This is a genomic window from Duganella sp., from assembly GCF_039595735.1.
GTDB lineage: Bacteria > Pseudomonadota > Gammaproteobacteria > Burkholderiales > Burkholderiaceae_D > Rugamonas.
On record NZ_JBCNLB010000004.1, the window covers coordinates 342,504 to 399,148 of the forward strand.

General features: G+C 62.2%; 38 protein-coding genes and 1 tRNA gene. 26 read left to right on the forward strand and 13 right to left on the reverse strand.

Annotation, left to right across the window (positions count from 1 at the left end; all coding sequences use genetic code 11):
* Positions 1-60 precede the first annotated feature (60 nt).
* The 3 genes from ABDW57_RS11285 to glnE all read right to left on the reverse strand — a co-directional run bounded on the left by ABDW57_RS11285 (position 61) and on the right by glnE (position 6,789).
* Complete coding sequence (locus ABDW57_RS11285) at positions 61-2,883, reverse strand: TonB-dependent receptor (RefSeq protein ID WP_343730293.1); 2,823 nt, start codon at positions 2,881-2,883, stop codon at positions 61-63.
* Between the two features lie 639 nt (positions 2,884-3,522).
* Positions 3,523-3,984, reverse strand: a complete 462-nt coding sequence (locus ABDW57_RS11290; RefSeq protein ID WP_343730294.1) for a cache domain-containing protein — start codon at positions 3,982-3,984, stop codon at positions 3,523-3,525.
* A 75-nt stretch (positions 3,985-4,059) separates the two neighbouring features.
* Entirely contained in the window at positions 4,060-6,789 is a 2,730-nt protein-coding gene (gene glnE, locus ABDW57_RS11295) for a bifunctional [glutamate--ammonia ligase]-adenylyl-L-tyrosine phosphorylase/[glutamate--ammonia-ligase] adenylyltransferase (RefSeq protein WP_343730295.1), read from the reverse strand.
* Positions 6,790-6,878: 89 nt separating this feature from the next.
* On the opposite strand from glnE, the gene ABDW57_RS11300 reads away from it, so the two are divergent.
* Genes ABDW57_RS11300 through tldD form a run of 3 tightly spaced genes read left to right on the forward strand, consistent with a single transcriptional unit; the run spans position 6,879 to position 13,351 of the window.
* The gene (locus ABDW57_RS11300; RefSeq protein ID WP_343730296.1) at positions 6,879-11,051 is read left to right on the forward strand and encodes a YhdP family protein; all 4,173 of its coding nucleotides are present in this window, start codon (positions 6,879-6,881) and stop codon (positions 11,049-11,051) included.
* The gene (locus ABDW57_RS11305; protein ID WP_343730297.1) at positions 11,048-11,848 is read left to right on the forward strand and encodes a carbon-nitrogen hydrolase family protein; all 801 of its coding nucleotides are present in this window, start codon (positions 11,048-11,050) and stop codon (positions 11,846-11,848) included. The genes ABDW57_RS11300 and ABDW57_RS11305 overlap by 4 nt, the downstream gene beginning before the upstream one ends.
* A 42-nt stretch (positions 11,849-11,890) precedes the next feature.
* Positions 11,891-13,351: a metalloprotease TldD gene (tldD, locus tag ABDW57_RS11310; RefSeq protein WP_343730298.1), complete on the forward strand. Its 1,461-nt coding sequence runs from the start codon at positions 11,891-11,893 to the stop codon at positions 13,349-13,351.
* Here the strand turns inward: tldD and ABDW57_RS11315 are convergent.
* Complete coding sequence (locus ABDW57_RS11315) at positions 13,348-15,987, reverse strand: TonB-dependent receptor (protein ID WP_343730299.1); 2,640 nt, start codon at positions 15,985-15,987, stop codon at positions 13,348-13,350. The genes tldD and ABDW57_RS11315 overlap by 4 nt on opposite strands.
* Before the next feature lie 485 nt (positions 15,988-16,472).
* Here ABDW57_RS11315 and aroG point away from each other — a divergent pair, with 485 nt between their 5' ends.
* Both aroG and ABDW57_RS11325 read left to right on the forward strand, forming a co-directional pair.
* Positions 16,473-17,552: a 3-deoxy-7-phosphoheptulonate synthase AroG gene (aroG, locus tag ABDW57_RS11320; protein ID WP_343730300.1), complete on the forward strand. Its 1,080-nt coding sequence runs from the start codon at positions 16,473-16,475 to the stop codon at positions 17,550-17,552.
* 256 nt (positions 17,553-17,808) lie between these two features.
* Entirely contained in the window at positions 17,809-20,697 is a 2,889-nt protein-coding gene (locus tag ABDW57_RS11325) for a TonB-dependent receptor (protein WP_343730301.1), read from the forward strand.
* 40 nt (positions 20,698-20,737) lie between these two features.
* On the opposite strand, the gene ABDW57_RS11330 is transcribed toward ABDW57_RS11325, so the two are convergent.
* From ABDW57_RS11330 to ABDW57_RS11340, 3 genes are all read right to left on the reverse strand, one after another.
* Positions 20,738-22,948, reverse strand: a complete 2,211-nt coding sequence (locus ABDW57_RS11330) for a TonB-dependent receptor (RefSeq protein WP_343730302.1) — start codon at positions 22,946-22,948, stop codon at positions 20,738-20,740.
* Positions 22,949-23,401 carry a TonB-dependent receptor plug domain-containing protein gene (locus tag ABDW57_RS11335; protein WP_343730303.1) on the reverse strand — a complete coding sequence of 151 codons (453 nt, stop codon included), beginning with the start codon at positions 23,399-23,401 and terminating at the stop codon, positions 22,949-22,951. It abuts the gene before it with no gap.
* A gap of 214 nt (positions 23,402-23,615) precedes the next feature.
* Positions 23,616-26,441, reverse strand: coding sequence for a TonB-dependent receptor (locus ABDW57_RS11340; protein ID WP_343730304.1), 2,826 nt, complete (start codon positions 26,439-26,441; stop codon positions 23,616-23,618).
* A gap of 505 nt (positions 26,442-26,946) precedes the next feature.
* Between ABDW57_RS11340 and ABDW57_RS11345 the strand changes: the two genes are divergently transcribed.
* From ABDW57_RS11345 to ABDW57_RS11410, 14 genes are all read left to right on the forward strand, one after another.
* Positions 26,947-27,867 carry an ABC transporter permease gene (locus ABDW57_RS11345; RefSeq protein ID WP_343730305.1) on the forward strand — a complete coding sequence of 307 codons (921 nt, stop codon included), beginning with the start codon at positions 26,947-26,949 and terminating at the stop codon, positions 27,865-27,867.
* Positions 27,864-28,865: an ABC transporter permease gene (locus ABDW57_RS11350; RefSeq protein WP_343730306.1), complete on the forward strand. Its 1,002-nt coding sequence runs from the start codon at positions 27,864-27,866 to the stop codon at positions 28,863-28,865. The genes ABDW57_RS11345 and ABDW57_RS11350 overlap by 4 nt, the downstream gene beginning before the upstream one ends.
* Entirely contained in the window at positions 28,862-30,475 is a 1,614-nt protein-coding gene (locus ABDW57_RS11355) for an ABC transporter ATP-binding protein (RefSeq protein WP_343730307.1), read from the forward strand. Before ABDW57_RS11350 ends, ABDW57_RS11355 begins: the two co-directional genes overlap by 4 nt.
* Before the next feature lie 25 nt (positions 30,476-30,500).
* Entirely contained in the window at positions 30,501-31,460 is a 960-nt protein-coding gene (locus tag ABDW57_RS11360) for a VTT domain-containing protein (RefSeq protein ID WP_343730308.1), read from the forward strand.
* Between the two features lie 255 nt (positions 31,461-31,715).
* A complete protein-coding gene (locus ABDW57_RS11365; RefSeq protein WP_343730309.1) occupies positions 31,716-32,741 on the forward strand; it encodes a glucokinase in 1,026 nt (341 codons plus the stop codon).
* Positions 32,742-32,986: 245 nt separating this feature from the next.
* Positions 32,987-33,700 carry an SMC-Scp complex subunit ScpB gene (scpB, locus tag ABDW57_RS11370; RefSeq protein ID WP_343730310.1) on the forward strand — a complete coding sequence of 238 codons (714 nt, stop codon included), beginning with the start codon at positions 32,987-32,989 and terminating at the stop codon, positions 33,698-33,700.
* Positions 33,687-35,810 carry a 23S rRNA pseudouridine(2605) synthase RluB gene (rluB, locus tag ABDW57_RS11375; RefSeq protein WP_343730311.1) on the forward strand — a complete coding sequence of 708 codons (2,124 nt, stop codon included), beginning with the start codon at positions 33,687-33,689 and terminating at the stop codon, positions 35,808-35,810. The genes scpB and rluB overlap by 14 nt, the downstream gene beginning before the upstream one ends.
* A 239-nt stretch (positions 35,811-36,049) precedes the next feature.
* Entirely contained in the window at positions 36,050-36,538 is a 489-nt protein-coding gene (gene rimP, locus ABDW57_RS11380) for a ribosome maturation factor RimP (RefSeq protein WP_343730312.1), read from the forward strand.
* Entirely contained in the window at positions 36,535-38,100 is a 1,566-nt protein-coding gene (gene nusA, locus ABDW57_RS11385; protein ID WP_179674602.1) for a transcription termination factor NusA, read from the forward strand. The genes rimP and nusA overlap by 4 nt, the downstream gene beginning before the upstream one ends.
* Before the next feature lie 46 nt (positions 38,101-38,146).
* The gene (gene infB, locus ABDW57_RS11390; protein ID WP_343730313.1) at positions 38,147-41,014 is read left to right on the forward strand and encodes a translation initiation factor IF-2; all 2,868 of its coding nucleotides are present in this window, start codon (positions 38,147-38,149) and stop codon (positions 41,012-41,014) included.
* Between the two features lie 71 nt (positions 41,015-41,085).
* Positions 41,086-41,475, forward strand: a complete 390-nt coding sequence (gene rbfA, locus ABDW57_RS11395; RefSeq protein WP_155463506.1) for a 30S ribosome-binding factor RbfA — start codon at positions 41,086-41,088, stop codon at positions 41,473-41,475.
* A 77-nt stretch (positions 41,476-41,552) separates the two neighbouring features.
* Positions 41,553-42,479, forward strand: a complete 927-nt coding sequence (gene truB / locus ABDW57_RS11400; RefSeq protein ID WP_343730314.1) for a tRNA pseudouridine(55) synthase TruB — start codon at positions 41,553-41,555, stop codon at positions 42,477-42,479.
* 90 nt (positions 42,480-42,569) lie between these two features.
* Positions 42,570-44,405 (forward strand): translational GTPase TypA, encoded by a 1,836-nt coding sequence (gene typA, locus ABDW57_RS11405; protein ID WP_343730315.1) that lies wholly within the window; start codon positions 42,570-42,572, stop codon positions 44,403-44,405.
* Between the two features lie 111 nt (positions 44,406-44,516).
* Positions 44,517-46,742, forward strand: a complete 2,226-nt coding sequence (locus ABDW57_RS11410; protein WP_343730316.1) for a DUF3141 domain-containing protein — start codon at positions 44,517-44,519, stop codon at positions 46,740-46,742.
* Here ABDW57_RS11410 and ABDW57_RS11415 read toward each other — a convergent pair.
* Positions 46,739-47,188, reverse strand: coding sequence for a GNAT family N-acetyltransferase (locus ABDW57_RS11415; protein WP_343730317.1), 450 nt, complete (start codon positions 47,186-47,188; stop codon positions 46,739-46,741). The genes ABDW57_RS11410 and ABDW57_RS11415 overlap by 4 nt on opposite strands.
* A 44-nt stretch (positions 47,189-47,232) precedes the next feature.
* Here ABDW57_RS11415 and ABDW57_RS11420 point away from each other — a divergent pair, with 44 nt between their 5' ends.
* The 7 genes from ABDW57_RS11420 (at position 47,233) to ABDW57_RS11450 (ending at position 53,935) form a co-directional block, all read left to right on the forward strand.
* Positions 47,233-47,808, forward strand: coding sequence for an XRE family transcriptional regulator (locus ABDW57_RS11420; RefSeq protein ID WP_343730318.1), 576 nt, complete (start codon positions 47,233-47,235; stop codon positions 47,806-47,808).
* Between the two features lie 419 nt (positions 47,809-48,227).
* Positions 48,228-49,301, forward strand: a complete 1,074-nt coding sequence (locus tag ABDW57_RS11425) for a GGDEF domain-containing protein (RefSeq protein WP_343730319.1) — start codon at positions 48,228-48,230, stop codon at positions 49,299-49,301.
* Between the two features lie 142 nt (positions 49,302-49,443).
* Positions 49,444-50,469, forward strand: coding sequence for a tRNA dihydrouridine(20/20a) synthase DusA (dusA, locus tag ABDW57_RS11430; protein ID WP_343730320.1), 1,026 nt, complete (start codon positions 49,444-49,446; stop codon positions 50,467-50,469).
* A gap of 336 nt (positions 50,470-50,805) precedes the next feature.
* On the forward strand, positions 50,806-52,554 hold the full coding sequence (locus ABDW57_RS11435) for a methyl-accepting chemotaxis protein (RefSeq protein ID WP_343730321.1): 1,749 nt from the start codon (positions 50,806-50,808) through the stop codon (positions 52,552-52,554).
* Positions 52,555-52,662: 108 nt separating this feature from the next.
* Positions 52,663-52,992: an energy transducer TonB gene (locus ABDW57_RS11440; RefSeq protein WP_161012221.1), complete on the forward strand. Its 330-nt coding sequence runs from the start codon at positions 52,663-52,665 to the stop codon at positions 52,990-52,992.
* A 70-nt stretch (positions 52,993-53,062) separates the two neighbouring features.
* Positions 53,063-53,410: an energy transducer TonB gene (locus tag ABDW57_RS11445; RefSeq protein ID WP_343730322.1), complete on the forward strand. Its 348-nt coding sequence runs from the start codon at positions 53,063-53,065 to the stop codon at positions 53,408-53,410.
* Between the two features lie 141 nt (positions 53,411-53,551).
* On the forward strand, positions 53,552-53,935 hold the full coding sequence (locus tag ABDW57_RS11450) for a hypothetical protein (protein WP_343730323.1): 384 nt from the start codon (positions 53,552-53,554) through the stop codon (positions 53,933-53,935).
* 310 nt (positions 53,936-54,245) lie between these two features.
* On the opposite strand, the gene ABDW57_RS11455 is transcribed toward ABDW57_RS11450, so the two are convergent.
* The 5 genes from ABDW57_RS11455 to ABDW57_RS11475 form a co-directional block, all read right to left on the reverse strand.
* Positions 54,246-54,692, reverse strand: coding sequence for a hypothetical protein (locus ABDW57_RS11455; RefSeq protein ID WP_343730324.1), 447 nt, complete (start codon positions 54,690-54,692; stop codon positions 54,246-54,248).
* A 132-nt stretch (positions 54,693-54,824) separates the two neighbouring features.
* The gene (locus ABDW57_RS11460; protein ID WP_343730325.1) at positions 54,825-55,166 is read right to left on the reverse strand and encodes a hypothetical protein; all 342 of its coding nucleotides are present in this window, start codon (positions 55,164-55,166) and stop codon (positions 54,825-54,827) included.
* Between the two features lie 127 nt (positions 55,167-55,293).
* Positions 55,294-55,369 (reverse strand) — tRNA-His (locus ABDW57_RS11465).
* A 108-nt stretch (positions 55,370-55,477) separates the two neighbouring features.
* Positions 55,478-56,308, reverse strand: coding sequence for a glutamate racemase (gene murI, locus ABDW57_RS11470; protein WP_343730326.1), 831 nt, complete (start codon positions 56,306-56,308; stop codon positions 55,478-55,480).
* Positions 56,308-56,645, reverse strand: a 338-nt coding sequence (locus ABDW57_RS11475; RefSeq protein ID WP_343730327.1) for a fumarate hydratase C-terminal domain-containing protein, incomplete at its 5' end; no start/stop codon positions are given. The genes ABDW57_RS11475 and murI, both read right to left, overlap by 1 nt.

The window sequence follows — 56,645 nt, forward strand, 5'->3', positions numbered from 1 at the left end:
CTCCCGGCACGCACCGGGAGGGCTTTTTGAGGGCAGGGCGGCAATGCCACCCGTTCCGGATTACAGCGACACGCGCAGACCCAGGTAGTAGCGGCGGCCGATCGGATCGTAAGCCGATGCGTCGGTCTCGGTACCGGTGGTGTTGCCTGGCAGACCGCTGATGATCGGTGGCGCTTTCTTGTCGAAGGCGTTATCCATACCGAAGTACAGCTGGTAGTTCTTCTTCACATCGTAGGTCAGCTGGAAGTCGGTCGTGGTGTACGAACCGATCTTCGGCGCTTCACTCGCGTTGTCGAAGTTAGCCAGATACTGATCATCCAGACCCACGCGACCGGTGTAGGTCGTGGTGGTGTTGATGCCGAAGTTGCCCCACTTGTAGGCCAGGTTCAGCACGGCCTTGCTGCGTGGCGACTCCACTTCGCCCACCGACTCATCCTTTGGTTCGCCTGGCAGCGGCACATCCCACAGGGTCTTCAGGTAGGTGTACGACAGTTTGGTGCTCAGGCGGCCCGGACCAACTTTGTCTGCCCACGATGCCGTCAGGTCGATACCTTCCGTGCCTTTGCCGCCGCTGTTCGATACACCGGTGTCGGAGTACTTGATCGAACCCGCGCTATTCGAACCTTCCGCCGTCGGGCGACGGGTGATGAACGAGCAGTAGGTCGGATTGCCACCGCCGTAGCACTGGGTCAGGGTGAACTGACGTGGGGTGCTCACGATTGCATCCGAGATCTTGATGTTGAAGTAGTCCGCCGTGAAGGTGAACTTGCTCAGCATCGGGATCGAGGTCGGGGTGATCACCACGCCCACGGTGCTCGAACGGCCTTTCTCTGCCTTCAACAGCGGGTTGCCGCGGTTATAGCCCGAGATGCCTTGCTTGTCCGCCTGGTTCAGGGTGAACACACCGCCGTTGGCGGCGATATTGGCGGCCACGCCCGGCGCTGCACGGCAGGCGACCGATTTGGCGTCGGAAGCGGTGGCGGTCACACCTTCGCATGGGTCAACCAGACCGGTCGGGAAGTCCTGGCTTGGAGGCGAGTACAGTTCGTTGATGTTCGGCGCACGGGTCGACACGGCGCGGGTGCCGCGGAACTTGATGTCCGATACTGGTGCCCACTCCAGGCCGGCGTTCCAGCTGTTGGTGCTGCCAACGGTGCTGTAGTCGCCGTGACGGAACGAACCGCGGAAGTCCAGGTTCTTGGCGAATGCCTTGTCTTTCAGCAGTGGCACGCGGGTTTCCACGAATTCTTCACGGACGATGAAGCTGCCGTAGGTAGGTGGAATGGCGTTACCGGCGTTCAGGCCAGCCTGGGTCAGCGGATCAGGCACGGCTTGCGAATCTTCGCTGCGCCACTCGTAACCGGCCGCGACGCCGATGTTACCCGCTGGCAGGCCCCATGGCAGTTCGCCGGTGATGGTGCCGCCGGCGATCTTCTGGGTGATCGCGGTCTCCAGCGAGCCAGGTGCGGTCACGTATTTCAGCGCTTCCGGGGTGATGGTGTTGAAGCCAAACACGTTGATTGGCACGCAACCCTCGGCGCGGGCTTGCGCGTCGGCGCACATCACGCCGCCGGCGCCATCCGGGATGGCTTGCAGCGCATTACGCATGCTCATCACGTTGACCTGACCGGTCGAGCTTTGCGACTCGGTGGTGCGGCCGTAGCTGACGAAGGCTTCATAGTTCCAGTCGGTGGTGAACGGCAGCGTGCCTTTCAGACCAGTGGCCAGACGCAGGGTGCCGCGGTTGACGGAGGAGTGGCGCGGGCCAAACTCCGACAGGCGGCGGGTGAAGCGGTAATCTTTCAGGCCGTCTTCGTCCGCATCGCCGATGCGGTCCCACAGGTATTGCGGCACCAGCGGGTTGCGGATCTTGACGCCGCCAACCAGGGTCTCAGCCGGCACGACGCCGCCGTTGGCCTGGTAGACATTGGCCGAATCCAGCGGGAATGGCTCGATGTTGGTGTCCACTTTGGTGGAGGCATACGTGCCTTCGAAGAACGCGCTGTGGTTGTCGTTCAGTTTCAGGTTGCCGTTGGTGGCGAACAAGTAGCGCTCGGTCGGCACGGCGATGGTGCGGTATTCCGAACGATTGAAGCCGGTCGCGCCGACGCCATTGACGCCGTTGGTGCTGAACGGGATTTCCTTGCCATTCTTGTCGTAAGTGTAGCTGCCGGTCGAGGTGAAGAAACGGCCTTGCGGCGCGAAGCTCGAATAGAACGGCACCATGGGCTGGAACAGCGTGCTGGCATCGCCATCGAAGTCGCCCTTCGAGTATTGGTCAACTGCGGCGCCCAGGCCTGGACGGTCTTTCGACATCACGGCGCCCTGCTTCGAGTAGCCGAAGTGACCCATGATGTTGCTGCCACCGTCGGCCGAGGTAGTGCCGAAGGTGATCGCCAGTTTTTTCTTGAAGTCGTCGTTCTTGTCGCTCTTGCCGGTCGAGGCGTCAATGGTCACGCCTTCAAAGTTGCGCTTCAGAATGATGTTGACCACACCGGCCACGGCGTCCGAACCGTAGGTTGCCGATGCGCCACCAGTCAGCAGTTCGACGCGCTCGATGAAGTCGGTCGGGATGGTGTTCAGGTCGACCGCGGTGTCGCCCGGCACGCCGGACACGAAGCGGCGGCCGTTGACCAGCACCAGGGTACGCGAGTCGCCCAGGTTACGCAGGTTGACGGTCGATACGCCGCCGCCCGAGGTCAGGAAGTTGGAGTTGTTACGGCTCAGCGTAGGCGTACCGAGGGTCGGATTCTTCTGCAGCAAGTCCTGCAGGTTGACGGCGCCCGAGGCAGCAATGTCAGCCGAGGTCAGGATCTGCAGCGGGGTTGGCGATTCGGCGCTAGGCGAGAGCAGGCGCGAACCGGTAATTTGAACTTTCTGCACGGTATCTGCTGGCGCAGCATCCTGTGCGAATGCTACTTGGGCGCTCATCGCCATGCCGGCTACGCAGATCATGCGCACGGAACGGGATAAAACTGTTTCCTTCATCATTGCGGAACTCCTTAGGGTGTATTTAAACAACTCTACGTTTATTTTTTGTTAAATTTCTTGGTTTAACTGACCAACTTTAACGACTTCGTAGTCATGTTGTAAACGTAAAAGGCCGTAAAAAATCCAACATTCGCAAAAAAGCAACAGCACCACAAGTGTAACGAAATGTGTCGAGTTGATATTCAGAAATAAAACCAGTTTCATGTTTGCGCTATCGCCAAATTCTACTCGACAATAAAGCGGTTAATCAAAACAGCCTCGGCGGGAATTAATATCTTTTGCCAGTTTATTCAACTGCCGATGCTGCTCTAAATACCGATACCGGGAAAAGTGCTGGCTACGCGAATCACGTAGGGGTGGTGCGCAGAAAATGTCGGAGATAATCCTTGTGGAGCAGCGATTAAAGCTAATTTTTGGCGGGTATGTGCCAATAATTGGCATATTTTTGGCGTGCGTGCACCGGCTTGGGGCGTCCTGCTTCAGAGGGGAACGGCCCGGCCGGAGGGGCCGGGTGGAAGGTGGGATGAGCGTTTACTTATAAATGCCCGAGCCAACCAGTATATCGTCAACGCGCTCGACATAACCGGACTTGGATTCTACTGCTTTGGTTACCGGATTCGGCCATTTAAAATCAACCCAACCCTTGCCTTTATTCTTGGCGGTATCGACCATTTCTTTAATCATGGCCTTGCCTTCATTATCCTTTAAACCAATTAAAGGTTTCCCTACCATTTTAGGGTTATTGCCGTGCGCTAAAGCAACGCCATTCAAGTCATATACATAAATATACAAATCGCGATCATGAAACGCGGTGTTGGCCGGATCGGAGATGGCGGCGAACGCCTTCTCCTTGCCGTCCGACTTGATCAGGGCCACGGCGCGCTTGACCATGGCCACCGCCTCATCCGCGCTGCCCTTGTCGGCGGCCAGCGCGGCGCCGGACGTCGCGAGCAAGCTCAGGCTGAAGGCCGCAATGCCGAATAGTGCTCTCATATCGTTCTCCTTTATGTAATGGAAACTGCCTTCAAGAGTATTGCACCTTTCACACAACCAGAAACGGCGATGTTGTTACGAGGCAACATCTGCGCCAAAGATGGCCTGCCACAGCGCCCGCACGTGGGCGGCGTGGGCCTCCACCAGCGCCGGATCGATACGTGCCAGATCCTGCCCCTGCAGCCGCAGCTGGTGCTGCAGTTTGCGGTATTTGCGGTAGGCGTCGGCCACGCTGGCGGCCAGGCCGGTGTCGATCAGGCCCAGGTCGGCGCACATGTGGAGCAGGGCAATGTTGCCGAAATTGGCCGTCAATTGAGGATAGGCGGCAGCGTGCTGAAGAACAAGGAACTGGACGATGAACTCGATGTCGATCATGCCGCCGCGGTCTTGCTTGAGGTCGAACAGGGCGCTGGTGTTGGGCTTGGCGTCGATCATGCGCTTGCGCATGGCCAGCACTTCCTGCCGGAGCGGGCCGTCGGCCGGGCGTTCCTTGCGCAGCACCGCCTCGCGGATTTGCTCGAAGCGCTGGCCGATGGCCAGGTCGCCGGCGCAGTAGCGCGCCCGGGTCAGGGCCTGGTGTTCCCACACCCAGGCCGAGTTGCTCTGGTATTTCTCAAAGGAACTGACGCTGGACACCAGCATGCCGCTGGCGCCATCCGGGCGCAGGGCGGTGTCGATGTCGAACAGGATGCCGGCCGAGGTGTGCGAGGTCATCCAGGTAATGAAGCGCTGGGCCAGCTTGGCGTATTGTGCCGGCGCATCCTGGTCGGGATCGTCATACAGGAAGATCACGTCCAGATCGGACACATAGCCCAGCTCCTTGCCGCCCAGCTTGCCGTAGGCGATCACGGTGAACAGCGGCACCTCGCGGTGGCGCGTGGCCACCGTCTGCCATACCGCCTTGATGGTGGCGGCAACGATGGTGTCGGCCAGCGCGGACAGGTAATCGGCCAGCTTTTCCACCGTCAAATCGCCGGCCAGATCCTGCGCCAGCAGATGGAACAGTTGGGCGTGGTGGATTTCGCGCAGGATATCCATCTGGCGCTCGGTATCGCCGGGGCAGGCCGCCAGTTGCTTGTCGATATCGGCCGCCAGCGCCACCGGATCGAACACGGCGTTGCGCACCCGGTCGTCCAGCAGCTCATCCAGCAGGATCGGGTGCTGACTGAGGAACTGGGCGGCCCAGCCGCTGGCGTGCACCATGCGGATCACGCGCGCCAGGGTGTGGGGATACTCGGTCAGCAGCGACAGATAGGCCGAGCGGCGGGCGATGGCTTCCAGGAAATCGAGCAGCCGGCCCAGGGTGGCCAGCTGGTTGCCGCCGCTCGACTCCGCCGCCGCCTGGACGATCAGCGGCAGCGCCGTGTTGATCAGGCCCTGCAGGCGGTTGCGGCTGGCTTCGGGCAAGGATTGCAGGCGCGGCGCCTGCCAGGTGGCGATCAGGCGCTTGGTGCCGCCTTCCGGATCGTCAAAGCCCAGCGCGCTGAAGCGCGCGACCATGGCTTCGCGGTTGTCGGGATCGGCGCACTCGTTGCTGGATTGCAGTTCGATATCATTTTCACCGGTCTCGGTCTTGTCCGAGAACATTTCGTCAAACTGGCCGGCGACAAACTGCCGGTGCGCGTCCAGCTGGGCCAGCAGGGTGGCCACGTCCGGCAGGCCCATCATCTCGGCCACGGTCTGGCGGTCGGCGTCATTGGCGGGCAGGGTGTGGGTCTGGGCGTCGTCCAGGTATTGCAGGCGGTGCTCCAGGTTGCGCAGGAAGGTGTAGGAAGCCAGCAGTTGATAGACGATGGCGTGACTTAGCAGGCCTTTCTCGGCAATGATGCGTAGCGTGGTGCGGGTCGAGCGGTCGCGCAAGGCGGCATCGCGGCCGCCGCGGATCAGCTGGAACACCTGCGCCAGGAACTCGATTTCGCGGATGCCGCCGCGCCCCAGCTTGACGTTGTTGCTGCGGTCCGGGTGCAGCCGCTCCTGGCGGTTCACCTCGGCGCGGATTTGCGCATGCATATTGCGGATGGCGTCAATCACGCCAAAGTCCAGGTAGCGCCGGAAGCAGAACGGCCGGACAATCCCATCCAGCGCGGCGATATCCTCGGCGCGTCCGGTGACAGCGCGCGCCTTTACCCAGGCGTAGCGCTCCCACTCGCGGCCCTGCACGATCAGATAGTTTTCCACCATGCCCATGCTGGCCGCCAGCGGACCGGAGTTGCCGTTCGGACGCAGCGCCATGTCGACCCGGAAGGTGTAGCCATCCTCGGTGATCTCGGACAGCGCGGCGATCAGTTTCTTGCCGAGGCGCACAAAGAATTCGTGGTTGGACAGACTGCGCTGGCCGGGGCCGGCCGCCGTGTCGCCATCCTCGGGATAGACGAAGATCAGGTCGATGTCGGACGAGACATTCAGTTCGCCGCCGCCTTGCTTGCCCATGGCCAGCACGAGCATTTCCTGCGGCGTGCCGGAATCGCGGCCGATCGGCTGGCCGTGCGCGGCCACCATCTCGGCATGCAGCTCGGCCATGTGCTGCTGGATGGCAAAATCGGCAAAGCGGGTCATGGTTTCCACCACTTCCGCCAGGTTGGCCTTGCCTTCCAGATCGCGCCGGATCAGGGTGCACACCAGCAGGTTGCGCAGACGGCGCATGGAGCGCACCAGCGGCAAGCCATTTTCTGCTTCTTTTTGTAAATAATGCACCAGATCTATCTGGGCAAGCGATAATTGCGCTAGTTCATCAGCCTTGGCGGCACGGTCGGGCGCGGCCGATAGCCAGCGCTGGTAGAAACGGGAGACGGACGGTGAACTCATGAGGTGATAGGGTAGAATTGCTCCGGAGACCGAGTTTAGCGCGAGTTTGCGATTTATTTGACCGCATGGCCTGATTTATTAGCGTATTAATGCAAAAACCAGAGGAGGAGACCGTGACAGGCGAAGGCCCATTGGCCGCGCGCTGGCATCGGCTTCGTGCCGCCTACCGGATTTGCAACCTGGCCACCCATCACGTGCTGGGCTTCACCCTGAAGCTGGCGCTGCTGCTGTATTTCGCCTTCACCATCCTGTTCCTCATCCTGCGCTACGCGGTGCTGCCGAATATCGACCACTACAAGGACGACATTGAGCGCGCCGCCAGCAACGCGGTCGGCAACCCGGTCACGATTTCGCGCGTGTACGCCTCGTGGAACGGCTTCCGTCCCAACCTGTTCCTGGGCGAGGTGGTGCTGCACGACCGCCAGGGCAGGCCAGCGCTGACCCTGCCCAGCGTCTCGGCCACCTTGTCGTGGTGGACCGTGGTCAGCGCAAAGCTGCGCTTCCATGCGCTGGAACTGAACCGGCCCGACCTGGCCATCGTGCGCGAGGCCGACGGCCGCCTGTTCGTGGCCGGCATTTTTGTCGATCTCGACAAGCCCAGCGACGGCCAGGGACTGGACTGGCTGCTGACCCAGCGCGACATTGTCATCCGCGAAGGCCGCCTGCAGTGGACCGACCGCCAGCGTGCGGCGCCGCCGCTGGCGCTGGACAACGTGACGGTGGTGCTGCGCAACCAGTGGCTGCGCCACCAGTTGGCGCTGCGCGCCACGCCGCCGGCCGCGCTGGCCGCACCGGTGGATGTGCGCGCCGACTTCAGCCATCCCGCCTTTGGCGCCCGCATTTCCAACTTCTCCATGTGGAAAGGCGAGCTGTACGCCGATATCCGCAACACCGACCTGCTGGCCTGGAAAACCTGGATTCCGTACCCGATCGAGCTGAGCAGCGGCAACGGTTCGCTGCGCGCCTGGGTCGGCGTGGACCAGTCGCGCCTGACCGGCTTTACCGCCGATGTCGGCTTCACCAATCTCACTGCCGTGCTGGGCAAGGAATTGCCGCTGCTGGACTTGCAGCAGCTGAGCGGCCGCATTGCCGCCCATGAAGATATCCGTCCGCCGCTGGCGCGCAAGGGGGCGCTGACGCCCGGCTTTGGCGCCCTGGGCCACAGCGTGGAGTTGCAGAACCTGACCCTGACCACGCGCGACGGCCTGGTGATGGCGCCCACCTCGCTGTCGGAAACGTATGTGGCGGCGGCCGGCGCGCGGCCGGAAAAAGTCGAACTGCGCGCGCGCCAGCTGGACCTGCAAACCCTGGCCGGCCTGGCCGAGCGCATGCCGCTGAGCGCGCACCAGCACCAGATGGTGGCCAGCTTTGCCCCGCGCGGGCTGCTGCAAAACTTTTCCGCCGAATGGCAAGGCGCGTTCCCGGCCTTGCAGACTTACCGCGTCAAGGGCGATCTGGTGGGGCTGGGCCTGAAGCCGCAGCCGCCGCGTCTGGCGCAACCGAAGATGGGCAAGCAGCCGGCGATTGCCGGGTTGCCGGCCATCCCCGGTTTCGACAACCTGAGCGGTTCGATCGACGCCACTGAAAAGGGGGGCAGCTTCAACCTGAATTCCCAGCAGCTGGTGCTGCAGATGCCCGACTATTTTGCCGAAGCGTCGATGCCGTTCGATCACCTCAACCTGAAGGCGCGCTGGTCGTTCGAGGCCGACAACCAGTTGCTGTTCCAGATCGACAGCATGGACTTCGAGCAGGAAGGCATGAGCGGCACGCTGCAGGGCACGCACACCATTTCGCTGGCGGGCAAAGGGCCGGGCAAGGCTGACCTGAGCGGCACGCTGACCGGCTTCCAGCTCAACCGCATCGGCCGTTACCTGCCGATGCAAACCCCGGCCGACCTGACCCACTGGCTGACCGGTGCGCTGGAAGGCGGCGTGGCCAGCGACGTCAGCGTGCGCCTGCGCGGCGACCTGGCGCATTTCCCCTTCCACGGCGAAAGCAAGGCGCGCGGCGAATTTCGCGTGGCCGGCAAGCTGACTGAAGGCAAGCTCAACTACGAACCCGGCCACTATCTGCGCGACGGCAAGGAGTTGGGCAGGGATGGCAAGCCGCTGCCGCTGTGGCCGCAAGCCGAGCACATCAAGGGCAGCTTTGTCTTCGAAGGCGCGCGCATGGAAATCCGCGGCGATACCGCCACCACCGGCGGCGTCGCGCTCAGCAATGTGAAGGCGGTGATTCCGGACCTGGCGATTCACGACTCCATGCTGGAAATCGACGGCAGCGCGGCCGGGCCGATGCAGGAATTCCTCAAGTACGTGGGCAACAGCCCGGTGCTGGAATGGATCTCGCACTTTACTGATGAAACCCAGGCCACCGGCAACGCCCGCCTGGGCCTGAGCCTGCGCATTCCGCTGGCGCACGCCATCGACACCAAGGTCAACGGCACCTTGCAACTGCAGAATAACGACATCGTGCTGATGAGCGACTTGCCGGTGGTGCAGTCCTCGCAGGGCAAGATCGAATTCAATGAGCAGGGCGTGAATCTGAACCAGCTGTCCGGCTTGTTCCTGGGCGGCCCGGTGTCGATCACCGGCGGCAGCCAGAAAGACCATTCCATCGTCGTCAAGCTGGGCGGCCTGCTGACCGCCGACGGTTTCCGCCAGAACTACCAGGCGCCGGCCATGCAGCGCCTGGCCGATCATTTCTCGGGCGGGACCCGCTACAGCGGCACCGTGACCGTGCGCGACCATCAGGTGGTGGTGGCGGTCGATTCCAGCCTGACCGGGCTGGGGCTGGACTTGCCGGCGCCGGTGCAGAAGGCCGCGGCCGACGCCATGCCGCTGCGCTTCGTGCTGACCAGCGGCCTGACGCCGGACGCGGCCGGCCTGCTGCATGACGATATCCGTATCGCGCTGGGCAGCGGCGTTGCGGCGCGCTATCAGCGCCAGAAGCAGGGCAAGCAGCACTGGAAACTGGTGCGCGGCGGCATCGGCATCAACACGCCGGCGCCGGAGCCGGACAGTGGCCTGGCCTTTAACATCAACCTGCGCCAGCTCAACGTCGACAACTGGCTGGACTTTGGCGACACCGTGGCCGGCAAGGGCCAGGCCGCAGCCGCCTCGTCCGACGCCAGCGACTTCACCCAGTACGTGCTGCCGGATGCGATTGCCGCCCGCGCCAGCGAACTGGTGATCGGCGACCGCAAGCTGGAAAACATTGTGGTCGGCGTCACCCACCAGAAGGGCACGTGGCAGGCTAGCATCGATTCCACCCAGGCCAATGGCTACCTGACCTGGGCCGAGCCGTCCACCGGCGCCGGCCTGGGCAAGGTGACCGCGCGCCTGTCCTCGCTGGTGATTCCTGAATCGGCCTCCAGCGACGTGCAGGAACTGCTGGACGGCAAGAGCGCAGCCGCCACCATCCCGGCGCTGGACGTCGTGGTCGAGCGCTTTGAATTGTTCAACAAGCCGCTGGGCCAGCTGGAGCTGCAGGCCAACAATGTGCAATTGCCGAGCGCGCGCGAGTGGCGGGTCAGCAAGCTGGCGCTGAGCAACGCCGACGGCGTGCTGAACGGCACCGGCAAGTGGGTCAGCAAGGACGGCGTCCACAACACCAGCCTCAATTTCAATCTCGACATCATCGATGCCGGCAAGCTGCTGGACCGCTTCGGCTTTGCCGACACGCTCAAGGGCGGCAAGGGCACGCTGAAAGGCGACATCGCCTGGAAAGGCGTGCCGTACTCGCTGGACCTGCCCAGCTTGTCCGGCCAGCTCGGCATGAGCGTGGAGAAGGGCCAGTTCCTCAAGCAGGACCCGGGCGCCGCCAAGCTGCTGGGCGTGCTCAGCCTGCAAGCCCTGCCGCGCCTGCTCAAGCTGGATTTCCATGACGTATTCTCGGAAGGGCTGGCATTTGACGGCATCACCGCCAACGCCAGCATCAGCCGCGGCATCGCCAAGACCGACAACTTGAAAATGCACGGCGTTGCCGCCACTGTGTTGATGGATGGCAGTGCCGATATCGCCAACGAAACGGCCAATCTGCACGTGGTGGTGATTCCGGAGGTCAACCTCGGCACGGCGCCGCTGGTGTATGCACTGGCGGTCAACCCGGTGATCGGGCTGGGCAGTTTCCTGGCCCAATTGTTCCTCAGTGCGCCGGTGATGAAAGCCTTGACCTACCATATGCAGGTGACCGGCCCGTGGAAAGCGCCGGTGGTCACCAAGCTCGATGCCACCAAACCGGAACCAGCAAAAGGATCACCATGAACCATACCGTTGCCGCCGTACAAATGATTTCCTCGCCGTCGGTGCAGGAAAACATCGCCACCGCGCGCCGCCTCGTCACCCAGGCCGCGCAGGATGGCGCCCAGCTGGTGCTGCTGCCGGAATACTGGGCCATCATGGGTTTGAACGACAGCGACAAGGTGAAGGTGGCCGAGCCGCTGGGCAGCGGGCCGATCCAGGCATTCATGGCCGGGCTGGCGCGCGAACTGGGCATCTGGCTGATCGGCGGCACCTTGCCGCTGGCCTCGGATGATCCGGAGAAAGTCATCAACACCACCCTGGTGTACAACCCGCAGGGCGAGCACGTCAGCCGCTACGACAAGATCCACCTGTTCGGCTTTACCAAGGGCACCGAGTCGTACAACGAATCGAAGACCATTGTGCCGGGCCAGCACGTGGGCGTGTTTGAGGCGCCGTTCGGCAAGGTTGGCATGTCGGTGTGCTACGACTTGCGCTTCCCCGAACTGTTCCGCGCCATGGGACCGGTCTCGCTGATCGTGGTGCCGGCCGCTTTTACCTACACCACCGGCATGGCGCACTGGGAAATCCTGCTGCGCGCGCGGGCGATCGAAAACCAGTGCTATGTGCTGGCGGCCGCGCAGGGCGGCGCCCATCCGAACGGCCGCCGCACCTGGGGCCACAGCATGCTGATCGACCCGTGGGGCGCGGTCAAGTCGGTGCTGGCCGAGGGCGAGGGCGTGGTGGCCGGCGAAATCGACCTCGGCTATATGCAGGGCGTGCGCGAGAGCCTGCCTGCGCTGAAACACCGCACCATGTGATATCCACTACAATGCCGGTAACACCTAACAGAAAGCATCACCATGAAGCCATTTGAACCCAATCTGTCCACCCTGGCCGTAGCGCGCGATATCCTGCTGACGCCGTTCGGGCTGGACGAAGGCAAGCTGCTGAAGACCCTGGGCGCCATGTTCACCCACAAGGTTGACTACGCCGACCTGTATTTCCAGTTCACCAAGAACGAGGGCTGGAGCCTGGAAGAGGGCATCGTCAAGACCGGCAGTTTTTCAATTGACCAGGGTGTCGGCGTGCGCGCCGTGTCCGGCGACAAGACGGCGTTTTCGTATTCGGATGAAATCTCCGAAGCGGCGCTGCTGGATGCCGCCGCCGCCACCCGCACCATCGCGCGCGCTGGCGCCGGCAAGGTGAAAGTGGCGGGCGCCATGAACCACGTGGGCGGCCGTTCGCTGTACCTGCCGCATGATCCGCTGGTGTCGCTGGATGCCACCGCCAAAGTCAAGCTGCTGGAGCGCATCGAGAAGATGGCGCGCGCCAAGGACCCGCGCGTGGTACAAGTCATGGCCAGCCTGGCCGGCGAGTACGACGTGGTGCTGGTGGTGCGCAGCGATGGCGTGCTGGCGGCGGATATTCGTCCGCTGGTGCGGGTGTCGCTGACCGTGATCGTGGAACAGAATGGCCGCCGCGAGGTCGGTTCGTCCGGCGGCGGCGGCCGTTATGACTACGGCTATTTCAGCGACGCGCTGCTGGATCAGTACGCGACCGATGCGGTCAATTCGGCGGTGGTGAATCTGGATGCGCGTCCGGCACCGGCCGGTCCGATGACCGTGGTGCTCGGCCCCGGCTGGCCAGGCATCCTGCTGCACGAGGCGATTGGCCACGGTCTGGAGGGCGACTTCAACCGCAAGGGTTCCTCGACCTTCTCGGGCCGCATCGGCGAGCGCGTGGCGGCCAAGGGCGTGACGGTGGTCGACGATGGCACGCTGGCGGATCGCCGCGGTTCGCTGAATATCGATGACGAGGGTAATCCCACCCAGTGCACCACGCTGATCGAAGATGGCATCCTGAAAGGCTACATCCAGGACACCATGAACGCGCGCCTGATGAAGATGCCGGTGACCGGCAACGCGCGCCGCGAATCGTTCGCGCACCTGCCGATGCCGCGCATGACCAATACCTACATGCTGGGCGGCGACAAGGACCCGGGCGAGATTCTGGCGTCGGTGAAAAATGGCCTGTATGCGGTGAATTTCGGCGGCGGCCAGGTGGATATCACCAACGGCAAGTTCGTGTTCTCGGCCAGCGAGGCTTATATGATCGAGAACGGCAAGATCACCTATCCGGTGAAGGGCGCAACCCTGATCGGCAATGGTCCGGAAGTGCTGAACCGCGTGTCCATGATCGGCAACGACATGAAGCTTGATCCAGGCGTGGGCGTGTGCGGCAAGGAAGGCCAGAGCGTGCCGGTCGGCGTGGGCCAACCGACACTGCGTATCGACGGCGTCACCGTCGGCGGTACTGCTTAAAACTTGTAGGTCGCTTTCAGGTAGAAGGTACGGCCCAGCGGATCGGTGTAGCGTGGGTCGTAACCGCTCTGGAAGGTCGTGCCCTGGTTGGTGTACGGCGGCGCGCTGTCAAACAGGTTCTTGATGCCGACCGTGATGTCGGTATTCTTCAAGCCCGCGTAGCTGCCCGACAGCGAGTACGTCGAGTACGCGCGCACCTTGTGGTAGTAGGCATCCGCCACGTCGTTCTCGTCCACATAACCGCTCAGGTATTTGTTCGAGAACGCCGCGCTCCACACGCCTTGCTTCCAGCTGATGGTGGCGTTGTGCTTCCAGCGGAACACCGGCGCGTTGTCGCCGTACACGCCGACATTCTCCACAAACTCGCCGCCCGCTTCGTTCTGGTACTTGTAGCTGTGCACCCAGGTGCCGTCGAACTGGAAGCCGAAGTCGCCGGCCGCCGAGCGCGGCAGCTTCCAGCGCAGGCTGGCGTCGATGCCCGAAGTCTTCACCTCGCCCAGATTGTCCAGCACCGCGTTCACGTACTGCAGCGTCTTGCCGTCGGCCGAGTAGACGAAGTAGCTCTTGTACTTCTCGTAGTTGTCGAAGATGGTCGACTCCGCCACCGTGCCGATCGAATCGCGGATCTTGATGTTGAAGTAGTCCAGCGACACGCTCACCGCATTGGTCGGCTCGAACACCGCGCCCAGCGCGAAGGTCTTGGACTTCTCCGGCTTCAGGTTGGCGTTGCCGCCGCTGCGGATGTATTGCTGCTGGTTGCAGGCGATATTCGGATTGGCGCCGGCCGCTGCTGCGCCGCCCGGGCACAGCACCGGATCGTCATACGCATTGCTGGTGAAGGTCGAGGTGGCGGGGCCGTGCAGATCGTACAGCGTTGGCGCGCGGAAGCCGGTGTTGTACGAGGTGCGGAACATCAGCTGCTTGCTGGCTTCCCAGCGCAGGCCGATCTTGGGATTGAAGCTGCCGCCGACATCGTTGTAGTGGTCATAGCGCGCGGCGGCCGACAGTTCCAGATTCCTGGCCAGCGGCACGCTCAGCTCCGAGTACAAGGCGGCGATGTTGCGCTGGCCAGCCTGGTCCTGGGCATCGGCGTAACCGGAGCTCGACGCCTGCGAGGCGAGGGCGGTGTTCACATCGTAGGTGGCTTTGTCGTGACGGAACTCGGTGCCGATGGCGAAGCCGACGCCGCCTGCCGGCAACTGAGCAATCTCGCGGCTGATCTTGCCGTCCACGCCGATGCTGGTCATCCTGGCGGCCAGGTATTCGCCACGCAACTGGGCCGCGTCGATGTAAGCCAGGCCCGCGGCCGATTGCTCGCCGAATGGATTGAGGATGCCGCTCAGCACGCCCGCTTTCATCAGCGAGTCATTGGTGTAGCCGCCGATGAAGGCGCTGGCCGCCTTGCTGACGCCGTAGGTCAGACCGACGTTGTAGTCCCAGCCCGCCACCAGGCCTTCCGAGGCCAGCACCAGGCGGTCGGAGATCGAGGTGTCGTAGCCCATGCGCTTGCCGGCTGCGACGGTGCGCCAGTTGATGGTCAGGTCTTCGCCGGTGAGGCCGGCCACGGCAGGAACGCCGGCGCTGCCGCCCGGATAGTAAGGGCTGGCCGAGGTCATGGTGATGCCGGTCAGCGGCGACGGCGCGATGGCGCTCTGGTTGGTTGAGCGGCTGTGCAGGTATTCGACCGTGGCGATATTGTCGTCGCTGAGCTTGAAGGTGGCCTTGCCAAGGAAGGATTCCTGCTGCGTCTTCGGAATGTCCTGGATGTAGGCGATGGTGTCGGTGCGGCAGGTGCCGTTGCTGCTTTGCTGAATCAGGCCTTTGCCGACGCAGCCGCTGCTGTAGTACGGGTTGCCGGTGATGCCGTTGGCCGAGTAGAAGTTGCCCGGCTGCGAAGTGCCGCTGCTGTTGTTGATGCCCTTGTCCGGACGCACGCTGGTGCTGGAGAAGTCGCGGTCCACCGCGTCCAGCGCGGTCTGCTTGTGCAGGTCGATCACGCCGAACACATTCCAGCCATCCTTGTCGAGATCGCCGTAGCCGCCCGAGAGATTGAGGCGCGATTCGCCGCCGGCGCCGCTCGCTTGCGGCTGGTAGCGCTCGACGCTGACCGAAGCGCCTTGCACCGCGCGCTTGGTGATGAAGTTGATCACGCCGCCAATGGCGTCGGTGCCGTAAATGGCGGAGGCGCCGTCGCGCAGCACTTCCACCCGGTCCAGCGCCGACACCGGAATGATGTTCAGGTCGACCGAGGAACCGTTGAAGGGATGGCTGGCCAGGCGGCGGCCGTTCAGCAGGACCAGCGTCTTGTTGCTGCCCAGGCCGCGCAGGTCGGCAGTGGCGATGCCGCCGGTGCCGGAACCCACTGACTGGCTGCTGCCGGTCGAGCTCTGGTTCATCGACAAGGTGTTCATGACTTCGGCGGCGGTGGTCAGGCCTTGCTTTTCGAAGTCGGATGCCTTGATGCTGGTGATCGGCAGCGCCGTTTCAGTGGCCAGGCGCTTGATGCTGGAACCGGTCACTTCAACGCGCTGGATGGTGCTGTCGTCGGTTTGCGCAACAGCTGCGTGCATGCCGACAACAAGGCCGCCGGCAAACATCACGCGCAGAGATCGGGTAAGAGCTCTTTCTATCATCATGGGTGTGTCACTCCTGATTTTGTTTTGGGGTTGTGGAGGCCCATCAAAACATTCGGTAGTGGCTTCAACAATGATCGAAAGATAATTATGCGAATATCCAACAGTAGCAAATAAACGCACATGTTAAGGCGCTTTTTTGCATATACCGGCAGTCACCACGCCAGGCGGCATTTTGCCTACGCGCGGCCATTACATCTGGTCACAATGGATAAGATGTAAAGACGACTTTGAGGATGTAAAGTTTTGTAGGGAGGCGTTCTTGCCGAAAAAAAATCGCTTGCCAAGCCTGGAACTCTGGCGTTATAGTCAATCCATGACCAAATTCTTCTTTACCGGCTGGTTTTACTTTAGCTATCCAACCCAAGGCGGTGGAGTTAGCGGCCGGTTCACGTAGAAGCAAAACGCGTCCCAGCAGAATCCCAGAAAACCGCCTCACACGAGGCGGTTTTTTTTTACCCTTACTTTTTTGATCTTGGAGAACAGCAATGCCCCGTACCGATGATTTGCGCATCCGCGAGATGAAGGAACTGACGCCACCGTCCCACTTGATCCGCGAGTTTGCGTGCACGGATGCGGCGGAGCAGACTGCCGCCAACGCCCGCGTGGCGCTGCACCGTATCCTGCACGGCCAGGACGACCGCCTGATGGTGGTGATCGGCCCGTGCTCCATCCACGACCCGAAGGCGGCGATGGAGTACGCGCGCCGCCTGGTGGCACTGCGCAAGGAGCTGGCCGGCGATCTGGAAATCGTCATGCGCGTGTACTTCGAAAAGCCGCGCACCACGGTGGGCTGGAAGGGCCTGATCAACGATCCGTACATGGACAACAGCTTCCGCATCAATGACGGCCTGCGCATGGCGCGCGAGCTGCTGCGCGACATCAACGAGCTGGGCCTGCCGGCCGGCACCGAGTTCCTCGACGTGATCTCGCCGCAGTACATTGCCGACCTGATCTCGTGGGGCGCGATCGGCGCCCGCACCACCGAATCGCAGGTGCACCGCGAGCTGGCGTCCGGCCTGTCGTGCCCGGTGGGCTTCAAGAACGGCACCGACGGCAATGTGCGCATCGCGGTCGATGCCATCAAGGCCGCCTCGCAGCCGCACCACTTCCTGTCGGTGACCAAGGGCGGCCACTCGGCCATCGTCTCGACCAACGGCAACGAGGATTGCCACATCATTCTGCGCGGCGGCAAAACGCCTAACTACGACGCCGCCAGCGTGGAAGAAGCTTGCAAGGCTATTTCGGCGCAAGGCCTGGCGCCGCGGCTGATGATCGACGCCTCGCACGCCAACAGCTCGAAGAAGCCGGAAAACCAGGTGCCGGTGTGCGCCGACATCGCCGGCCAGGTGGCGGGCGGCGAGCAGCGCATCGTTGGCGTGATGGTGGAATCGCACCTGGTGGCCGGCCGCCAGGATCTGGTGCCAGGCAAGGAACTGACTTACGGTCAGTCGGTGACTGACGGTTGCATCGACTGGGACAGCAGCGTGCAGGTGCTGCAAGGCTTGGCCGCCGCCGTGCGCCAGCGCCGCCTGGCCACGCAAGCGCGCGAAGCCGCCGCCAAGTAAGCAAAAATGGCCCTACTGTCGAGTTAGGGCCATTTTTCTTGGATCTGACTATCAAGTGTGTGGTAAGAACGCAAAAACTGACCACTACACAATTGACACTGCATTCTTGACCATGTTGATATATAAAACATGGCTGGTGTCGATGATCACCCTCCTAGCGTAATTCCAACAAGTGACGTTCCTTGCGCCGCCTGCGGTCTTTCCGACCACAGGCGTTGGATTGTTGCATCCCAAAAAAGTTAATCGGAGGTTAGTCATGATTCAAGAAAAAGTGCTGTCTCGTTCGTTGCGCCTGATATTTTCAGGCAGTGTCTTGCTGGCGCTGCCAGCCTTTGCGCAAGACGTGCCGAGCGATCAGCCGATACAGCGCGTTGAGATCACCGGTTCGTCGATCAAGCGCATCCAGAAAGAGGGCTCGCTGCCGGTGCAGGTGCTGACCGCGGCGGAAATCAAGCAGACCGGGGCCACGTCCGCTACCGACCTAATCCAGATGCTGCCGTCGATGCAGGGCTTTGTGCCGTCGTCCAGTTCGGTCAACGGCGGCGGCGCCGGCGTCACCACGGCCTCGCTGCACTCGCTGCCGTCCAAGTACACGCTGGTGCTGCTGGATGGCCAGCGCGTGGCGCCCAGCGCCATCGGCTCCGGCCAGGGCGGCGGCTATGCGGTCAACCTGTCCAGCATTCCGCTGGAGGCGGTGGAGCGGGTCGAGATCCTGACCGACGGCGCTTCCGCCCTGTATGGTTCGGACGCGATTGCCGGCGTGGTCAACTTCATCACCAAGAAAAACCTGACCAAGGGCGAGGTGTACGCCACCTATGGCCAGCCGAAGAAGAACGGCGGCTCGTGGAGCAGCGCCGGCATCACCAAAGGCTGGGGCGACCTGGAAACCAACGGCTGGAACGTGCTGGCCTCGTACAGCCATGAGGAGCTGGAGCGCATCACCGCCTTGCAGCGCGACTTCTCGGCCAAGGGCGCGTTCTTCAAGTTCAACGCCAACGGCAAGCAGTACTACTTCGACCAGCGTACTGGCAACACCGAGCCGGCCAATATCACTTTCAACGCGCGGCCGAAGGGCAGCACGGCTGATCCGGTCGGCTACGCCATCAATCCTTACCTGGCCGCTAACGGCAATTGCGGCAGCGCGCTGGCCGGTCCGCTGGGCACGCAGTGCCGCTTCAACTATGCCTCGACGGTGGAAGACGTGCCGGGCAGCCGCCGCGACAGCGGCCTGTTGAAGGGCACCTTCAAGATCAATGAAGACACCACCGCGTGGGCCGAACTGGTGCTGTCGCAGTATGCGATGACCGCGCAGTATGCACCGTCGGCCCAGCCGATGGGCGTGAATGCCACCTCGCGCTTCCCGGCGCTGTATGCGAAATATGTGCAGAGCTATCTGGACGCCAACGGTCTGGAGAATCCGACCGGCAACGCTACGCTGGGCTATCGCTCGGTGCTGATCGGCGGCCGCGCCGACGAGTACCAGACCACCGCGCGCCACTTCGCCACCGGTATCGACGGCAGCGCTTTTGGCTGGACCTACAACGCTTCGCTGATCCTGTCGCAGACCAAGCTGAAGGACACGGCGGCCGGTGGCTACTCCGACTTCAACATGCTGGACTCGCTGGTGGCGGCCGGCAAATACGATCCGGTCACCGGCCAGGGCGCCGACCAGCTGAAAGGCGCGCTGCTGAACGGCACCGTTTTCTCGCGTACCAAGTCGACCCTGAACACGGTGCACGCGGGCGCCCAGCACGATCTGTTCTCGCTGCCCGGCGGCACCTCGATCATCTCGATTGGCGGTGATTACTCCAAGACCAAATACGAGATCGAATACAGTCCGCTGATCCTGTCCAACTCAGGCTTCTCGACCCAGCCGGTGTCGGCCAACTATCCGGTCGGCGGCAACTACGGCCAGGTGCCGTTTGGCGCGCGGCGCGACAACTGGGGCGTGTTCACCGAGGTGCTGCTGCCAGTCAGCAAAACCCTGGAAGCCACCGTGTCCGGCCGCTACGACAGCTACGACAAGGTGCATAGCGATTACATCTTCGCCAGCGTGCCGGATGCCAGCGGCCTGATTCCGCAACTGCCGAGCGGCGACATCGGCAACACTTCCAGTGCCGGCACCTACAAGGTCAGCCTGAAATGGACGCCGGTCGACAGCCTGCTGCTGCGCGCCGCCTACGGCACCGGCTTCAAGGCGCCTAACCTGAGCGATATCGCCGGCGCCAACACCTTCAACGGCAGCACGGCCGGCAGCTATGCCTGCCCGTTCCCGGGTTCGCCGGGTTGCCAGGTCGGCCAGGCGCAGTACGATTTGCTGACCGGTCCGAATGGCCAGAGCGGCGCCGCCGGCCTGCAGCCTGAAAAGTCCAAACAGTGGACCTTTGGCGGCCGCGTCGAACCGCTGACCGGCCTGTCGCTGGGCCTGGATCTGTGGAACGTGCAGATCCGTAATCAGGTGTTGTCGGCCGGTGTGCCGGAGCAGGTGGGCTTTGCCAATCCGCAGCAGTATAAAAACCTGTTCGTGAATCCGTATCCTGATCCGGCTGGCTACACCACGATTGCGTATCTGCTGGCGCCGATCAACGGCGGCGTGGCGAACTACCGCGGCATCGACTGGGACTTCAGCTACCGTCGCAAAACCGGCATCGGTGACGTGCGCGCGGCATGGAACGGCACTTACATGCTCAAGCAGAACTACACCACCACGGCGGGCGGCGAGGTGCAGTCCAACCTGGGCCGCTTCGGCCCGGACAATGGCGTGGTGTTCCGCGTGCAGAGCAATGTCAGCCTGAGCCTGACCAACGGCAAGCTGACCAATACGCTGACGGCGCACTACAAGTCGGGCTACCACGATCAGTCCTACCCGGCTGACACGGCGGTGTTTGCCGTGAACCCGGATGGCAGCGTGGGTGACTCGGTGGCGTTTGGCGGTCTGTGGACGCCGTCGTACACCACCTTCGACTGGCAGGGCAAGTATGACTTCGGCAAGTTCGCGCTGACGGCAGGCATCAAGAACCTGTTCGATCGCGATCCGCCATTCACCTTGCAGAACGCCGGCGGCGGTAATCAGATTGGTTACGATGGCCGTTACGCTGATCCGGCCGGACGTTCGTTCTACATCACAGGGAACTACAAGTTCTAAGCCTCAAGAAAAACGCCCGGCAGAGCCGGGCGTTTTTGCTTTAGAAGCTGTAGCTGCCGCGCAGGTACAGCGCGCGGCCGACCGGATCCGTGTAGCGTGGATCGTAGCCCTTCTGGAACAGCGTGCCCTGATTCGAGAACGGTGGTTCCTTGTCAAACAGGTTCTTCACGCCGGCGGTCAGGGTCACGCCCTTGAAGCCGGTGTAGCTGCCCGACAGATTCCACAGTGCATACGACGGCACCTTGTTCAGATACTGGGCCGGGATGTCCAGGTTCTGGTCGGTGTAACCCGATTTGTACGACTGCGCCAGGGTGGCGTTCCAGTCGCCCAGGCGCCAGTTGACGGCCAGGTTGTGCTTCCAGCGGAACACCGGATTGTTGGCGGCATAGCGGCCGACGTTCTGGATGAACGGACCATCGCGCTCGTCCTGGTACTCATACTTGTGCACGTAGGTGCCGTCCAGGGTCAGCGTGAAGTTGCCGGCCTGGGTGGCGCCCGAACGCAGGGTCAGGCTGACGTCCACGCCATCGGTGTTGACCTTGCCCAGGTTTTCCTTCAGGTCCAGGATGGCGTACGGCGAACCGTCAGGATTGCGCAGGAAGCGCGCCTTGTATTTCTCGTAGTCGCCGTAGATGGCTTCTTCCGGCAGCGCGTTGATCTTGTCCTTCAGCTTGATGTTCCAGTAGTCGACCGCCAGCGTGGCTTGCGGAATCGGCTCGATCACCACGCCAAACGCGAAGGTTTTCGATTTCTCCGGGCTCAGGTTGGCATTGCCGCCTTGCAGCTTGAACTGTTGCAGATCGCAGTCGCGCAGCGGGTTGGCGATCGGGTTCGACGACAGCACGCCGCCCGGGCACAGGATAGGATCGTTGTACGAGTTGTTGGTGTCGTTCTTCGACAGCGGCGCGTTTTTCTCGAACAGGGTCGGGGCGCGGAAGCCGGTCGAGGCCGAGCCGCGCAGCAGCACTTCCTTGGTCGGCTGGTAGCGCAGGCCCAGTTTCGGATTGGTGGTGTGGCCGACGTCGCTGTAGTCGTCGAAGCGGGCCGCCAGGTTGACTTCCAGATCCTTGATCAGCGGCAGGTTCACTTCGCCGAACACCGCCTTGATGGTGCGCGCGCCATCGGTCGATTGCGAACCCGACAGGCCGGACGAGGCGGCCTGGCCGGCGATGTCGCGGTTGACGAAGAAGTCGGCTTCCTCGCGGCGCAGCTCGCCGCCGATCGCCACTGCCAGCTTGCCGCCCGGCAGGTCCATCAGCTCGCGGCTGGCCTTGGCGTCGATACCGGTGTTGCGGGTCGTGCCTTTCTGTACCTGGCCGCGCAGGGCGGTGCTTTCCAGATACGCCTTGCCGGCCGCGTCCTGCTTGCCGAACGGATTCAGGATGCCGTTGGCCACGCCGGCAGCGAACTTGGCGTCGTTGACATAGCCGCCGGTGAAGTATTCGGCCGAACGGCTTTCCGAAATGGTGAAGCCGGTCTTGTAATCCCAGCCCTTGAACACGCCTTCCGCCGCGATCGACAGGCGGTCAGCCGCGCCCTTGGAGTTGATCTCGCGCTGACCGGCTTCGGTCGGACGCCAGTTGACCGACAGCGGATCGCCCGACAGGCCCGGCATGGCCGGCACACCGCCGGCATTGCCTGGATAGTATTTGCTGGTCTTCGGCAGCAGCAGGCCGGTCTGCGGCGGCGGCGCGGTGTGCGACACCACGTCGTTTTCCGAGTGCAGGTATTCGATCGAGGCCAGGTGGTCGCCGTTGATCTTGAAGGTGGCCTTGCCGAAGAACGAGGTTTGCTTCTGTTCCGGCAGATCGTCGATCTGGCGGGTGTAGTCCTGGCGGCAGGTGCCGTTGCTGGCGCGCGGCACCGACAGCGGCGCGTCGCAGCCGGTGGCAAAGCCCGGGTTGCCGGTGGCGCCCGAAGTCGGGTCGAAGTAGTTGCCAGGGAAGGTGGTGCCCGAGGTCAGGTTCAGACCTTTCTCGGGAATGATGCCGGTCTTGGAGAAGTCGCGCTGTTGCGAGGTCAGGATGTCCAGCTTGTGGTAGTCGACCACGCCGAACACATTGTAGCCGTCTTCATCCAGGTTGCCGAAACCGGTCGACAGGTTGACGCGTTTCTCATCGGCGCCGTCCTTGCGCGGCAGGATGGCTTCCGCGGTAATGGTGGTGGTTTGCACCGAGCGCTTGGTGATGAAGTTGATCACGCCGCCGATGGCGTCGGTGCCGTAGATGGCGGAGGCGCCGTCGCGCAGCACTTACACCCGTTCCAAGGCCGACACCGGAATGATGTTGAGGTCGACGCTGGCGCCATCGTAAGGATGGTTGGCGATGCGGCGGCCGTTCAGCAGCACCAGGGTCTTGTCGCCGCCCAGGCCGCGCAGGTCGGCGCTGGCCTGGCCGCCGGTCGGCAGGCCGGAGCTGTTACCGCCCACCACGTTGCCGGAGGTGAAGCTGGAGCTGTTGGAGGGAATGCGGTCCAGCACTTCCTGCGCGGTGGTCAGGCCTTGCTTGACGAAGTCGTCGGCCTTGATCACGGTCAGCGGATTGGCGGTTTCCGACACCAGGCGCTTGATCGAGGAACCGGTGATTTCAACGCGCTGCATCGGCGCATCTTGCGCTTGCGCCAGTGGCGCGATCAGGCCCAGGCCGAGCAGGCCGCTGGCATAAACGCGGCGCATGGAACGGGATAAAACTGTCTCTTTCATCATTGCTCTCAACTCCCAAAATAACGGCGTGAAATATAGTTGTGTATCGAAAGTGACCATCGGTTTACGATGAGCAGGGCCTCGATAATTTCACCGTAGGGGAGCCAGTGTCAATTGAGAAACATTATCTGTTTATAAAATACAACAGTTGGTTACAGATGTGTATAGGCAATAAAAAAGGCTCCCGAAGGAGCCTTTTTAGCAGATCCCGCAGGGATCAGAAGCGGTATTGCGCGGTCAGGTAGAAGGTACGGCCCAGTGGGTCAGCGTAGCGGCCGTCATAGCCCACCTGGTTACCACCACCCGAGTTGCGGATCGAGAATGGCGGATCGCGGTCCAGCAGGTTGCGGATACCAGCGGTGAGGGTCAGACCCTTCACATAGTTCAGCTTGGCTTGCCAGTCGAGCGTGGTGTACGAGCTGACGTCGTGGTCCAGCATCGAGACCACACCGCCGATGCTGCCGTCGGCGTTGACCGAGCGCACAGCGGCGTCGTCAGCGGTCAGCGGCTTGTCGTGGTAGCCCGAACGGTAGTTCACGGTCAGCGAATTCGACAGCTTTTCCGAGGTCTTCAGGGTGAAGATCATGCGGCTGACCACGCGGAACACCACGTCGTCGTAGGAGTCGAAGCGGCCGATCGACTTCTCGCTGATCGACTTGCCGGTGATTGGATCAGGCGTTTCCTGTTCCGCTTTCAGCATGAAGGTACCGGTCCAGTTGATCGATGCCTTGCCGATCGGGGTGGCGGTGCGGAAAGTGGTATCCCAATCCACGCCCTGGTAGCGCGACGACGCCAGGTTTTGCGGGCTGCGGATGGCGACCAGCACGTTCGACTTCTGGATCGGGTCAGCGTACACGGCGATGTACTGTTGGGCCAGCGACGAGTTCTGGTCAAACAGCTGATCCTGCGAGAAGGTGCGGATCTGGTTCTTCAGGCGCACATCCCACCAGTCCAGGCCCACCGACAGCGAGGTGGTTGGCTCGATACGGAAGCCCAGGGTGGCTTGCTTCGAGGTCTCGGCTTTCAGTGCCTTGGCGCCGGTGTTCGGGTTGCCGCTGTCCAGCAGACCGTATTCCGACGAGCCTGGACGGCAGTACTTGGAACGCGGATCGGTTGGGGTGGTGATCGGGCATGGGAAGTTGTTCGACGAACCGGCGTTCTTCAGCGGGTCGGCGATGTTGTTCAGGGTCGGTGCCTTGAAGCCGGTGCCGTACGAACCGCGCAGCAGCACGCTCTGGACCGGGGTCCAGCGGGCCGCCAGCTTGTAGGTGGCCTTGGCCACGTCTTCACCCAGTTTGCCGGTTGGCGATGCTTTGCCGGCGGTGTCGTAGCTGACGTTTTTCTTCTCAACCGCGTCGTAGCTGTCGTAACGCACAGCGGCGGTGGTTTCCAGGGTCTTGGTCACTGGCATCAGCAGTTCGGCGAACGCACCCCAGTTCTGGCGGCTTGCGTCCAGGGCTTGCGAGCCGGTGCCGCCGCCGATTTCCGTGTCGGTGAAGCCAGGGTTGCCTGGGCCTGGGCCCATGGCGATCTGCGACGGGTTGTCTTTGTAGGTCTGCTTGGTGAAGTCAGCGCCCATACCCATCGAGGCGGCGCCGCCTGGCAGCTCGAACACTTCACGCGAGCCGTGCACGCTGGCCACGTCGATCTTCGACTTGATCACGCCCAGGTCCTGGTGCAGCACGGCGTCCGCCAGCACGGCAGCAGCGCCGGTGTTGGAGACGAACGGGTTGTACTTGCCGGTGCGGATCAGTTCTTCGAATTTGTTGCCGCTCATGTAGCCGGCCATGGCCTTGTCGGTCTGCTTGTTCTGCGAGTGAGTGAACGAAGCGCCCACGTCCCAGCCGGCGAGGGTGCTGTCCACGCCGACCACGAAGTGCAGCGCGTCGGTGCGGTATTCGTCGGTACGGCCGCCGGCGTCGGCACCGCGGTAGTAGAAGAAGGCGTCGGTAACGTCAGCGGCGTTGATGCCCTGGCTGGCCAGCAGCGGGACGATCGAGCTGTTGTAGGCGCCGATGTAGCTGTTGTTGACGGTCTTGACGCCGGTGTCGGCATCGGTGCTGAACACGGTCAGCGGCTGTGCGGCCGGCGCGTAGCGCGCGGTGTTGGTGAACTTGGACATCACCAGTTCGCTGTAGGCGGTGGTGTCTTTGCCCAGTTTCAGCGAGCCGTTGGCGAACACGCTGTCGCGCTTCAGTTCCGGCAGCAGCTGCACGGTGGCGGCGTAGTCGAAACGGCAGGCACCGCTGCGCGAGAAGGTGTTGGCCTGGGTGCAACCGTTCTTGGTCAGCAGGTCGTGGTTCAGCACGACGTCGTCGTCGGCGGTCACGACTTCCACGTTGGCCGGGGTCGAGTTGATCGAGGTCTGCCAGGTGGCGTATTGCTTGCCCTTGTGGCTGAATTTGTGTACGCCCGATTTGGCGAAGTCGCGGTCGGTGGCGTTCAGCTCTTTCTGTTCATCGTGGCTGTACGATACTTGCACGTTGAAGCCGTCGGAATCCAGGTTGCCCCAGCCCTTGCTGATCGAGAAGTTGCTGCTCTTGCCGCCTTTTTCCTGTGGCGAGTTGTAGGTGCCTTCGACAACCAGATCGGTCTGGTTTTTCTTCAGGATGAAGTTGATCACGCCGGCGATGGCGTCCGAACCGTACAGGGTCGATGCGCCGTCGGTCAGGATCTCAACGCGCTCAACGGCCGACAGCGGGATGCTGGCCAGGTTGACGGCGCTGCCGGTGCCGTACGGCGCCATGCGGCGGCCATTCAGCAGCACCAGGGTATATTGGGTGCCGATGGCGTGGATCGAGGCGGTTTGCACGCCGCCGCCGCCGCCGTTGACCGATGCCGACGAAGTGATGAAACCTTGCATCGATGGCAGCTGGGCCACCAGGTCAGCCACGTTCTGTACGCCACTTTGTTCGATGTCGGCGCGGGACAGGGTCTGCACCGGCAGCGAGCCTTCCTTGGCGATACGTTTGATCGACGAACCGGTGATCTCGACGCGGGCCACGACGTCTTCGGTGGCCTGTTGGGCCATTGCCGCAGACATACCGAGCGCCAGACCGCCAGCGCAGATGATGCGCACGGAACGGGCCATTACTGTTTCAACCATCATTATGTAGCTCCCAATGTAAAACGCTAAACACGCGGGTGTGTTGGATGTATTTTTTTATACCGGCAGGGCCGGTGAAGAAAACGTTGGTGTTTCCTTCATTTCCCCATCAAATCATTTGCCGACATTTACTGTCAATGTGCAAACTTCCGTTAATTCGCGTAAAAAGGACGCTTGCTCGCCGCGCTAAATTTGCACGGTAAACGCTCTAATTTGGTGCAGCGGGCGTTCGGGGGATAGGAAACATTGTTTTGCTATCAAAAAAAAAGCGAAAGTATTGTTTGGCTTTCGGAAACTTGCGACATTTTGGTGCGAAGCAACTTTATTAATCTGCGTTCATGGGGAAACACGGCGTTACATTTATGAGACAAAACGCCGGGCGTGCCGGGTGGCTCGCATGGTTTATGCTGAGCAATAGATTGATCGCAAAACAAGGACCAAGATGCTGGCTTATATAATTCGCCGCCTGTGGCAGATGGTGCCGACCATGCTGGGCGTGGTGGTGCTGGTATTCGTGCTGTTTAACTGGGTGGGCGGCGATCCCGCATATATTCTGGCTGGCAAGATGGCGGACGCCGCCAGCATTGCCGCCATCCGCCGCGAATTGGGTGTGGATGAGCCGTTTTACGTGCAGTTGTGGATATTTATCGAGCAGATCGCGCGTTTTGACTTTGGCCTGAGCTGGGCGACCGGCGAGCCGGTATCGCACATCGTTGCCACGCGGCTGGGGCCGTCGCTGGCGGTGCTGGTGCCGCTGACCGTGCTCGAAACCGCGCTTGGCATCGCGCTGGCGCTGGCCGTCGCCTTCGTGCGCGGCTCGCTGACCGACCGGCTGGTGATGGTGGCATGCACGGTGGCCATGTCGGTCAGCATCCTGGTGTATATCATCGTGTTCCAATACGGCCTGGCGTACAAGCTGGGCCTGTTTCCGGTGCAGGGCTGGGGTGACTGGCAGCATGCGGTACTGCCGATCCTGATCGGGCTGGCGGTGTCGCTGGCGCCGACCCTGCGCCTGTTCCGCAGCTTCGTGCTGGAGGAGGTGGGGCAGGACTACGTGCGCACGGCGCGCGCCAAGGGGATGAGCGAACGGCGCGTGATGTGGGTGCACGTGCTGCGCAATGCCGCAATTCCCATCCTGACCTACGTCATGTCCAACCTGCCGGCCTTGCTGATCGGCGCCTTCCTGCTGGAGCGCTTCTTTGGCATTCCCGGCATCGGCCGCGAGGTGATCCTGGCAGTGGAGCGCAGCGATTTCCCGGTGATCAAGGCCATCACGGTGTACGTGGCGGCCGCCACCATGGTGGTCAACCTGTTGACCGATCTGCTGTATCAGGCGGTGGACCCGCGGGTGAAACTGTCATGAGGTCCCATGGTCTGTGGGCTCTGGCCTGGCGCCGCCTGCGCGCGGACCGGGGCGGCATGGCGGCACTGGCCGTGGTGGTGGTGTTCCTGCTGATGGCGGCCTTGTCCGCCGGCGGCTGGCTGGCGGCGGATTGGGAGGCCGAAGTGGGCGCGCACTACGCGCCGCCCGGTTTCGTCGGAACAGGGCCGGTGCGCGCGGCCGGACCTGCGGAGGCGAGCGCGGCCTTGCCGGACAATCCCTTCGATCCGCTGGCAGACGACCTGCGCGCATTGCGCGCGCAACTGGCGGCGCAACATGCGACGCAAGCCGGCAGGCTGCCCACCCTGCCGTTCGGCGGCGACAAGTGGGGGCATGACGTCATCAAAAAAACCATCAAGGGCGGCGAGACCTCCATCGTGATCGGGCTGGCGGCGGCCTTGCTGGCGGTGAGTCTCGGCACCTTGTTCGGCGCCTTGGCCGGTTATTGCGGTGGCGTGGTGGATGACTGCCTCACCTGGTTTTACAGCGTGTTCACCGCCATTCCCTCGGTGCTGATGATATTGGCTGTGGCCGCCGTGCTGCAGCAGAAGGGTGTGCTGACCATCGTGCTGATCCTCGGTCTGACCGGCTGGACCGGGCCGTACCGCCTGATGCGTGCCGAATACCTCAAGCACCGGGCGCGCGAATATGTGCTGGCGGCCGACGCCATTGGCGCCTCGCACTGGCGCCGGATGTTCGGGCATATCTTCCCCAACGTCAGCCATGTGGCGCTGGTGCAGATGTCGATTCTGGCGGTGGGTTTCATCAAGGCCGAGGTCATCCTCAGCTTCCTGGGCTTTGGCGTGCCGGTCGGTGTGGTCTCGTGGGGCAGCATGCTGAACGAGGCGCAGAGCGAGCTCATCCTAGGTCGCTGGTGGCAACTGGCGGCCGCGGCGACAGCCATGGCCTTGCTGGTGACGGCGTTTTCCCTGTTCACCGACGCACTGCGCGATGCGCTCGACCCCAAGGTGAAACCATGAACCTGCTCGAAGTGCGTGAACTGCGCGTTGCTTTCAATGGTGTTGCGGCGGTCAAGGGCGTCTCGTTCAGCGTGCCGCACAATGCCACCGTGGCGCTGGTGGGCGAGTCGGGCAGCGGCAAGTCGGCCAGCGCGCTGGCGGTGATGGGCTTGCTCGACCCGGTCTCGGCCACTGTCGAGGGCAGTATTGCCTTTGATGGCAGCGCCGTGCGGGGCAAGGATATCGCCATGATTTTCCAGGAACCGATGTCGTCGCTGAATCCGGTGTTCACGGTGGGCGCGCAGATCGGCGAGGTGTTGCGGGTGCATCTGAACATGAGCCGGGCGCAGGCACGCCAGCGCACGCTGGAGCTGTTACAGGAAGTTGGCGTTCCGGAGGACAGGATCGATGCCTACCCGAGTCAGTTGTCCGGTGGCCAGCAGCAGCGCGTGATGATCGCGATGGCGATCGCCTGCGAGCCCAGGCTGCTGATCGCGGACGAGCCGACCACGGCGCTGGATGTCACCGTGCAGCAGCAGATCCTGGAACTGATCGCGCGGCTGCAGCGGCGGCGGGCGATGTCGATGCTGTTTATTACGCACGATCTGGGGCTGGTGGCGCAGATTGCCGACCACGTGGTGGTGATGCGCCATGGCGAGGTGCGCGAGGCGGGGCCGGCGCAGCAAGTGCTGACTGCGCCGCAGGATGCCTACACGCGCGCGTTGTTACAGTGCCGGCCGACGTTGGGCGAGCAGCCGCACCGCTTGCCCGTCATTCCGGTGGAGGCCGGAATCCATAGGCCGCCGGCCGGGAGGCTCAGCATGGATTCCGGCCTCCGCCGGAACGACGGGGTGGTGCTGGAGGTGCGCAATCTGAACAAGCATTTCACCCAGCGCCAGGGCTGGTTCGCCAAGCGCCAGTTCCACGCCGTGAAGGACGTCTCTTTCACCCTCGCGCGCGGCCAGACCCTCGGTGTGGTGGGCGAATCCGGCTCCGGCAAAACCACCCTCGGCCTGACCCTGATGCGCTTGCAGCAGGCCAGCAGCGGCAGCGTGCTGTTTGACGGCCGCGACCTGCTCAGCATGCCCGCGCACGCGTTCCAGGCCTACAAGCGCCGCATCCAGATCATTTTTCAAAACCCGTATGCCTCGCTCAACCCGCGCTTCACCGCCGGCGACATCCTGCTTGAGCCGCTGCGCATCCACCGCATCGGCGCCGACGAGGGCGCGCGCCGCGCCATCGCCCTGAGCCTGCTGGACAAGGTTGGCTTGCCGGCTGCCGCCTACGGGCGCTACCCGCACGAGTTCTCCGGCGGCCAGCGGCAGCGCATCGCCATCGCCCGCTGCCTGACGCTGCAGCCGGAGATATTGGTATGCGACGAGTCGGTCTCGGCGCTGGATGTGTCGGTGCAGGCCCAGGTGCTCAATCTTTTGCGGGATTTACAGGATGAGCTGGGCCTGTCATACATCTTCATCTCGCACGACCTGGCGGTGGTCCGCTACATGGCCGACCAGGTGATGGTGATGCGGCAGGGCGCCGTGGTCGAGCTGGCCGATGCGGATACGCTGTATCGTCACCCGCAACACCCCTATACCCAAGCCTTGCTATCTGCGATCCCCGGCAACGGTTAAGCGATTTTTAAGTTAAGATATCCGGATGGCGAATTTAATCCTCCTGCTGCAAGAATATGGCGTCCTGATCGTGTTCGGCATCGTGCTGGTCGAGCAGATCGGCATGCCCATTCCTGCGTTTCCATTGTTGATCGTGGCCGGCGCCATGTCGGTCGATGGCGACACCCACTGGTCGGCCGTGCTGGCCGTCGCCATGCTGGCCTGCCTGATCAGCGACAGTTTCTGGTTCCGCGCCGGCCGCTTCTACGGCAAGCGCATCCTCAAATTACTGTGCAAGATTTCGCTGTCGCCGGATTACTGCGTCAGCCAGACCGAGGACAACTTCAACCGCTGGGGGCCGAAAGCCCTGATCGTGGCCAAGTTTATTCCCGGTTTTAACGTGATCGCGCCGCCGCTGGCGGGCGCCATGGGTACGCCGCGCGGCACCTTCCTGACCTTTGCGGTGATGGGCAGTTTCCTGTGGGCCGGCACCGGCATTGCCATCGGCGCCTTCTTCCACACCAGCGTTGACCAACTGCTGGACATCCTCAGCACCATGGGCACCACCGCGCTGCTTGTGCTGGGTGTGCTGCTGGGCTTGTTTGTGGCATTTAAATATGTGGAGCGCAAACGCTTCCGCCAGTCGGTGGAAATCGAGCGCATCACCATCGACGATTTCAAGAAGCTGCTTGAGCAGGGCACGGAGCCGGTGCTGATCGACGCCCGCAGCGTGACCGCGCAAATGCTCGATCCGGCCGTGCCGGGCGCGCTGCTGTTCAATGGCGGCGATCCCACCACGGAAATCAGCGGCCTGGACAAGAGCAGTCATATCATCGTGTATTGCAGTTGCCCGAATGACGTCACCGCCGCCCACGTGGCCAAGGCGCTGATCGGCCATGGCTACCACCGCGCCCGTCCGCTGCATGGCGGACTGGAGGCCTGGAATGCCGCTTTCCGCGCACCGGGTGAAACGCTGGCCGAAGAAGACAACCGCGCCTCGGCCTGAGTGATGGCACCGTGGTCCCGGCGCAGGCCGGGACCCATGCTGAGTCAGCATGGATTCCGGCCTGCGCCGGGACCACGGTGCTTATTTTTAGCAATGAACTGGAATCGATTCCAATCAAAAGGCCGGTAGTCATACTACGGATGAAATATCCCGGATTTCAAACTTGTGTAGCAAACTGTACTAAAACTACAAACTTCACTTGCCTGTGAGCGGTAAAATACTTTAAGCTTAAGCCTCAACTAATTTCGATCCATCATGACAGCTCAGTCCGTACAAACGCCTCCCTCCCTGACCACTGTTTTCCCTGGTGGCCCGCGTCTGCTGGCGGATATCGGCGGCACCAACGCACGCTTTGCATTGGAAACCGCCCCGGGCAAGATTGAAGCGATCGAAGTGCTGGCGTGTGCCGCATACCCGACCCTGGCCGCCGCCCTGGTCGCGTATCTGGCCTCGCCAACCGTAGTCCAGGCCGGCGTCACCGGTATCCGGAATGGCGCGATTGCGATTGCCAATCCGGTCACCGGCGACATGGTGAGCATGACCAATCACCACTGGGCATTCTCGATAGAGGCGCTGCGCCGCGAAGTCAACTTTGACACCCTGGTGGTGGTGAATGACTTCACTGCGCTGGCCAGCTCGCTGCCGCAGCTGTCGGCCACGCAGAAACACCAGGTGGGTGGCGGCGTCAGCGTGCCGGGCACCCCGCTGGGCCTGATCGGCGCCGGTACCGGTCTCGGCGTGTCCGGCCTGATTCCAGGCAAGGATGGCTGGACCGCGCTGCTGAGCGAGGGCGGCCACGTGACCTTCTCGCCGGCCACGCCCACCGAAGTGGCGATCCTGCAATTTGCATGGAAAGAATTCGAACACGTTTCGGCCGAGCGCCTGATGTCCGGCGCCGGCATTGAACTGATTTACCGTGCCCTGGCCGACCACGGCGACCTGCCGGCCGACAAGCTGAGCGCCGCCGAAATCTCGCGCCGCGCGCTGGCCGGTGAATGCTCGCTGTGCGACGACGCCATCGAAGCCTTCTGCTGCATGCTGGGCACCATCGCCGGCAACATCGCCGTGACCCTGGGCGCGCAGGGCGGCATCTACATTGGCGGCGGCATCGTGCCGAAACTGGGCGCGCGCTTCGACCGCTCCGGTTTCCGCGCCCGCTTTGAAGCCAAGGGCCGTTTCAATAAATACCTGTCGGCGGTGCCGACCTGGGTGATCACGGCGGAATACCCGGCCTTCGTTGGTGTTTCGGCAATCTTGTCGGAAAGACTTGCCTCCGCGTAAGCTCAGTTACATTTCGATGACGTCGAAATGCGCGTTTTGTGGTTTTATCAGGTACAATTCGCGTTGTTGGATGAAACGTCTGGCTTCCTGCCCACGTTTCACGTAGAAAGCAACGGTCTCGGCCGTTGCCGGCATGTCCCTCTCTCCCGCCGGGTGCGCATAGGCCTTGGCGTCGGAAAAAGCAGCTTCAGCGAGTAACTCCCGCCAGCCTCACTGAATGTGATTGATTTCTTTCGATTTTGCTTATGGATAATGTTGAGGCTAAAAAAGTCCTCGAAACCGCCTTGCTATGCGCTCGTGAGCCTTTATCGATCCACAGTCTGAAAAAGCTGTTTGTCGAACTGGATGACCAGGATCGGCCGCGTGGCCCCGGCGTTGGTGCCGACACGATCAAGGAATTGCTGGAAGAATTGCGGCTCGATTGGGCCGGCAAGGGTGTTGAAGTGATCAGCCTATCGTCTGGCTGGCGCTTCCAGAGCCGCCCCGAGATGAAGTTGTATCTCGACCGGTTGAATCCGGAAAAACCGCCCAGGTATTCGCGGGCAACGCTGGAAACGCTGGCCATCATCGCTTACCGGCAGCCGGTGACGCGCGGCGATATTGAAGAGATACGCGGCGTAGCCGTCAATTCGCAGACGATCAAGATGCTGGAAGACCGTGGCTGGGTGGATGTCATTGGTTACCGTGATGTGGTGGGACGTCCGGCCTTGCTGGGCACCACCAAGCAGTTTTTGGATGATTTGGGCTTGAATTCGCTGTCCCAGTTGCCGCCGTTGCAGCAAATCAGCGATGGGCAGAACGCCATGGAAACCCTGGAGGCGGCTCTGCAAGAGAACTTTGAGAAAGCGGCGCGGCAAGACAGCGACGCTGAGCAAGAAGCCGAGCAAGAACAAGGCCCTGCGCCAGATTTAACGGTTGACGCTGAGCACAACCAAGAAACGAATAATGAACAAACCTAACACCCCTGAGACCGTCAACGACGCAGCTGCGGCCGAAGTTGTCGGCAAGCCGAAACGCCGTACCAAAGCCCAGATCGAGGCTGATAATGCCGCGCTGGCGGCTGCTGGCGAGGCGCCCGCCGCCAAGCCCAAGCGCAAGACCAAGGCGGAAGTCGAAGCGACCGCTGCCGACGCCCCGGCGCCAGTGAAGAAGCCGCGTGCCAAAAAGCTGGCTGCCGCCGAGGTGGATGCGGCTGCGCCAGCGGCCGATGGCGAGACCCCGGCCACCAAGCCAGTCAAGCCGAGGGCCAAAAAAGCAGTGCCGGCCGCCGATGCAGTGGTGGAAGCTGGCGCAGCCGCGCCGGCCGTTGTGGCGGAAGCGCCTGCCGCCGCCGAAGGCGGTGAGCGTGCCGAGCGCGGCGAGCGTCAGCGCCCGCGTGGCCCGCGTCAGATGCGCGAACTGCGCGCCGCCCGCCAGGCCGCCATGCCGCGTCCCGAGCCGGTCGCCGCTGCCGAAGGCGCCGCTGCGCCGGCGGAAGAGGCTGCTGTGCCGGCCGCGCGTGAGGGCAAGCCGCGTCATGAGCAGCGCAACAACAATCAGCGCAGTGGCAAGAAAAAGAATGGCAAGCAGCGCGGCGGCCAGAATGCCGGCGGCGCCAAGGGCAATGATGCTGATGCAGCGTTTTCCTACGTGACCTCGGAGGCCTTCGACGCTGACGAGGGCAAGGGCCGCCAGCCAGCCAAGCCGGTGCGTCGCGACCTGACGTCGGACGACGACGCGCCGAAACTGCACAAGGTGCTGGCCGAAGCCGGCCTCGGTTCGCGCCGCGACATGGAAGAACTGATTGTGGCCGGCCGCGTGTCGGTCAACGGCGAGCCGGCCCACATCGGCCAGCGCATCCTGCCGACCGATGCGGTGCGCATCAACGGCAAGCTGATCCAGCGCCGCGTCAGCAAGAAGCCGCCGCGCGTGCTGATTTACCACAAGCCGGCCGGCGAGATCGTCTCCATGGATGATCCGGAAGGCCGTCCATCGGTATTCGACCGCCTGCCCACCATGAAAGCCGGCAAATGGCTGGCCGTGGGCCGTCTCGACTTCAATACCGAAGGTTTGCTGCTGTTCACCACTTCCGGTGACCTGGCCAACCGCCTGATGCACCCGCGCTACGGCATTGACCGTGAGTACGCGGTGCGCACCCTGGGCGAGCTGGAAGAGGGCATGCGCCAGAAACTGCTGGCCGGCGTCGAGCTGGAAGACGGCGTGGCGCAGTTCTCCAAGATTGCCGACGGCGGCGGCGAGGGCATCAACAAGTGGTATCGCGTGATCATCGGCGAGGGCCGCAACCGTGAGGTGCGCCGCATGTTCGAGGCGATCGGCCTGACCGTGTCGCGCCTGATCCGTACCCGCTACGGCGCCATGACCCTGCCAAGCAGCCTAAAACGCGGCCGCTGGGAAGAGATGGAAGAAAACGCGGTGCGCGCGCTGATGGCGGCGTACGGCGTCGAGAAAAAAGGCGGTGCGCAGCCAGCTGCCGCCAAGGCAGCCAAGCCGGCTCAGAACAAGGGGCCGGAAAAGCGCGGCCGCAATGGCAATCGCGACCAGCACGCCGAGCGTGCCGAGCGCCGCGACGAGCGTGATTTCTACGATGACGACGAGGACGACGAAAACGAGCCGAACTTCAACCGCGCCGATCTGAGCAACGCCAACGCGCTGCCGTTCGCCAAGCCTGCCCGTAACGGCGGTCGTGGCCAGGGTGGTTTTGGCGGCAACGGTAACGGTAACGGCGGCGGCAATGGCAACCGTGGCGGCAAAGGCCGTCAGGGTCAGGGCGGCGGCCAGTCGTCGGGCCGTCCCGGTGGTCGTCCGCAAGGCATCGGTGCTTACGCCGGCGGCCGTCCGCTCGGTGAGGCGCCAGGTCCGCGCGCGCAAGGCCAGGGTGGCCGCGCCCAAGGTCAGGGGCAGGGGCAGCCGCGCGGCCAGCAGTCCAAGGGACCGGGCCGTGGCCCGCGCCAGCCCGATCCGCTGCAAACCACCTTCGGCTTCGGTGCTGCCTCGGGCGCGCCACGCCGGGGCCAGCAGCCGCGCGGCGGCGCCATGGACCATGGCATGCCACGCCGCCGCAAAGGTTAAGTACCGTACCTGCGCCTTGTTGTAAGCCTGTCATGCCGCCTGTGCGGCATTGCAGCGCAGGCCATATAAGGTTATAATATCTAGCCTAGTAAAAGTTCACGTCGTCACAAATCGATCTGAATTCTTCATCTGGCTAGGTGTTTTAAAAAGATGGGCAGATGCCCATTTTTTTTTTGTTGAACCGTTTTAACAGGCTTGTTTATGCCCCATATAAACAGGTCTTGAACTGGAGAATTTTCTTGCAGCTGCCGGAATTAATTGAAAAGACCGTCACCGGTCTGGGCTATGAGCTGGTTGATGTCGAACGGGCCGAGCGCGGACTGCTGCGCGTGTTTATCGATTTCACCGCCGAAGATGCCGAAGAAAAAGGTCCCATCACCGTAGAAGATTGCGCCACGGTCAGTCACCAGCTGTCGCACGTGCTGACGGTCGAGAACGTGCCTTACGAGCGTCTCGAAATTTCGTCGCCGGGCCTGGACCGGCCGTTGCGCAAGCTGTCGGATTATGTCCGTTTTGCCGGTTGCGAAGCAGTGATCAAGCTGCGCGCGGCCATGCCGGGTACGAACAACCGGAAATCGTTCACGGGGGTCCTGCTGGAACCCGAGGGCGAGAAATTGTCGTTGGAATTTGAAAGCAATGAAGGTCCGGCGCAGTTGGAATTTACGCTCGCCGATGTGGATAAGGCACGTTTGGTGCCACAGGTGGATTTTAAGGGACGCAAAGCATGAGTCGCGAAGTTTTGTTATTGGTAGACGCGCTGGCGCGTGAAAAGAACGTCGATAAGGATGTGGTTTTCGGCGCACTGGAATTCGCGTTGGCGCAGGCCACGAAGAAACGCTATGAGGGTGAAGTTGACATCCGCGTTTCGATCGACCGCGAGTCGGGTGAGTTCGAATCCTTCCGTCGCTGGCACGTGGTGCCGGATGAGGCGGGCCTGCAGCTGCCGGACCAGGAAATCCTGCACTTCGAAGCCAAAGAGCAGATCGCCGACATCGAAGTGGACGACTACATCGAAGAGCCGATTGAATCGGTGGAATTCGGCCGCCGCTTTGCGCAGGACACCAAGCAAGTGGTGCTGCAGCGCGTGCGCGACGCCGAGCGCGAACAGATTCTGGCAGACTTCCTGGAGCGCGGCGATTCGCTGGTCACCGGCACCATCAAGCGCATGGAGCGCGGCGATGCGATCGTCGAATCCGGCAAGATCGAAGCGCGCCTGCCGCGCGACCAGATGATCCCGAAAGAGAATCTGCGCATTGGCGACCGCGTGCGTGCCTACATCCTGCGCGTCGACCGCAATATGCGCGGCCCGCAAGTGATCCTGTCGCGCACCGCGCCAGAGTTCATCATGAAGCTGTTCGAACTGGAAGTGCCGGAAATCGAACAAGGCATGCTGGAAATTAAATCGGCGGCGCGCGACGCCGGCGTGCGCGCCAAGATCGCGGTGTACACCGCCGACAAGCGTATCGACCCGATCGGTACCTGCGTCGGCATGCGCGGTTCGCGCGTGCAGGCCGTGACCGGCGAGCTGGGCGGCGAGCGCGTGGACATCGTGCTGTGGTCGGAAGATCCGGCGCAGTTCGTGATCGGCGCGCTGGCGCCGGCTAACGTGTCGTCGATCGTGGTGGACGAAGAGAAGCACGCCATGGACGTGGTGGTGGACGAGGAAAACCTGGCCATCGCCATCGGCCGTTCGGGCCAGAACGTGCGTCTGGCATCGGACCTGACCGGCTGGAAGATCAACATCATGACGGCCGAGGAATCGGCCGACAAGGCAGCCCAGGAAACCGCCGCGATCCGCGCGCTGTTCATGGAAAAACTGGACGTCGACCAGGAAGTGGCCGACATCCTGGTGGAAGAAGGCTTTGCCAGCCTGGAAGAAATCGCTTACGTGCCGATCTCCGAAATGCTGGAGATCGAATCGTTTGACGAAGATACCGTCAACGAACTGCGCACCCGCGCCCGTGACGCCCTGGTGACCGAAGCCATCGCTTCGGAAGAGGGCCTGGAGGGCATGGATGAGGCGCTGGTCGGTCTGGAAGGCATGGACCGCATCACCGCCGGCAAGCTGGGCCTGGCTGGTATCAAAACGGTAGAAGCATTTGCCGGCCTGGCTTATGACGAGTTCGGCGCCATCCTGGCCCTGTCGTCTGACCGCGCACGTGCACTGATTACGAGTGAATTTGAAGATGTGACCGACGATGAGATGAAGTTGGTTGATGCGAAGTACGACGACCGTGCCAAGGCGCTGCAAGCCAAGGCCTGGAGTCTGACTGAATCTGCAAAGGCTTAATTTGATTATCTTTATCATCTCCGCGACACATAGAAAAGAGGACTGAATGGCGAGTAACAACGTAGCCCAATTTGCCACCGAACTGAAGATGCCTGCAGACTTGCTGCTGACGCAGCTGCGTTCTGCCGGCGTCGAGAAAGTGTCGGCGTCAGATCCATTGTCGAAAGAGGATAAGGATAAGCTGCTCGATCACCTGCGCCGCACCCATGGCGCCGGTGCTGAAGAGAAGAAGAAAATTACGCTGACGCGCAAGGAAACCACCGAGATCAAGCAGGCCGACGCCAATGGCAAGGCCCGCACCATCCAGGTCGCCGTCAAGAAAACGCGTACCTTCGTGCAGCGCGACGAACCGCTGACCACCACCGCGGCCGCGCCGGCCGCGCCGGTGATCGACGCGGCCGAAGTCGCCCGCCGCGAAGAAGAGGCCCGCAAGCAGGCCGAACTGATCGCACGTCAGGAAGCGGAACTGCGCGAGAAGCAGGAGCGTCTGGCCAAGCTGGAAGCGGACAAAGCCGCCCAGGCCAAGGCCACCGCCGAAGCGCAAGCCGCCGCCCAGCGCGAAGCCGAGGAAGAGGCGAAGAAAGCCGCGGCCGCCAAGGCCGCCGCTGCCGCCGCACCTGCCGCGCCAGCCGTGGACAGCGCGGCGGAAGAAGCGAAGAAAAAAGCCGCTGCCGACGAAGCCAAAAAGAAGGCCGCTGCCGCCGCCAAGGAAGCCGCTGAACAAGCCGCTGCCACCGAGCGCGCACGCCAGGCCGTGGCCGATGAAGTGGCGCAGATCAAGGCCATGATGAACGCGCCACGCCGCGCCATCAAGGCGCCTGAGCCGGCACCGGCGCCAGCCAAGCCGAAAGTGGCCGAAGGCACGCTGCACAAACCGGCCACCGCCGCCAATGCCGCCAAGCCGGGCGAGAAGAAAGATGACAAGAAGCCAGCCGTGGGCGGCGCCGACAAGAAGTCGATCAAATCGGCCAATGTCTCGTCGACCTGGCAGGACGACGCCAAGAAGCGCGGCGCGCCGGGCGGCAGCAAGGGCCGTGGCGGCAACGCCGGCGCTGGCGCCAGCACCGGCCGCGACAGCTGGCGCGGTGGCAAGGGTGGCCGTCGCCATCACCAGTCGGAAGAACGCGAAACCAACTTCCAGGCGCCAACCGAAGCCATCGTCAAGGATGTGCACGTGCCTGAAACCATCACCGTGGCCGAACTGGCGCACAAGATGTCGGTCAAGGCCTCCGAGGTCATCAAGCAGCTGATGAAGCTGGGCCAGATGTGCACCATCAACCAGGTGCTGGACCAGGAAACCGCGATGATCGTGGTGGAAGAAATGGGCCACAAGGCCCACGCCGCCGAAGTCGATGATCCGGAAGCGATCCTGGCCGACCAGGGCGAGCACGCGCACTACGAAGCGGTGCCGCGCGCGCCGGTGGTGACCGTCATGGGTCACGTCGACCACGGCAAGACCTCGCTGCTGGACTACATCCGCCGCGCCAAAGTGGCGTCGGGCGAAGCTGGCGGCATTACCCAGCACATCGGCGCCTACCACGTGGAAACGCCACGCGGCATCGTCACCTTCCTCGATACGCCGGGCCACGAAGCCTTTACGGCGATGCGTGCCCGCGGTGCGAAAGCGACCGACATCGTGATCCTGGTGGTGGCGGCCGACGACGGCGTGATGCCGCAAACCAAGGAGGCGATCGCTCACGCGAAAGCCGCCGGCGTGCCGCTGGTGGTGGCGATCAACAAGATCGATAAACCGGGCGGCAACGTCGACCGTGTGACGCAAGAGCTGGTCGCTGAAAGCGTGGTGCCGGAAGAATACGGTGGCGAATCGCCATTCGTGCCGGTATCGGCCAAGACCGGTGAAGGCATCGACAACCTGCTGGAGCAAGTGCTGCTGCAAGCCGAGGTGCTGGAATTGAAAGCGCCGGTCGATGCGCCGGCACGCGGCCTGATCGTTGAGGGCCGTCTGGACAAGGGCAAGGGTCCGGTGGCCACCATTCTGGTGCAGTCCGGTACGCTGAAGCGCGGCGACGTGGTGCTGGCCGGTTCGTCCTATGGCCGCGTGCGCGCCATGCTGGACGAGAACGGCAAGCCGATCGCGGAAGCCGGTCCTTCGATCCCGGTCGAAATCCAGGGCCTGACCGAAGTGCCGCAAGCCGGTGAAGAGGTCATGGTCATGGCGGATGAGCGTAAAGCCCGCGAGATCGGCCTGTTCCGTCAAGGTAAGTTCCGCGACGTCAAGCTGGCCAAGCAGCAGGCGGCGAAACTGGAAAACATGTTCGACCAGATGGCCGAGGGCGAGGTGAAGAACCTGCCGCTGATCATCAAGACCGACGTGCAGGGTTCGCAGGAAGCGCTGGTGGGCTCGCTGCAGAAGCTGTCGACCTCGGAAGTGCGCGTTCAGGTGGTGCACGCCGCCGTCGGCGGCATCACCGAATCGGACGTCAACCTGGCAGTCGCTTCGAAGGCGGTCATCATCGGCTTCAACGCCCGTGCCGACGCCCAGGCGCGCAAGCTGGCCGAGTCGAACGGCGTGGACATCCGCTACTACAACATCATCTACGACGCGATCGAAGAGGTGAAGGCAGCACTGTCCGGCATGCTGGCGCCAGAGAAACGCGAAACCATCACCGGTCAGGTGGAAGTGCGCCAGGTCATCCTGGTGTCCAAGGTCGGCGCGATTGCCGGCTGCCTGGTCACCGATGGCGTGGTCAAGCGTACCTCGTCGGTCCGCCTGCTGCGCAACAACATCGTGGTGTGGACTGGCGAGATCGACTCGCTCAAACGCTTCAAGGACGACGCGAAAGAAGTGCGCGCCGGTCTGGAGTGCGGCCTGTCGCTGAAGAACTACAACGACATCCAGGTGGGTGACACGTTGGAAGTGTTCGAAGTGCAGGAAATCGCGCGTACCCTGTAACTACGGGTAGCACAGCAGCATCTGGTAAAGTGGACGGGCCTGCCCGTCCACTTGCCGTTTATGGAATCATCATGGCAAAACATAGCAAAAACATCCCCCAGCGCGGCCAGCGCGTGGCCGATCAGATCCAGAAAGATTTGTCCGAACTGATCGCCTTTGAATTGAAAGACCCGCGCGTCGGCATGATCACGCTGGCGGAAGTACAGCTGACCCCGGACTACGCGCACGCCAAAATCTACTTCACCATGCTGAAGGACGATGCCGAGACCGTGAAGAACACGCTGGCCGGCCTGAACGCCGCGTCCGGCTACCTGCGCAACCAGCTGGGCAAGCGCCTGCACATCCACACGCTGCCGCAGCTGCACTTCGTGCACGACACCTCGGCCGCGCGCGGCATGGCGATGTCGGCGCTGATCGACCAGGCCAATTCGACCCGTTCGCTGGACGACGGCCAGGAATAAGCACGCGTTCTATGGGCTCCGGCTTTCGCCGGAGCGACGTCATCCCGGCGCACGCCGGGATCCATGCTGAAGTGAATATGAAGCAAACTCATCCAAAAAAAGTCCGCGACCTGGTGGACGGCGTGCTGCTGCTCGACAAGCCGGTCGGCTTGTCCAGTAACGACGCCCTGATCAAGGTCAAGCGCGTGCTGAACGCCAGGAAGGCCGGCCACACCGGCACGCTGGACCCGTTCGCCACCGGCCTGCTGCCGCTGTGCTTTGGCGAAGCCACCAAGTTCTCGCAGGACTTGCTGGAAGCCGACAAGACCTACGACACCACCGTCCACCTCGGCCAGACCACCGACACCGGCGACACCGAAGGCCAGGTGCTGGCAACGCGCGAGGTCAACGTCACGCTGGAGCAGATCCATGCCGTGCTGGCGCAGTTCCGCGGCCCCATCAAGCAGGTGCCGCCGATGTATTCGGCGCTCAAGCGCGACGGCAAGCCACTGTACGAATATGCGCGCGAAGGCATCACGCTGGAGCGTGAAGCGCGCGACGTGGTGATCCACAAGCTGGAACTGCTTGCGTATGAGGCGCCGTTCCTCAAGCTGTCGGTCACGTGCAGCAAGGGCACTTACATCCGCGTGCTGGGCGAGGACATCGGCCGGGCATTGGGCTGCGGCGCGCATCTGAACGCACTGCGCCGCACGCAGGTGGGCGCGCTGACCACGGAGCGCATGATCACGCTGGATGAACTGGCCGCGCACGCAGCGCCGCTGTCGCTGCTGTCGCCGGTCGATGCACTGCTGTCCAGCTTCCCGGCGGTGCAGCTCAATGCCGAGCTGGCCAAGCGCTTCCTCAACGGCCAGCGCCTGCCGCTGGGCAAGGAACCGTCGATTGCCGTGCCCCGCGAGCAGGGCAGGGTGCGCGTCTACCTCGACCACAAGTTGCTGGGCACCGCCATCCTGGGCGAATACAGCATCCTGGCGCCCGAACGATTAATCGCATTTACGCCCCAATAAAGCGATAAAGTTGCATCGCAACATGCTATACTAGAGGGCTTCGTGTACCTCGAAGGTACTCACTCGCAGTTTTTCCGCACATATACAACCATGTCTAATACTAAACGCGCAATTCGCAATATTGCAATCATCGCCCACGTTGACCACGGCAAAACCACCCTGGTTGACCAACTGCTGCGCCAGTCCGGCACCTTCCGCGAAAACCAGGCGGTCGATACCCGCGTGATGGACTCGAACGACCTCGAAAAAGAGCGCGGCATTACGATTCTGTCGAAGAACTGCGCGGTTGAGTACGAAGGCACCCACATCAACATCGTCGACACCCCGGGCCACGCCGACTTCGGCGGCGAGGTGGAGCGTGTGCTGTCGATGGTGGACTCGGTGCTGCTGCTGGTGGATGCGCAGGAAGGCCCGATGCCGCAGACCCGTTTCGTGACCCGCAAGGCGCTGGCCCTGGGCCTGAAGCCGATCGTGGTGGTCAACAAGATCGACCGTCCGGGCGCGCGCGCTGACTGGGCGATCAACCAGACCTTCGAACTGTTCGACAAACTGGGCGCCACCGACGAGCAGCTGGACTTCCCGATTGTGTACGCCTCGGGCCTGAACGGCTACGCCGGCCTGGACGAGTCCGTGCGCGGCGGCGACATGAAGCCGCTGTTCGAAGCCATCCTGAAATACGTGCCAGTGCGTGACGACAATCCGGACGGCCCGCTGCAGATGCAGATCACCTCGCTGGACTACTCGTCCTACGTCGGCAAGATCGGTATCGGCCGCGTGTCGCGCGGTCGCGTGCGCGCCGGCCAGGACGTGATCTTCATGAACGGCCCGGACGACACCCCGACCAAAGGCCGCATCAACCAGGTGCTGAACTTCAAGGGCCTGGAGCGCGTGCTGGTGGATGAAGCCGTTGCCGGCGACATTATCCTGATCAACGGTATCGAAGACATCGGCATCGGTTCGACCATCTGCGCACCGGACACCCCGGACGCGCTGCCGATGCTGACTGTCGACGAACCAACCCTGACCATGAACTTCATGGTCAACACCTCGCCGCTGGCTGGCCGCGAAGGTAAATTCGTGACCTCGCGCCAGCTGCGCGACCGTCTGGAAAAAGAACTGAAATCGAACGTGGCGCTGCGCGTGCTGCCAACCGACGACGACACCATCTTTGAAGTGTCGGGCCGTGGCGAGCTGCACCTGACCATTCTGCTGGAAAACATGCGTCGTGAAGGCTTCGAGCTGGCCGTATCGCGTCCGCGCGTGGTGTTCAAGATGGTGGACGGCGTGCGTGAAGAGCCGTACGAAATGCTGTCGGTGGACGTGGAAGAAGCCAACCAGGGCGGCGTCATGGAAGAACTGGGCCGCCGCCGCGGCGACCTGCAAAACATGGAATCGGACGGCAAAGGCCGTGTGCGTCTGGAATACCGCATTCCTGCGCGCGGTCTGATCGGCTTCCAGGGCGAATTCATGACCCTGACCCGTGGTACCGGCCTGATGTCGCACGTGTTTGACGCGTACGCCCCGGTCGACACCTCGAAAGGCGAACTGGCTGGCCGTCGCAACGGCGTGCTGATCTCGCAAGACGACGGCAACGCGGTGGCTTACGCCCTGTGGAAGCTGCAAGACCGCGGCCGCATGTTCGTTGAGCACAACACCCCGGTGTACGAAGGCATGATCATCGGTATCCACTCGCGCGACAACGACCTGGTGGTGAACCCGATCAAGGGCAAGCAGCTGACCAACGTGCGCGCCTCGGGTACTGACGAAGCGGTGCGCCTGGTGCCGCCAATTCAGATGTCGCTGGAATACGCGGTGGAATTCATCGAAGACGACGAACTGGTGGAAATCACCCCGAAATCGATCCGTCTGCGCAAGCGCTACCTGAAAGAGCACGAGCGCAAGAAAGCGTCGCGCGAAGGCGCGTAAGCCCGCGCTCGCCAGAGCAGAAAGCCGCCTTCGGGCGGCTTTTTTCATTTGCCTTTTCCTTGCCGCTGGGGTACTTTTGTGCGAGGCAGCATAAACGCATCGGAGGATCACGTGAATTGGCTCGTTAATCCCTTCAACCTTGCCCAGCAGGCAACCGACTACTGGATCGACGCCACCCAGCGTTCCATCCTGTTCCTGGACGTGCTGCGTCAGCGCGGCGACGAGCGCAATCACCGCGCCGAACAGACCGCGCCCCACGTCCTGACTTTCCAGTTTGAAGTGGTGATGGATGGCCGTCACCTCGAACGTCCCGTCAACTACGGCCTGCTGCACATCCTGCAGCCGGATGGCATTGCGCCCGATCCCACCAAGCGCCCCTTCATCGTGTTCGATCCGCGCGCCGGCCATGGTCCGGGCATCGGCGGCATGAAGCATGACAGTGAAATCGGCGTGGTGCTGAAGGCCGGCCATCCTTGCTATTTCGTCGGCTTCTTGCCGCATCCGGTGCCGGGCCAGACCATCGAGGATGTGTGCCGCGCCGAGGCGCAGTTCATCGCCAAGGTGGCCGCGCTGCATCCGCAAGCGGACGGCAAGCCTGCGCTGATCGGCAACTGCCAGGCCGGCTGGCAAATCATGATGACCAGCGCCTTGAATCCCGATCTGGTGGGGCCGCTGGTGCTGGCCGGCGCGCCGCTGTCGTACTGGGCCGGCGTGCGCGGCAAGAATCCGCTGCGCTACCTGGGCGGCATTCTCGGCGGCACCTGGATGACGGCGCTGGCGGGCGACCTCGGCAACGGCATCTTCGATGGCGCGCAACTGGTCGCCAATTTTGAGAAGATGAATCCGTCCAACACCTTCTGGACCAAGAACTACAACGTCTACGCCAAGATCGATACCGAAGCGCAGCGCTTCCTGGAGTTTGAGAAATGGTGGGGCAATCCGGTGCTGCTGAATGCCGGCGAGATGCAGTACATCGCCGACTCGCTGTTCGTCGGCAACCGCCTGAGCGACGCAGCGCTGCTGGACAGCGCCGGCCACCGCATCGACCTGCGCAACATCAAATCGCCGATCGTGGTGTTCTGCTCGTGGGGCGATGACATCACGCCGCCGCAGCAGGCGCTGGGCTGGGTGCTGGATCTGTACGAGGACGATGCGGCGCTGGTCGCCGGCGGCCAGACCATCATCTATTCCATGCACCAGAGCATAGGCCACCTGGGCATCTTCGTGTCGGCCTCGGTGGCCAACAAGGAGCACGAGGAATTCACGGCCGCCATGGACATGATCGACATCATGCCGCCCGGCCTGTACGAAGCGGTGTTCCTCGACAAGGACGAAGAGATGCTACAGGCCGAGATCGCTTCCGGCGACCTGGCGGCCGGCGATTACGTGATGCGCTTCGAGCGCCGCAACCTCGATGCGCTGCGCGCGCTGGGCGGCAACGACGTGGAAGACGAGCGCCGCTTCGCCACCGTGGCGCGCGTTTCGGAAATCAACAAGGGCCTGTACCAGACGTTCGCCAGCCCGTTCGTGAAAGCGATGGTGACGGAAGCCAGTGCAGAGCGCCTGCGCGAAGCGCATCCGCTGCGCCTGCGCTACACCGCGTTCTCCAGTAAGAACCCGCTGCTGAACCAGATCCCGGCGCTGGCCGAGAAGGTGCGCGCCGAGCGCCGCCCGGTGGGCAAGGACAATGTGTTCCTGCAGATGCAGGAAGCGTGGTCCAAACAGATCGTCGATGCGCTGGACCGCTATCGCGATGTGCGTGACCAGGCCACGGAAAATATCTTCCTCAGCGTGTATGGCTCGCCGCTGCTGCAGGCGCTGGTGGGCCTGAGCACGGATGGCGGCAAGCCGCGCCGCATCGGCCGCGACATCGCGCGCGAGGCGGCCATCAACGCCAGCCGCGCGGCACTGGCGCTGCGCACGAAGGAGGGCGGTGTCACCGAGGGCATCATCCGCGCGCTGCTGTACATTTTCCGCAGTCCGGAGATGAGCGCGGCCGACGAACGCGCCTTTGCGGCGATCCGCCAACTGCATCTGCGCACCTCGGACGACAAGGTCATGAACATCACGCTGTTGAAGAAGATGCTGCGCGAGCAGTATCTGATGCTGCAGGTGAACGAGGAAGCGGCGCTGGCCGACCTGCCGCTGCTGCTGCCGGAAGAACCGGAAGCGCGCCAGCAGGCGCTGGGCATCGTGCGTCAGGTGGCGGGCGCCACCGGCACGCTGGTGGGCGAGGCGGCCGCGCGGCTGGAGCGCGTCGCCACCATCTTCGGTCCGCAGGCGCCGACGCTGGCGGTGGTGCGCAAGAAGAAGGGCAGCACGCCTTCCGCTGCCTAGAGCTTCTTCTGCATGAAGACGCTGAGCGGATCGTCCGGATAATCGCCGTACGGTCCGCAGCGCTCAAAGCCGTGGCGCGTGTAGAGCGCCAGCGCTTCTGGATTGTCCGGGCCGGTCTCCAGCACCATCTGCGGGCAGCCGGCCTGGCGCGCCGTGTGTTCCAGCAAGTCCATCAACTGGCGCGCCGTGCCGGTCCCGCGCGCGGCAGGGCGCACGTACATGCGCTTGATTTCACCGTACGCTGCACTCAGCACAATGGCGCCGCAGCCGACCGCCGCGCCTTGGGCGTCGCGCGCGACCGCGAAGCGGATATTCGGCTGCAGCAGCGTCTGCACGTCCAGCGCGTAGACGGCTTCCGGCGGGTACAGCGCCAGCAGATAGGTGTCCAGTTCGGCAATCAGTGCGTGCACGTCGGGCTGGTCGGGCGTTTCAAAGGCGATCGGCATGATATGTCATTTTGTTGGATGATTAATCCAGTATAATGGATTTCATGGACATCAATCAACTCATCGCCAGCCGCGTGCTGGCACTGCGCACGGCGCGCGGCTTGTCGCTGGCGGCCTTGGCCGAGCGCAGCGGCGTCAGCCGTTCCAATATTTCCCTGATCGAGCGCGGCGAGAGCAGCGCCACCGCCACCGTGCTGGACAAGCTGGCCGGCGCGCTGGGCGTGACCCTGGCCACGCTGTTTGCCGCCGAAGAAGAGGCGCCGTCGCCGCTGCGCACGCGCGCCCAACAGCCGGTGTGGACCGATCCTGCCTCTGGTTACACGCGGCGCCAGCTGTCGCCCGGCGTACGCTCGCCGTTGCAGATGGTGGAGGTGGAATTTCCGCCGGGCCGGCGCGTGTCCTATGACCATCCCGCGCACAGTGCCGACATCCACCAGCAAGTGTGGCTGCTGGAAGGCACGCTGATCGTGACCGCCGGCGAACAGCAGTGGCAGCTGCAGACCGGCGACTGCGTCGCCTTCCGTGAAGGGCAGCACATTGCCTACGAAAACCCCGGAACCGTTCCTGCCCGCTACCTGGTGGGCCTGGTCACTTTGCCCTTGTCGGGCACCTTGGCGTAACCCCCCCCCCGCCTGGATACCGACCAGCCATAGCGATTAGATACAAGGGCAGTCTCACGTTATTGGAAATACTATGAGGTGTGGGCAAACGCTTGCTGTAGTATCTGGGGAAGCTGCCACTTGCTCTTACATTTCGTATGCGGCCGCTGGCTTGTAAAAGGAGGTCCCATGCCAAGCCAAATCTACCGAGGCCATCGCGTTAGCGTGGAACATGACGAGCGTGGCGGTGACGGCGTTCACCGCATCGAGATTTTCAGTGGCAGCTCGGGCGACTTACGGCATGCAGAGTTGGCGTCTATAGCTTGTGGCAATTCACTGGCCGACGCTAACGACGCTTGCTTTCAATGGGCCCGGGAGTGGATCGAACAACATCCAAGCCCTTGGCCCTTCAGCGCTCGCCAGGACAATGGAGCCCGACATTGAAAAACAATCCTTCGTTTACCACGATTGAGCTCCGGCATCTTTTGCAATTGAGCGCAGAACTGTTGACTACCACCGAGCCGCTGGATGCATTGCACAGCACTGGCGCCGGTATATCGCGATTGTTTCATCCGGGTGGGCTGGTCATCCTGGTGGTTGGCGATGATGATGATGCGCTGGCTATTGAATTTGACGGGGAAGGCCGGCGGCGCAAATTAGGTTATCATCCCGGCCTGTGCGAGTTAGCGCAGCAACTTGTGCATGGTGCGGAGCCGGCGCCTGTCGAGGCCTCCAGTGAGAACAGGTATGTATGGGGAAAATTCCCATACCCGAGCGGTGGAGGAATTGTCCTTGTTTCCTGGCCTAACACTGTGCATACCAAAATTGTGTCATCGGCGCAGGCGATCGTGAAGGATGTGGCCGAGCTGACTGGCGCTGTCATGAGCAAATTTCATGGCCAGGCGCGCCTGCAACGGGAGGTGGCCGATCACACTCAAGCGCTGGTTGCCAGCAACTCCGCTCATGCGCTTGAATTAAACCGACGCGATAAAGCGGAGCATTCGCTTCGGCTGCTTTCCTTCACAGACGAGCTCACTGGACTGAACAATCGGCGCGGTTTTTTTCTCGATGCTGAACGCAGCTTTCAAATTGCTCAGCGCCAGCGGATGCAATGTGCGGTCATATTTGCCGACGTGGACAATCTCAAGGTCGTCAATGACCAGCGGGGGCACGACGTCGGGGATCAGCTGATCCGCGACGCCGCCGCGGTGCTCAGGGAATCGTTTCGCAAGGCCGATGTCATCGCACGTTTGGGCGGCGATGAGTTCGCGGCGTTTACGGTCGCAGATGATTGTCCGGACCGGATTGTGGAACGGCTCTGCGCGCGGGTGGAGGATTTCAACCGCGCCCAGCCGGATCATGCCTATGAGGTGGCGCTCAGCACCGGCATAGTTCGATGTGATCCTGATTCGAACATGAGCCTGGCAGACTACCTGCTGGAGGCGGATAAAGCCATGTACGCTGTCAAGGCCGAACGCCGAGGTAAAAGCAAGGCCTATGTAGCTGAGAAGTAATCCCTATCCGTCCGGGAAATGCGGCGACGGGGACAAGCCCCAGCAGACAGCCGCGTGTCCCATCCTGGCGCCGCCGGTGCCCGCGAACCCCCACCGATTCGCTGTATAATGACGGCCCCGATCAATTCCCGTAGTGGCCATCATGACCATCCTCACCTCGCCGACCGCCGACCAAGCCGCTGTAGTGCCAGGCCGCCGCCTGTCCGTCGCGCCGATGATGGACTGGACCGACCGCCACTGCCGCGTGTTCCATCGCCACATCAGCAAGCACACCTGGCTGTACACGGAGATGGTGACCACCGGCGCGCTGGTGTATGGCGACGTCGAGCGCCACCTGCGCTTCAACGAGGAAGAGCATCCGGTGGCGCTGCAGCTGGGCGGCAGCGATCCGGCCGACCTGGCCACCAGCGCCAGGCTGGGCGAGAAGTGGGGCTATGACGAGATCAACCTGAATTGCGGCTGCCCATCCGAGCGCGTGCAGAAAGGCGCGTTTGGCGCCTGCCTGATGGCCGAGCCGCAACTGGTGGCCGATTGCGTGAAAGCCATGCGCGACGCCGTGTCGATCGACGTCACCGTCAAGCACCGCATCGGCATCGATGCTGTGCAAAGCTATGACTTCGTGCGTGACTTCGTCGGCAAGGTGGCCGAGGCCGGTTGCACGACCTTCATCGTGCACGCGCGCAACGCTATCCTGAAAGGCTTGTCGCCCAAGGAAAACCGCGAGATCCCGCCGCTCAAGTACGAGTACGCCTACCAGCTCAAGCGCGATTTTCCTGACTTCGAAATCATTATCAACGGCGGCATCAAGACCGAAGCCGAGATCGACGCGCACCTGCAACACCTGGACGGCGTGATGCTGGGCCGCGAGGCCTATCACAACCCGTTCATGATGGCCAATTTCGACCAGCGCTATTACGGCGACAGTCGTGCGCCGAAAACCCGCGAGCAAGTGCTGGAAGCCATGATTCCCTACATTCAGGCGCAACTGGCGCAGTATGGCCCGCTCGGCCTGAAGCTCAATTCCATTACCCGCCACATGCTGGGCATCATGACCGGCTTGCCCGGCGCCCGCGCCTTCCGCCAGACCTTGTCGGATTCCAAAAAGCTCGCCACCGGCGACGCCCACCTGTTGCTGGAAGCGGCAGCGCGTCTACGTATTACTGCGTAGAACTTCCTCTTTTTTGCAAACAATCCACGGGACTGTCGGGATTTCCCTACAGAAAGTTCGTTTGCGTATTTTTGAGGCAGTAATTGCTTGCTTTGAGGCAAAATTTGCATCTATAATTCCTGAATATACACACATATCCACCGTCTTTCGTGGTGTATCGCGGTCCAAAAACCACATGCTGGCTGCTGGTGGAGCTGCAAATTTTTGCATTCGCAGTCATTGTTTGCTACTGTCATAGCTTATTACTTAGCAGCAAGGGTTTTGTTTGGCTGGCACCCCACAAGACGTGTCATCCACGGCAACTTCATCAACAGAGTCACTAAAGAAGAAGACGAAATGAATTTAGCAAAAATGAAAGTCGGTACGCGCCTGGGCCTCGGATTCGCCCTGGTGCTGATATTCCTGGTGGCGGTGACTGCCGTGGGTATTGTGCGCATGGCGCAAATCCAGGACCGTCTGGACCACGTGATCAGCGTGAACAACGTCGTCTCCCGCCTGGTGGTCGACATGCGTAACAACGTTGCCGAGCGCATCAACTCGTTGCGCGTGCTGACCATGATCGCCGATCCGGCCGACATGGAAGCGGACATGAACCGCATCAAGGAACTGGCCGGCAAATACGCCGATTTCCAGAACAAATTGACTGCGCAATTCTCGAAGGAAGCCACGGCTGAAGAAAAAGCGCTGCTGGCCACCGTCAAGGAAAGCGAAGCGCTGGCCATGCCGGCCATCGCCAAGGCCTCGGAACTGTGGCTGGCCAGCAAGCCGGAAGAAGCCACCCGCGTGCTGGTGAAGGAAATCCGTCCTGCGCAGAAAAAATGGATGACCGCCCTGGAGCAACTGGGCGCGCTGGAAGACAAGATGAATGCCCAGATGCAGGTGGATGCCGCCAACGGCTTCTCCAGCGCCCGCACCTTCATGATTGTGATGGGTCTGCTGGCGGTGGCGATCTCGGTGGCCGCTGCACTGGTCATCACCCGCGGCCTGCTGAAGCAGCTGGGCGGCGAGCCTGATTACACCGCCTCGATCGCTGGCAGCATCGCCAACGGCGACCTGTCGATCTCGATCGACACCGCGGGCGCCGCCAAGGACAGCCTGGTATCGGAAATGCGCGAAATGCGCGACAGCCTGCGCGACATCGTCAGCCAGGTGCGCACCGGCACCGAAACTATCGGCACCGCCTCGCGCGAAATCGCCGCCGGCAACGTCGACCTGTCGTCGCGTACTGAAATGCAGGCGTCGTCGCTGGAAAAAACCGCGTCGGCCATGGATGAGCTGACCTCGACCGTGAAACAAAACGCCGACAACGCCCGTGAAGCCAACCAGCTGGCCTCGGCCGCTTCGGACGTGGCAATTCGCGGCGGCCAGGTGGTGTCGGAAGTGGTCGATACCATGAGCTCGATCGATGCATCGGCCAAGAAGATTGTGGACATCATCGGCGTGATCGATGGCATCGCCTTCCAGACCAACATCCTGGCGCTGAACGCGGCAGTGGAAGCGGCCCGTGCTGGCGAGCAAGGCCGCGGTTTCGCGGTGGTGGCATCGGAAGTGCGTAACCTGGCCCAGCGCAGCGCCGCTGCCGCCAAGGAAATCAAGGCCCTGATCGATGACTCGGTCGAGAAGGTCGGCGCCGGCACCAAGCTGGTCGGCCAGGCCGGTGTGACCATGGACGAGGTGGTGTCCTCGGTCCGTCGCGTGACCGACATCATGAGTGAAATCGCCAACGCCAGCCAGGAACAGAGCGCTGGTATTGCCCAGGTCAACCAGTCCATCATCGAGATGGACAGCATGACCCAACAGAATGCCGCGCTGGTGGAAGAAGCCGCCGCAGCAGCACAGAGCTTGCAAGATCAGGCCGGCGAGCTGGCTCGCGTGGTCAGCATCTTCAAGCTGGTGGAAGGTGAAGAACGCGCCGCGATTGCTGCGCCAGCATTTGCCGCCAAGGCAGCCGTGGTCAAGCCGATCACTGCCGCCCGCGCTCCCGTGAAGAAGCTGGCCGCCAAGCCAGCGCCGGCACCGGCAGCCAAACCGAAAAAAGTCGCCGCAGCCTCCACGGCCGGCAGCGATGAGTGGGAAGAGTTTTAAGCAGTTCTGACAATTTGCCGCAGTCTGCCGTCCGCCCTTGTGGACATATGGCCCGCTGTGGAGTTCGTTTAACCAGTTGTTAATAACAATTTATTGGGAAATCGCATTATGAACAAGTCTGTATTCGCCGCCGTCATCCTGTCCGTTGCTTCGACCGCCTTCGCCGGTGAAGTGCCAGCCTCGCTGAGCGACAAAAACTGCAAAGCGGAATATCCAAAAGCCTCGCTGATGAACGAAGAGCAAGGTGACGTGACCATGGCCTTCCTGGTCGGCACCGACGGCAGCGTGGTGGAATCCAAAGTTGAAAAATCGAGCGGCTTCAAAAACCTCGACAAGGCAGCCCTGAAAGCACTGAGCGCCTGCAAATTCAAGCCAGGCACCAAAGATGGCGCCGTGGCTCAGACCTGGACCAAGGTCGACTATAGCTGGAAGCTGTAATTAGTCTCAACCGGGCCATGCCCCTGCATGGCCTGCATGCCGGATCGTACTTACACTTTGGGGAAATCAGATGTCTACAAATAAGCGTTGGTTGAGTGTGGTTGCAGCAGTGCTCGTGTCGAGCGCCCCGGCAGTATTTGCCGCCGAAGTTCCGGCGTCGTTCGATGCCAAGAACTGCAAAGCTGAATACCCGAAAGCGTCCCTGATGAATGAAGAGCAGGGCACGGTATCGATGTCCTTCCTGGTCAAGCCGGATGGCAGCGTGGCTGATTCCAAAGTCGAGAAGTCGAGCGGCTTCAAGAATCTGGACAAGGCCGCCATCAAGGCCCTGAGCGCCTGCAAATTCAAGCCAGGCACCAAGGATGGCGCGCCAGCGGAAACCTGGACCAAGGTCGACTACGCCTGGAAACTGGACTGATCCGGCATTCCCCCGACAAAAAAGGAACCGCGCGCGGTTCCTTTTTTTTTTCGGTTGTTTAGCGAGTGTAATAAACTGTAATGGCTAGCGAATCGCGCCGCGCTTCCTTATATAGTACGATCTGGAATGAGGAGAACCGCCATGAAAACCATCGTTGTTGCAGTTGCCGCGCTGGCGGCGCTGACTGGCTGCGCGACGCAGCGTCCCGCTTACTACACGCAGACGCGGGTACAGAATCCCTATGAATGGCATACCGTCGAGGTGCTGCCGGCCGGCGCGCAAGTGCAGTCCGGCACCTGGACTGAGGAATTGCCGCCGTCGCGCGTGACCTACAGCACGCAGCCGAGCTATACCACCACGACCACCTACGTCAGTCAGCCGGTGTATTACGCGCCGGCGCCGGTCTACTATGCGCCGGCGCCCGCCTATTATTACCCGCCGGTATCGATCGGCCTCGACTTTTCGTTTGGCCGCTGGTGCTGTGGCAGCCGCTGGGGCGGACGCGGTTATTACCGCCATCGCTGAGACGGCTGAAGGCAAAAAAATCCCGCTGGCGCCTTGGGCGCAGCGGGATTTTTTCATGGCGGGCGGGTTAGCGCAGCACGTAGATCGAAGCCTTGCTCAGCACGTTTTCCGAGCACAGCTCGTAAGCGGAAGCGCCAGCCAGGGTAATCAGCAAGGCGCCAAATGCAATGTGTAGATAGCGTGCCATGACGGGCTCCTGGAGAGAGGGGAGTGGAATGACTCCAGCATAGTCCAGGGGCCCCGCTTGCGGCATCAGCCAAACGTCCGACGCCATGTAGGACTAATGCCCGTCTTCTATCTTTTTAACAACTTACTTCTTCCACAGCGTGACCGGGCCGGCCGGCGCGGTATCCATGGCGTTGGCGCGTTGCAGCCACTGCTCCAGGCGCTCCGGTTGCTTGAGGTGGATGCCCATGCCATCGATGATGCCGATTTGCTCCAGCATGTTGGCGTTGAGCTTGGCCTTGGACACGGTCGGCGCACCCATCACCATGCGGTCGTAGGCTTTGCGGGCCTTGTTTTCCCACTTGTGCAGGCTGGTCTCGTCGAAGCGGTTGCTTTCGAAATACACGGTCAGGGTGCCGTCCGGATTGCCGAAGCCGACAATGCCGGCGCCGAGGCGGATATTGGCATTGTTGGCGGCATCAAAGGACTCGGTGGGAACGAACACGGCGGCGCGGCCGTCGGTGTCAGGGCGGCCTACGGGCGTATCTTTGCCGTAAGTACTGACTTCAGTAACGGATTTATCTTGTGACATAGACTTATACGAATCAGGCGGAAAGCAGAGGTGTGGCGGGCTTGCATGGGAATGCAAACGACCATTCTATTGTAGCGTTAACGTAGTTCCAAGGGGCAATATCCCGGCGCAAAAAGTTGTAACTGCGCGGGGTTAAAGATAGCGCGTGGCGGTAACCATGGTGCCGATCAGGACAAGGGTAAAGCCCGCCATGCGCCACGTCATCTGGTACATCATCTTCGCGAGATCCGCTTTGGTGGCGAAGTTTTGCTGATTGCTGGCAAGCAGGTCGATTTTACCGTTGATGACCGCCAGCGCCTCCTTGGTCTCGCCGCTCAGAACGGCTAAATCCTCCTTGGTGGCGTAATTGGACTCGATAAGCTTCACGGTAAATGCGAGGTCGGTGAGTGGAGCGGCGTTGGATTCGGTGTTGGTGCCCATAACGTGATCCTCGGGCTGGTCCGATTGATTGTCAAGCAAGCTCTTGGGGCGCATGGCGGCCTCCTCAGAGAGTCTGGAGTCAGCGTAGCCCTCTGACCTGCATGGCGCTAGAGCTGCATCAAATGTGCGGGCTTGAAAATGCAAAAAGCCCAGTCTCAGACTGGGCTTTTTACTTAATTCTTGGGGTGGCTGATGGGGCTCGAACCCACGACAACAGGAATCACAATCCTGGACTCTACCAACTGAGCTACAGCCACCGCTGTTTTGTTATTCAGCTAGTGCTGAACAACGAGCCAGAATTATACAAGCGCGTTTCGATTCCTGCAAATTTAATTGCAGCATTTTTTCAAAAACGGCAGATTGGTCTAAACATCAACCTTTTCCACCATCGGCTTCAGGCCCAGCAGATCAGCAAAGGCTTGCGCCAGGGCGCCGGCGTCGCCGGTGGTGTAGCCGCGCAGCGTGGCCGCCTGATCGCCGCCGGGATGCAGCAGCTCGCCGGCTTCCAGCAGGCGGCCCAACTGGCGCGCCACCGCATCGCCGGTATCGATCAATGTGACATCGTCGCGCTGATGCGCGTGCAGCACGCGCTCGATGCCGCTGCGGACGAAAGGATAGTGCGTGCAGCCCAGCACCAGCGTATCGGCGCCTTGCTCCAGCAGCGGCGCCACATAGCGTTCCAGCATGGCGCCAATCTGCGGCGCATCGAGATCGCCTTTTTCAATTTCATCGACCAGACCCACGGCCGGCTGCAGCAGGAACTCCGCGCGCGTGGCCGCGCTGATCTGCTCGCGCAGCTGCAGGAACTTGTCGCCCTTGAGCGTGCGCGCCGTCGCCAGCACGCCGACCTTGCCGTTGCGGGTGGCCGCGGCTGCCGGCTTGAGGCCAGGCTCGACGCCAACCACCGGCAATTCCGGATAACGCGCGCGCACCGCCTTGATGGCGGCCACCGTGGCGGTATTGCAGGCCACCACCAGCGCCTTGGCGCCGTGCGCCAACAGATAATCCGTCACCGCCAGCGCGCGCATGACGACATATTCTTCCGTCTTGTCGCCATACGGCGCATGGCCGGAATCGGCAAAGTACATCAGGTGTTCGTTCGGATACTGCGCGCGGATATGGCGCAGCACCGACAGCCCGCCCACGCCGGAATCAAAGACGCCGATGGGGGCGCCGGGAGAGCGGGCGATATGCATCAGGCAGTCACAACTGGCACGTTCAGCTGCTCGATGCGGGCCTTCCATTCCGCCGGACCGGTGTTGTGCACCGAAGTGCCTTGCGAATCCACCGCCACCGTGACCGGCATGTCGACCACTTCAAACTCGTAGATCGCTTCCATGCCCATGTCGGCAAAGCCCAGCACTTTCGATTGCTTGATGGCCTTCGACACCAGGTAAGCCGAACCACCCACCGCCATCAGGTACGCCGACTGGTGCTTCTTGATCGACTCGATCGCGGCAGGGCCGCGCTCGGCCTTGCCGATCATCGCGATCAGGCCGGTTTTTTCCAGCATCATGTCGGTGAACTTGTCCA

Coding starts and splice junctions, on each gene's coding strand:
- ABDW57_RS11290 (WP_343730294.1), bottom strand. CDS start 3,984: ATGAGAGCACTATTCGGCATTGCGGCCTTCAGCCTGAGCTTGCTCGCG.
- glnE (WP_343730295.1), bottom strand. CDS start 6,789: ATGAGTTCACCGTCCGTCTCCCGTTTCTACCAGCGCTGGCTATCGGCC.
- ABDW57_RS11300 (WP_343730296.1), top strand. CDS start 6,879: ATGCAAAAACCAGAGGAGGAGACCGTGACAGGCGAAGGCCCATTGGCC.
- ABDW57_RS11305 (WP_343730297.1), top strand. CDS start 11,048: ATGAACCATACCGTTGCCGCCGTACAAATGATTTCCTCGCCGTCGGTG.
- tldD (WP_343730298.1), top strand. CDS start 11,891: ATGAAGCCATTTGAACCCAATCTGTCCACCCTGGCCGTAGCGCGCGAT.
- ABDW57_RS11315 (WP_343730299.1), bottom strand. CDS start 15,987: ATGATGATAGAAAGAGCTCTTACCCGATCTCTGCGCGTGATGTTTGCC.
- aroG (WP_343730300.1), top strand. CDS start 16,473: ATGCCCCGTACCGATGATTTGCGCATCCGCGAGATGAAGGAACTGACG.
- ABDW57_RS11325 (WP_343730301.1), top strand. CDS start 17,809: ATGATTCAAGAAAAAGTGCTGTCTCGTTCGTTGCGCCTGATATTTTCA.
- ABDW57_RS11335 (WP_343730303.1), bottom strand. CDS start 23,401: ATGATGAAAGAGACAGTTTTATCCCGTTCCATGCGCCGCGTTTATGCC.
- ABDW57_RS11340 (WP_343730304.1), bottom strand. CDS start 26,441: ATGTCTGCGGCAATGGCCCAACAGGCCACCGAAGACGTCGTGGCCCGC.
- ABDW57_RS11345 (WP_343730305.1), top strand. CDS start 26,947: ATGCTGGCTTATATAATTCGCCGCCTGTGGCAGATGGTGCCGACCATG.
- ABDW57_RS11350 (WP_343730306.1), top strand. CDS start 27,864: ATGAGGTCCCATGGTCTGTGGGCTCTGGCCTGGCGCCGCCTGCGCGCG.
- ABDW57_RS11355 (WP_343730307.1), top strand. CDS start 28,862: ATGAACCTGCTCGAAGTGCGTGAACTGCGCGTTGCTTTCAATGGTGTT.
- ABDW57_RS11360 (WP_343730308.1), top strand. CDS start 30,501: ATGGCGAATTTAATCCTCCTGCTGCAAGAATATGGCGTCCTGATCGTG.
- ABDW57_RS11365 (WP_343730309.1), top strand. CDS start 31,716: ATGACAGCTCAGTCCGTACAAACGCCTCCCTCCCTGACCACTGTTTTC.
- scpB (WP_343730310.1), top strand. CDS start 32,987: ATGGATAATGTTGAGGCTAAAAAAGTCCTCGAAACCGCCTTGCTATGC.
- rluB (WP_343730311.1), top strand. CDS start 33,687: ATGAACAAACCTAACACCCCTGAGACCGTCAACGACGCAGCTGCGGCC.
- nusA (WP_179674602.1), top strand. CDS start 36,535: ATGAGTCGCGAAGTTTTGTTATTGGTAGACGCGCTGGCGCGTGAAAAG.
- infB (WP_343730313.1), top strand. CDS start 38,147: ATGGCGAGTAACAACGTAGCCCAATTTGCCACCGAACTGAAGATGCCT.
- rbfA (WP_155463506.1), top strand. CDS start 41,086: ATGGCAAAACATAGCAAAAACATCCCCCAGCGCGGCCAGCGCGTGGCC.
- truB (WP_343730314.1), top strand. CDS start 41,553: ATGAAGCAAACTCATCCAAAAAAAGTCCGCGACCTGGTGGACGGCGTG.
- typA (WP_343730315.1), top strand. CDS start 42,570: ATGTCTAATACTAAACGCGCAATTCGCAATATTGCAATCATCGCCCAC.
- ABDW57_RS11415 (WP_343730317.1), bottom strand. CDS start 47,188: ATGCCGATCGCCTTTGAAACGCCCGACCAGCCCGACGTGCACGCACTG.
- ABDW57_RS11420 (WP_343730318.1), top strand. CDS start 47,233: ATGGACATCAATCAACTCATCGCCAGCCGCGTGCTGGCACTGCGCACG.
- dusA (WP_343730320.1), top strand. CDS start 49,444: ATGACCATCCTCACCTCGCCGACCGCCGACCAAGCCGCTGTAGTGCCA.
- ABDW57_RS11435 (WP_343730321.1), top strand. CDS start 50,806: ATGAATTTAGCAAAAATGAAAGTCGGTACGCGCCTGGGCCTCGGATTC.
- ABDW57_RS11440 (WP_161012221.1), top strand. CDS start 52,663: ATGAACAAGTCTGTATTCGCCGCCGTCATCCTGTCCGTTGCTTCGACC.
- ABDW57_RS11445 (WP_343730322.1), top strand. CDS start 53,063: ATGTCTACAAATAAGCGTTGGTTGAGTGTGGTTGCAGCAGTGCTCGTG.
- ABDW57_RS11450 (WP_343730323.1), top strand. CDS start 53,552: ATGAAAACCATCGTTGTTGCAGTTGCCGCGCTGGCGGCGCTGACTGGC.
- ABDW57_RS11455 (WP_343730324.1), bottom strand. CDS start 54,692: ATGTCACAAGATAAATCCGTTACTGAAGTCAGTACTTACGGCAAAGAT.
- ABDW57_RS11460 (WP_343730325.1), bottom strand. CDS start 55,166: ATGCGCCCCAAGAGCTTGCTTGACAATCAATCGGACCAGCCCGAGGAT.
- murI (WP_343730326.1), bottom strand. CDS start 56,308: ATGCATATCGCCCGCTCTCCCGGCGCCCCCATCGGCGTCTTTGATTCC.